Origin of the sequence: Brevundimonas sp., from assembly GCF_027484365.1 — a bacterium.
GTDB lineage: Bacteria > Pseudomonadota > Alphaproteobacteria > Caulobacterales > Caulobacteraceae > Brevundimonas.
Genome location: NZ_JAIXTC010000026.1, coordinates 1 through 55471 on the forward strand (window position 1 = coordinate 1; position 55471 = coordinate 55471).

Annotated in this window: 58 protein-coding genes, 1 tRNA gene and 1 pseudogene (1 of these 60 cut by a window edge); 33 read left to right on the forward strand and 27 right to left on the reverse strand. The window is 67.6% G+C overall.

Annotation, left to right across the window (positions count from 1 at the left end; all coding sequences use genetic code 11):
- Both Q0044_RS13935 and Q0044_RS13940 read left to right on the forward strand, forming a co-directional pair.
- A pseudogene (locus tag Q0044_RS13935) lies at nt 1-108 on the forward strand (IS30 family transposase); the annotation flags it as partial.
- An 86-nt stretch (nt 109-194) separates the two neighbouring features.
- Nucleotides 195-695 carry a hypothetical protein gene (locus Q0044_RS13940; RefSeq protein WP_298163053.1) on the forward strand — a complete coding sequence of 167 codons (501 nt, stop codon included), beginning with the start codon at nt 195-197 and terminating at the stop codon, nt 693-695.
- Nucleotides 696-743: 48 nt separating this feature from the next.
- On the opposite strand, the gene Q0044_RS13945 is transcribed toward Q0044_RS13940, so the two are convergent.
- The 3 genes from Q0044_RS13945 to Q0044_RS13955 form a co-directional block, all read right to left on the reverse strand.
- Nucleotides 744-1622 (reverse strand): ligand-gated ion channel, encoded by an 879-nt coding sequence (locus Q0044_RS13945; RefSeq protein WP_298163054.1) that lies wholly within the window; start codon nt 1620-1622, stop codon nt 744-746.
- 172 nt (nt 1623-1794) lie between these two features.
- Nucleotides 1795-2580: a nucleoside triphosphate pyrophosphohydrolase gene (gene mazG / locus Q0044_RS13950; protein ID WP_298163055.1), complete on the reverse strand. Its 786-nt coding sequence runs from the start codon at nt 2578-2580 to the stop codon at nt 1795-1797.
- The gene (locus Q0044_RS13955) at nt 2577-3950 is read right to left on the reverse strand and encodes an MFS transporter (protein ID WP_298163056.1); all 1374 of its coding nucleotides are present in this window, start codon (nt 3948-3950) and stop codon (nt 2577-2579) included. The genes mazG and Q0044_RS13955 overlap by 4 nt, the downstream gene beginning before the upstream one ends.
- A 123-nt stretch (nt 3951-4073) precedes the next feature.
- Between Q0044_RS13955 and Q0044_RS13960 the strand changes: the two genes are divergently transcribed.
- The 4 genes from Q0044_RS13960 (at nt 4074) to ygiD (ending at nt 6812) form a co-directional block, all read left to right on the forward strand.
- Complete coding sequence (locus Q0044_RS13960; protein WP_298163057.1) at nt 4074-4922, forward strand: D-alanyl-D-alanine carboxypeptidase family protein; 849 nt, start codon at nt 4074-4076, stop codon at nt 4920-4922.
- On the forward strand, nt 4919-5386 hold the full coding sequence (locus Q0044_RS13965) for a hypothetical protein (RefSeq protein ID WP_298163058.1): 468 nt from the start codon (nt 4919-4921) through the stop codon (nt 5384-5386). The genes Q0044_RS13960 and Q0044_RS13965 overlap by 4 nt, the downstream gene beginning before the upstream one ends.
- Before the next feature lie 64 nt (nt 5387-5450).
- Complete coding sequence (gene wrbA, locus Q0044_RS13970) at nt 5451-6053, forward strand: NAD(P)H:quinone oxidoreductase (protein WP_298163059.1); 603 nt, start codon at nt 5451-5453, stop codon at nt 6051-6053.
- A gap of 3 nt (nt 6054-6056) precedes the next feature.
- The gene (gene ygiD, locus Q0044_RS13975) at nt 6057-6812 is read left to right on the forward strand and encodes a 4,5-DOPA-extradiol-dioxygenase (RefSeq protein WP_298163060.1); all 756 of its coding nucleotides are present in this window, start codon (nt 6057-6059) and stop codon (nt 6810-6812) included.
- A 242-nt stretch (nt 6813-7054) separates the two neighbouring features.
- Here ygiD and Q0044_RS13980 read toward each other — a convergent pair whose 3' ends face one another.
- Complete coding sequence (locus Q0044_RS13980; RefSeq protein WP_298163062.1) at nt 7055-8611, reverse strand: AMP-binding protein; 1557 nt, start codon at nt 8609-8611, stop codon at nt 7055-7057.
- Nucleotides 8612-8926: 315 nt separating this feature from the next.
- Here Q0044_RS13980 and Q0044_RS13985 point away from each other — a divergent pair, with 315 nt between their 5' ends.
- From Q0044_RS13985 to Q0044_RS14065, 17 genes are all read left to right on the forward strand, one after another.
- A complete protein-coding gene (locus Q0044_RS13985) occupies nt 8927-9649 on the forward strand; it encodes a hypothetical protein (RefSeq protein WP_298163063.1) in 723 nt (240 codons plus the stop codon).
- Nucleotides 9650-9856: 207 nt separating this feature from the next.
- Nucleotides 9857-10819: a lipoyl synthase gene (gene lipA / locus Q0044_RS13990; RefSeq protein ID WP_298163064.1), complete on the forward strand. Its 963-nt coding sequence runs from the start codon at nt 9857-9859 to the stop codon at nt 10817-10819.
- A 170-nt stretch (nt 10820-10989) separates the two neighbouring features.
- On the forward strand, nt 10990-11445 hold the full coding sequence (locus Q0044_RS13995; RefSeq protein ID WP_298163065.1) for a type II toxin-antitoxin system RatA family toxin: 456 nt from the start codon (nt 10990-10992) through the stop codon (nt 11443-11445).
- Entirely contained in the window at nt 11442-12569 is a 1128-nt protein-coding gene (locus tag Q0044_RS14000) for an NAD(P)/FAD-dependent oxidoreductase (protein ID WP_298163066.1), read from the forward strand. The genes Q0044_RS13995 and Q0044_RS14000 overlap by 4 nt, the downstream gene beginning before the upstream one ends.
- A complete protein-coding gene (locus Q0044_RS14005; RefSeq protein ID WP_298163067.1) occupies nt 12562-13092 on the forward strand; it encodes a GNAT family N-acetyltransferase in 531 nt (176 codons plus the stop codon). Before Q0044_RS14000 ends, Q0044_RS14005 begins: the two co-directional genes overlap by 8 nt.
- Nucleotides 13089-13610, forward strand: a complete 522-nt coding sequence (locus Q0044_RS14010; protein ID WP_298163068.1) for a GNAT family N-acetyltransferase — start codon at nt 13089-13091, stop codon at nt 13608-13610. The genes Q0044_RS14005 and Q0044_RS14010 overlap by 4 nt, the downstream gene beginning before the upstream one ends.
- Before the next feature lie 122 nt (nt 13611-13732).
- Nucleotides 13733-13915, forward strand: coding sequence for a 50S ribosomal protein L32 (gene rpmF, locus Q0044_RS14015; RefSeq protein ID WP_029416334.1), 183 nt, complete (start codon nt 13733-13735; stop codon nt 13913-13915).
- A 229-nt stretch (nt 13916-14144) separates the two neighbouring features.
- Nucleotides 14145-15422 carry a phosphopyruvate hydratase gene (gene eno / locus Q0044_RS14020; RefSeq protein ID WP_298163071.1) on the forward strand — a complete coding sequence of 426 codons (1278 nt, stop codon included), beginning with the start codon at nt 14145-14147 and terminating at the stop codon, nt 15420-15422.
- Between the two features lie 136 nt (nt 15423-15558).
- Nucleotides 15559-15888: an FtsB family cell division protein gene (locus tag Q0044_RS14025; protein ID WP_298163073.1), complete on the forward strand. Its 330-nt coding sequence runs from the start codon at nt 15559-15561 to the stop codon at nt 15886-15888.
- A 124-nt stretch (nt 15889-16012) separates the two neighbouring features.
- The gene (gene pdhA / locus Q0044_RS14030) at nt 16013-17062 is read left to right on the forward strand and encodes a pyruvate dehydrogenase (acetyl-transferring) E1 component subunit alpha (RefSeq protein ID WP_298163075.1); all 1050 of its coding nucleotides are present in this window, start codon (nt 16013-16015) and stop codon (nt 17060-17062) included.
- Nucleotides 17059-18420 (forward strand): pyruvate dehydrogenase complex E1 component subunit beta, encoded by a 1362-nt coding sequence (locus Q0044_RS14035; RefSeq protein WP_298163076.1) that lies wholly within the window; start codon nt 17059-17061, stop codon nt 18418-18420. Before pdhA ends, Q0044_RS14035 begins: the two co-directional genes overlap by 4 nt.
- Nucleotides 18417-18725 (forward strand): DUF5076 domain-containing protein, encoded by a 309-nt coding sequence (locus Q0044_RS14040; RefSeq protein ID WP_298163077.1) that lies wholly within the window; start codon nt 18417-18419, stop codon nt 18723-18725. The genes Q0044_RS14035 and Q0044_RS14040 overlap by 4 nt, the downstream gene beginning before the upstream one ends.
- Entirely contained in the window at nt 18722-20008 is a 1287-nt protein-coding gene (locus Q0044_RS14045) for a pyruvate dehydrogenase complex dihydrolipoamide acetyltransferase (RefSeq protein WP_298163078.1), read from the forward strand. Before Q0044_RS14040 ends, Q0044_RS14045 begins: the two co-directional genes overlap by 4 nt.
- Nucleotides 20009-20012: 4 nt before the next feature.
- A complete protein-coding gene (locus tag Q0044_RS14050) occupies nt 20013-20495 on the forward strand; it encodes a glutathione peroxidase (RefSeq protein WP_298163080.1) in 483 nt (160 codons plus the stop codon).
- Nucleotides 20496-20554: 59 nt separating this feature from the next.
- The gene (locus Q0044_RS14055) at nt 20555-20968 is read left to right on the forward strand and encodes a hypothetical protein (RefSeq protein ID WP_298163081.1); all 414 of its coding nucleotides are present in this window, start codon (nt 20555-20557) and stop codon (nt 20966-20968) included.
- Nucleotides 20969-21136: 168 nt separating this feature from the next.
- Nucleotides 21137-22540 carry a dihydrolipoyl dehydrogenase gene (gene lpdA / locus Q0044_RS14060; RefSeq protein ID WP_298163082.1) on the forward strand — a complete coding sequence of 468 codons (1404 nt, stop codon included), beginning with the start codon at nt 21137-21139 and terminating at the stop codon, nt 22538-22540.
- Nucleotides 22541-22942, forward strand: a complete 402-nt coding sequence (locus Q0044_RS14065; RefSeq protein ID WP_298163083.1) for a DUF4279 domain-containing protein — start codon at nt 22541-22543, stop codon at nt 22940-22942.
- Between the two features lie 2 nt (nt 22943-22944).
- Here Q0044_RS14065 and Q0044_RS14070 read toward each other — a convergent pair whose 3' ends face one another.
- Genes Q0044_RS14070 through Q0044_RS14100 form a run of 7 tightly spaced genes read right to left on the reverse strand, consistent with a single transcriptional unit; the run spans nt 22945 to nt 28400 of the window.
- Nucleotides 22945-23127: a DUF3606 domain-containing protein gene (locus Q0044_RS14070; protein WP_013269402.1), complete on the reverse strand. Its 183-nt coding sequence runs from the start codon at nt 23125-23127 to the stop codon at nt 22945-22947.
- Between the two features lie 54 nt (nt 23128-23181).
- Nucleotides 23182-24282, reverse strand: coding sequence for a PLP-dependent cysteine synthase family protein (locus tag Q0044_RS14075; RefSeq protein ID WP_298163085.1), 1101 nt, complete (start codon nt 24280-24282; stop codon nt 23182-23184).
- Nucleotides 24283-24329: 47 nt separating this feature from the next.
- Nucleotides 24330-25133: an MBL fold metallo-hydrolase gene (locus Q0044_RS14080; protein ID WP_298163086.1), complete on the reverse strand. Its 804-nt coding sequence runs from the start codon at nt 25131-25133 to the stop codon at nt 24330-24332.
- Nucleotides 25130-25909: a TatD family hydrolase gene (locus Q0044_RS14085; RefSeq protein WP_298163087.1), complete on the reverse strand. Its 780-nt coding sequence runs from the start codon at nt 25907-25909 to the stop codon at nt 25130-25132. The genes Q0044_RS14080 and Q0044_RS14085 overlap by 4 nt, the downstream gene beginning before the upstream one ends.
- Entirely contained in the window at nt 25909-26889 is a 981-nt protein-coding gene (locus Q0044_RS14090; protein ID WP_298163088.1) for a DNA polymerase III subunit delta', read from the reverse strand. The genes Q0044_RS14085 and Q0044_RS14090 overlap by 1 nt, the downstream gene beginning before the upstream one ends.
- Nucleotides 26886-27512, reverse strand: coding sequence for a dTMP kinase (tmk, locus tag Q0044_RS14095; protein ID WP_298163089.1), 627 nt, complete (start codon nt 27510-27512; stop codon nt 26886-26888). Before tmk ends, Q0044_RS14090 begins: the two co-directional genes overlap by 4 nt.
- 48 nt (nt 27513-27560) lie before the next feature.
- Nucleotides 27561-28400, reverse strand: coding sequence for a septal ring lytic transglycosylase RlpA family protein (locus Q0044_RS14100; RefSeq protein ID WP_366941128.1), 840 nt, complete (start codon nt 28398-28400; stop codon nt 27561-27563).
- Nucleotides 28401-28471: 71 nt separating this feature from the next.
- Here Q0044_RS14100 and Q0044_RS14105 point away from each other — a divergent pair.
- Nucleotides 28472-28561, forward strand: a tRNA-Ser gene (locus Q0044_RS14105).
- A 39-nt stretch (nt 28562-28600) separates the two neighbouring features.
- Here Q0044_RS14105 and pyrG read toward each other — a convergent pair.
- The 3 genes from pyrG to tpiA all read right to left on the reverse strand — a co-directional run bounded on the left by pyrG (nt 28601) and on the right by tpiA (nt 31673).
- Nucleotides 28601-30250, reverse strand: a complete 1650-nt coding sequence (pyrG, locus tag Q0044_RS14110) for a CTP synthase (RefSeq protein ID WP_298163091.1) — start codon at nt 30248-30250, stop codon at nt 28601-28603.
- Nucleotides 30251-30424: 174 nt separating this feature from the next.
- On the reverse strand, nt 30425-30838 hold the full coding sequence (gene secG / locus Q0044_RS14115) for a preprotein translocase subunit SecG (RefSeq protein ID WP_298163092.1): 414 nt from the start codon (nt 30836-30838) through the stop codon (nt 30425-30427).
- A gap of 82 nt (nt 30839-30920) precedes the next feature.
- Complete coding sequence (tpiA, locus tag Q0044_RS14120; protein WP_298163093.1) at nt 30921-31673, reverse strand: triose-phosphate isomerase; 753 nt, start codon at nt 31671-31673, stop codon at nt 30921-30923.
- A gap of 251 nt (nt 31674-31924) precedes the next feature.
- Between tpiA and Q0044_RS14125 the strand changes: the two genes are divergently transcribed.
- Nucleotides 31925-33850 carry a peptidylprolyl isomerase gene (locus tag Q0044_RS14125; protein WP_298163095.1) on the forward strand — a complete coding sequence of 642 codons (1926 nt, stop codon included), beginning with the start codon at nt 31925-31927 and terminating at the stop codon, nt 33848-33850.
- On the forward strand, nt 33847-35379 hold the full coding sequence (trpE, locus tag Q0044_RS14130) for an anthranilate synthase component I (RefSeq protein ID WP_298163097.1): 1533 nt from the start codon (nt 33847-33849) through the stop codon (nt 35377-35379). The genes Q0044_RS14125 and trpE overlap by 4 nt, the downstream gene beginning before the upstream one ends.
- On the opposite strand, the gene Q0044_RS14135 is transcribed toward trpE, so the two are convergent.
- Nucleotides 35376-35570, reverse strand: coding sequence for a peptidoglycan-binding protein (locus tag Q0044_RS14135; protein ID WP_298163098.1), 195 nt, complete (start codon nt 35568-35570; stop codon nt 35376-35378). The genes trpE and Q0044_RS14135 overlap by 4 nt on opposite strands.
- A 108-nt stretch (nt 35571-35678) precedes the next feature.
- Here Q0044_RS14135 and Q0044_RS14140 point away from each other — a divergent pair, with 108 nt between their 5' ends.
- From Q0044_RS14140 to lexA, 4 genes are all read left to right on the forward strand, one after another.
- Nucleotides 35679-36269 carry an anthranilate synthase component II gene (locus Q0044_RS14140; protein WP_298163100.1) on the forward strand — a complete coding sequence of 197 codons (591 nt, stop codon included), beginning with the start codon at nt 35679-35681 and terminating at the stop codon, nt 36267-36269.
- A gap of 155 nt (nt 36270-36424) precedes the next feature.
- A complete protein-coding gene (gene trpD / locus Q0044_RS14145; protein WP_298163101.1) occupies nt 36425-37465 on the forward strand; it encodes an anthranilate phosphoribosyltransferase in 1041 nt (346 codons plus the stop codon).
- Nucleotides 37462-38250 carry an indole-3-glycerol phosphate synthase TrpC gene (trpC, locus tag Q0044_RS14150; protein ID WP_298163102.1) on the forward strand — a complete coding sequence of 263 codons (789 nt, stop codon included), beginning with the start codon at nt 37462-37464 and terminating at the stop codon, nt 38248-38250. The genes trpD and trpC overlap by 4 nt, the downstream gene beginning before the upstream one ends.
- Nucleotides 38251-38506: 256 nt before the next feature.
- Entirely contained in the window at nt 38507-39199 is a 693-nt protein-coding gene (gene lexA, locus Q0044_RS14155; protein ID WP_298163104.1) for a transcriptional repressor LexA, read from the forward strand.
- On the opposite strand, the gene Q0044_RS14160 is transcribed toward lexA, so the two are convergent.
- The gene (locus tag Q0044_RS14160) at nt 39180-41369 is read right to left on the reverse strand and encodes a ComEC/Rec2 family competence protein (protein ID WP_298163105.1); all 2190 of its coding nucleotides are present in this window, start codon (nt 41367-41369) and stop codon (nt 39180-39182) included. The genes lexA and Q0044_RS14160 overlap by 20 nt on opposite strands.
- Here Q0044_RS14160 and gltX point away from each other — a divergent pair.
- The 3 genes from gltX to lepB all read left to right on the forward strand — a co-directional run bounded on the left by gltX (nt 41368) and on the right by lepB (nt 45063).
- On the forward strand, nt 41368-42786 hold the full coding sequence (gene gltX, locus Q0044_RS14165; RefSeq protein ID WP_298163106.1) for a glutamate--tRNA ligase: 1419 nt from the start codon (nt 41368-41370) through the stop codon (nt 42784-42786). The two genes, Q0044_RS14160 and gltX, sit on opposite strands and share 2 nt — an antisense overlap.
- A 64-nt stretch (nt 42787-42850) precedes the next feature.
- Nucleotides 42851-44152 carry a citrate synthase gene (gene gltA / locus Q0044_RS14170; RefSeq protein WP_298163108.1) on the forward strand — a complete coding sequence of 434 codons (1302 nt, stop codon included), beginning with the start codon at nt 42851-42853 and terminating at the stop codon, nt 44150-44152.
- A gap of 125 nt (nt 44153-44277) precedes the next feature.
- Complete coding sequence (gene lepB / locus Q0044_RS14175) at nt 44278-45063, forward strand: signal peptidase I (RefSeq protein ID WP_524536183.1); 786 nt, start codon at nt 44278-44280, stop codon at nt 45061-45063.
- On the opposite strand, the gene Q0044_RS14180 is transcribed toward lepB, so the two are convergent.
- From Q0044_RS14180 to Q0044_RS14230, 11 genes are all read right to left on the reverse strand, one after another.
- Entirely contained in the window at nt 45060-45395 is a 336-nt protein-coding gene (locus Q0044_RS14180) for an EF-hand domain-containing protein (protein ID WP_298163109.1), read from the reverse strand. The genes lepB and Q0044_RS14180 overlap by 4 nt on opposite strands.
- Nucleotides 45396-45416: 21 nt before the next feature.
- On the reverse strand, nt 45417-46592 hold the full coding sequence (gene lpxB / locus Q0044_RS14185) for a lipid-A-disaccharide synthase (protein ID WP_298163214.1): 1176 nt from the start codon (nt 46590-46592) through the stop codon (nt 45417-45419).
- A 5-nt stretch (nt 46593-46597) separates the two neighbouring features.
- Nucleotides 46598-47437, reverse strand: a complete 840-nt coding sequence (lpxI, locus tag Q0044_RS14190) for a UDP-2,3-diacylglucosamine diphosphatase (RefSeq protein WP_298163110.1) — start codon at nt 47435-47437, stop codon at nt 46598-46600.
- A 106-nt stretch (nt 47438-47543) separates the two neighbouring features.
- Nucleotides 47544-48332, reverse strand: a complete 789-nt coding sequence (gene lpxA, locus Q0044_RS14195) for an acyl-ACP--UDP-N-acetylglucosamine O-acyltransferase (protein ID WP_298163111.1) — start codon at nt 48330-48332, stop codon at nt 47544-47546.
- Nucleotides 48329-48799 (reverse strand): 3-hydroxyacyl-ACP dehydratase FabZ, encoded by a 471-nt coding sequence (fabZ, locus tag Q0044_RS14200; protein WP_298163112.1) that lies wholly within the window; start codon nt 48797-48799, stop codon nt 48329-48331. Before fabZ ends, lpxA begins: the two co-directional genes overlap by 4 nt.
- Nucleotides 48792-49805 carry a UDP-3-O-(3-hydroxymyristoyl)glucosamine N-acyltransferase gene (gene lpxD / locus Q0044_RS14205; protein ID WP_298163113.1) on the reverse strand — a complete coding sequence of 338 codons (1014 nt, stop codon included), beginning with the start codon at nt 49803-49805 and terminating at the stop codon, nt 48792-48794. Before lpxD ends, fabZ begins: the two co-directional genes overlap by 8 nt.
- A gap of 11 nt (nt 49806-49816) precedes the next feature.
- Nucleotides 49817-50392 (reverse strand): OmpH/Skp family outer membrane protein, encoded by a 576-nt coding sequence (locus tag Q0044_RS14210; RefSeq protein ID WP_298163114.1) that lies wholly within the window; start codon nt 50390-50392, stop codon nt 49817-49819.
- 31 nt (nt 50393-50423) lie between these two features.
- On the reverse strand, nt 50424-52844 hold the full coding sequence (bamA, locus tag Q0044_RS14215) for an outer membrane protein assembly factor BamA (protein WP_298163115.1): 2421 nt from the start codon (nt 52842-52844) through the stop codon (nt 50424-50426).
- A 29-nt stretch (nt 52845-52873) separates the two neighbouring features.
- Nucleotides 52874-54091, reverse strand: coding sequence for a M50 family metallopeptidase (locus Q0044_RS14220; protein WP_298163116.1), 1218 nt, complete (start codon nt 54089-54091; stop codon nt 52874-52876).
- Nucleotides 54092-54121: 30 nt separating this feature from the next.
- The gene (gene dxr / locus Q0044_RS14225) at nt 54122-55318 is read right to left on the reverse strand and encodes a 1-deoxy-D-xylulose-5-phosphate reductoisomerase (protein ID WP_298163117.1); all 1197 of its coding nucleotides are present in this window, start codon (nt 55316-55318) and stop codon (nt 54122-54124) included.
- Nucleotides 55315-55471, reverse strand: partial view of a phosphatidate cytidylyltransferase gene (locus tag Q0044_RS14230; protein ID WP_366941129.1) — the 3' portion only. The gene runs 650 nt beyond the window's last position; the window shows 157 of its 807 coding nt (coding positions 651-807); its start codon lies beyond the right edge, outside the window; it ends in the stop codon at nt 55315-55317. The genes dxr and Q0044_RS14230 overlap by 4 nt, the downstream gene beginning before the upstream one ends.

Here is a 55471-nt window from a genome sequence, read left to right on the forward strand (position 1 = left end):
GCCCAGCTCAGCTCCATCGCCCGGCAGCTCAACGAACGACCCAGAAAGACCTTGCTCTATCGGACACCAGCGGAGACCTTCGCCGAGTGTGTTGCAGCGATCAGTTGAGCCCACCACCCATAGCGGACGTCCGGAGGGTCTGCTTAAGGTGCCAACGTCCGAATCTGACGCACCCCCATGGCAGGGTTCCCGCCATGACCTCGAACACGCAACTCGACCCGCTATCCCTCGACGGTCTCGGCGGCGACTATTGGGATCATGCCCGGCGGGAGTATCTCGCAGGCGTCAAGGCGACGACCGTCTGCCAGCGCTACGGCATGTCGCTGAGTTCCTTCCGCCAGCATGCGCGGGTCGGAGGCTGGCGGCGTATGGACCAGCCCGGATGCGAGGCGCCGCCGGAGCCTGGCGAATATCATCCCGACGACGACGTCAGCTTCGCCGACCTGGCCGACGAAGCCTTCATGAACATCCGCCGGGCCCTCGGCACGGGCCGCGCGTCAGAGGCCTCGACCTGGATGCGCGTCTACGACAGGCTCGCTGATCGAGCCCGCGCCCAGGTCATGGCCGACCTGCCCGACATCGCGGCGCAGCCCCGGCTGGAGCCCAGGCGGGAGCCGCTGAGGCTCGTCTCGACGGAGGAGGGAACTCTTAGTGATTTGAAGGCGGTGGCCGAAAGTCCAGAGATCGAGCCGTAGCCGTTGGACTCTCTGCACCCTGTTTTTCAGAGTCCAATCCGTTGCCGCCTAGGTCTGGGCCATGACGAGCAACACTAGGTTGGCGAGGAGGTAGGATCCGGCCAGTCCCGCCGAAACCAGTCGGTCCTGGCGCAACATGGCATCGGGACTCAGTGCGGTGGCGACCCACCTGTGGGCGGCGATGGTCCAGGCGGTCGATGCGACGATCAGGAGCAGCAATGTCAGATAGAGGTAGTCCAGAAGGTACATTCCTCCGCGGGCGCCGATCAGGTTGTCGGTCGTCGAGTATCCGACCACGACGGCGAACAGTGCGGAGCCGAGAACACCCATCCGCCCGAGGAACATCGACTCGCTGACGATGTTGAACAGCATGCCGGCGAAGACAAGGAGGGCGACGATGTACAGGCTGAACGTCGCCTGGGCAAAGGTGGCCCAGTGGGCTCGCTCGGCCGGAATGGAGACGGTCAGCCGCGCATATCGGCTGCTTCCATCCGGCAGGCTCGGATCGCCGAACGTTGTCGGATAGGTATAGACGGACGCGGCTGCGGTGAGCTTATCCAGCTCCCAGCCGGGAACGCTCACTGCGGGGCTCAGTCCGGATTCGTCGCTGTCGGCGGTGTAGAGCAATTCGCGATCGTCCAGCACAGCCTCTTCCACCTGGATGGTGAGCTGCTGCCGGTCGAAGGGAAAATCTTTGAGTTCGAAGGTGTTGCGAAAGGTACCTATGAACTTTCGGGTCGACCACCAGCCATCGTCACGCTCCAGCTTGTCCTCCAGGTCGGCGCTGATGTCCTCGCCGTTTGGAAACTCCAGGGTCATCAGGGGCTCGTCGGTCTGCTCCGGACACACGCTCCACATCCAGAACACGGCCTTGAAGGTGCCGTCACCGGAATCGATGCCGTAAAGCTTGGTGACATAGGCTCCCATCCGGCACGTCGTCGGCGCGTCCTCGGCCCGACTCTGTCCCGGCAGCCCCACTGCGATCATGACCAGTAAAACAAGAAGGAGCGGCCCCAGCCGCACTGACCCTGACATCTTCCCGCGTTCCCCCGCTGGCAGAGGAACTCATCATCACACATATGGTTAAGCTTGCAAGCTGTCAGGCCCGCTCCGCCACCTTGGCCGCGTCCCACAGGCCGTCCATCTCGGCCAGGTCCGACTGCTCCGGCGTCCGCCCGGCCTTGGCCAGTTCCGCCTCGATGAAGCCGAACCGGCGCACGAATTTGGCGTTGGCCCCGCGCAGGGCGTCCTCGGGCTCCACGCCCAGTTTCCGGGCCAGGTTGGCCACCACGAACAGCAGGTCGCCGACCTCCTCGCGGGCCTTGTCCAGGTCGCCCGCTGCGATCTCGACCTTCAGCTCGGCGACCTCCTCGGCCAGCTTGTCGAAGACCTCGTCGGTCGAGGGCCAGTCGAACCCGACCCGGGCCGCCCGCTTCGTCAGCTTGGCCGCGCGGTGCAGGGCGGGCAGGCCCACGGGCACGTCGTCCAGCACCCCGTGCTGGGCCTTTCCGGCCCGCTCCGCCGCCTTGATGTCCTCCCAGCGCAGCTTCTGGGCCGGGCCGGAGGTCTGGGCCGCCTCGTCGGCGAAGACATGGGGATGGCGGCGGACCAGCTTCTCCGACATGGCGTCGGCCACGTCGTCGAAGGCGAACAGCCCCTGTTCCTCGGCCATCCGGGCATGGAAGACGACCTGGAACAGCAGGTCCCCGAGCTCGGCCCTGAGCTCCCCCATGTCGCCCCGCTCGATGGCGTCGGCCACCTCATAGGCCTCCTCGATCGTATAGGGGGCGATGGTCGCGAAGGTCTGTTCGACGTCCCACGGGCAGCCGCCGTCGGGGTCCCTCAGACGGACCATGATGGCCTTGAGCCGGTCGACCGGGGTCATGCCCCGCCTCCCTGGGAGAGGCTCCCGTCGCGGGCGTCGAGCGCCTTGCGGATCTCGTCGTGCCGGGCCGGCGTCAGCGGGTAGTTCTTCAGCAGCAGGGCGGCGCTGGCCAGCAGCAGGCCGGGCAGGGCGATGAACAGGATCTGGAGGATCAGCAGCGAGCTGTCGGTATTCCCCTCCGGCGGCGGCACGGCCTGGAAGCCGACCCACTGAAGGATCAGATAGGGGATCAGGGCCACGACATGCCCGACCTTGGTCGTCGCCGACAGGATGGAGAACATCAGCCCCGTCCGGTCCACCCCGGTCTCGAGCCGGACCTCGTCGCCCACGTCGGCCATCATGGCCCGCAGCAGGAATAGTCCCGCCGCATAGGGCAGGCCGGCGATGAACATGGCCGCCGCCGTCACCGCGAAATTGCCTCCGGGGACCAGGGTCGCGCCGATATAGAAGGCGGCGAAGACCAGACTGGCCACCGCCAGCGCCCTGTCCTTGCCGATCCGCGTCGCCAGCCAGGCCCAGAAGGGCGCGCCGATCAGGCCGGCGACGAAATACAGCAGCATGAACAGCGACGCCTGGGTGTGGTCGTAGCCCTTGATCTGGCCGAAGAAGAAGAACAGCAGCGACCCCGTGATGCCCGGGGCGACGCCCAGAACCACGTCGGCCAGCAGCAGCTTGCGCACGGCCTTGCGCCTGAACAGCTCCAGATAGGCGCCGAGCCCCCCGTGGGGCGCGGCCCCGGCATTGACCGGCTCCGGCACGGCGAACAGGGCGAGACCGACGGTGACCGGCAGGGCGATCAATATGGCCCAGCCCATGATCCTCACGCCGTCGGCATAGTCCCCGATGCCTGTCTGGATGACGACCGTCGGCAGGATCAGGATCAGGATGACGCCGATGATGTTGAACACCTGCCACCAGCCATAGACACGGCTGCGCTGGTCGTACTCGGGCGCCAGGACCGAGGCCCAGCCGAGCTGGCCTAGGGTCCCGATCGAGAATCCCAGATAGAGGACCAGCAGCCAGCCGAACAGATAGACGGCCCCCGCTCCGGGTTGAACCGCCACGAACATCATGAAGGCCGCCAGCATCAGGATCGGCGTCGAGGCGACCATCCAGGGGCGATAGCGGCCGAACCGGGTCTTCGTTCGGTCCATGGCCCAGCCGATGAAGGGGTCGAAGGTGATGTCGATCAGGCGGACCGCCATGAACACCGCTGCCACGACACCCAGTTCCAGCCCCACATGGGTGGCGTAGAACTCGGGCAGGGTGACCGGCAGGGCGACTCCGAAGGCGGCCAGCGGCAGGCAGACCGCCGAAAAGGCGGCGAGGACGGCATTGCTGCGCCGGGGCGACCTGGGAGCGTCGGACATGTGGAAATCCAGCGGCGTCGCCTGAGTCGGCGGACGATCTCACCATGCCAGTTTTGATCGCGGCGGGAGAGGGGCCTTGCTTGCGCCGCAACCGTGAGGCTTCCTCTCGGGATGCGCGCGGGGATGGCGGGATTGATTGTGGCGGCGGCCCTGGCATGGGGCCTGCCCAACGCCGCCTCGGCCCAGGGGCGGTGCGAGACCCAGCGGCAGGCCTGGGCCGATCAGGCCGTGGATAACGCCATCTCCCTCTATTCACTGGAGTGGACGCCGTTCGGAGCGGCCGAGGTCGGCTGGACCACCTATCTGCCGCTGCTGCAGAAGGAACTGGGCACGGACTGCGAACCGGGCACATCCGACTTCGCTGCGGCCCTGGCGGCCTTCCAGGCCCGGTATGCGCTCCCTGCGACGGGTCGGTTCGATCCGGCGACCTTCAATGTGTTGAAGGGTATCCTGCAGGAGCGGCGGCCGTTCGTGATGGCTCGGGTGCGCGACGAATGCCCCGATCCGCCGCCCCTGCGCGAGCTCGGCTATCTCGAGGCGCCGGAAGAGCACGCCGACCGGCTGACCCGGCTGCTGAGGCGCGACGTGCTGGACGCCTATCGTCGGATGGTCACCGCCGCACGCGCGGAAGTACCGGAGGTCCGCAACGACCCCGAACTGCTGCAGATCTTCTCGGGCTTCCGGGACCCGGAGGCTGATGCGGCGCGCTGTGCGGCCGAGCGGAACTGCGACGGCCTGAGGCGGGCGGTGTGTTCGCCCCACCGGACGGGAACGGCCGTCGATCTCTATGTCGGCCAGTTGCTGGGGATGGGGGTCGATTCGACCCAGCCGGAGAGCCGGCAGCATATGAGCCAGGGCGCGACCTATCGCTGGCTGGTGAAGAACGCCGGCCGGTTCGGCTTCGTGCCCTATCTCTACGAGCCCTGGCACTGGGAGTGGGTCGGGCCCTCTGAGGGCCAGAACAGGCCGTGAGGGCGCTGACCGACGGCGAGCGGCGGCTGGCCCGGAGCGAGTTCGGGGATGCACTTGACCTCGGGTCCATCCGACTGGTGCCGACGCCCTGGCCGTTCGATCGGGCCTTCGTTCCGGGGCGCTGGTTCGGGCGCGACTGGATCCTGTGGCCGGGTCGGAGCCTGCCCGCGGACTTCGGCGTCGCCCCGGTCGGGCTCCAAGCCGTTCTGATCCATGAGCTGGTTCACGTCTGGCAGGCTCAGCGGGGCGTCAACCTGTTGGCCGGCAAGATCAGGGCAGGGGACGGCCCCTCCGCCTATGGCTACCCCAGGGCTCCATGCGGGTGGGACGCGCTGAACATCGAGCAGCAGGCCATGGCGGTGGAACATCGCTTCAGGGCGGCCCGGGGCCTGCGGGTCCCGGAGGAGGCGTCGCTCTATGCCGGGCTCTGTCCCATCGGATCGAAAACCGGCCGGGGGACTTGAACCTGCGCAGGGGATGGTTAAATCTGTCACTGCAATAGTTGCAGAACAAAGACAGGAACGACCGATGACCAAGGTGCTGGTTCTCTATCACTCGACCTACGGCCACATCGAGCAGATGGCGGAAGCCGTCGCTGAGGGCGCGCGCTCCGTTACGGGCGTCGAGGTCGACATCCGCCGCGTCCAGGAGACCGTGCCCGAAGAGCTGGCGATCAAGTCGCACTACAAACTGGACCAGAAGGCCCCGCTCGCCGACGTCAACGAGCTGGAACAGTACGACGCCATCATCGTGGGGGCGGGGACCCGCTTCGGCACCGCGGCGGCCCAGATGCGGAACTTCTGGGACCAGACCGGCGGCGTGTGGTTCCAGGGCAAGCTGGTCGGCAAGATCGGCGGCGCCTTCACCTCGTCCGCGACCCAGCACGGGGGCAATGAGACGACCCTGATCGGCCTGATCCAGACCCTGATGCACCACGGCATGGTGGTCGCGGGCCTGCCCTACGCCTTCCAGGGCCAGATGACCCTGGAGGAGATCTCCGGCGGATCGCCCTATGGCGCCACTACCATCACCGGCGGCGACGGTTCGCGTCAGCCCAGCGCCAATGAGCTGGCCGGCGCCCGTCACCAGGGCGAATACATCGCCGGACTGGCGAAGAAGCTGACGGCCTGAGCCATGCGCCAGCCCGCAGTCTTCTTTGGGCACGGTTCGCCGATGAACGCGCTGGGCGGGCCCTATGCCGACGCCTGGCGCGCGCTCGGCGAGGCCATCGGCAAGCCGAAGGGTGTCGTCATGGTCTCGGCCCACTGGGAGACTCGCGGGCTCGGCGTGACGGCACAGGCGAGGCCTGAAACTATCCATGATTTCGGAAACTTCGGCCCGAAACTGCATGCGATGCAGTATCCGGCGCCGGGGTCACCGGAGCTGGCCCGGCGCGTCGCCGAACTGGTCGGCGCCCAGCCTGTCGAACTGTGGGGGCTGGACCACGGGACCTGGTCGGTGCTGGTCCATGTCTGGCCCGAGGCGGACGTACCGGTGGTGCAGCTTTCGCTCGATCGCGACCTGACGGCGCGCCAGCACTACGAACTGGCGAAGCGGCTGAGACCTCTGCGAGAAGAGGGTTATGTCATCGCCGGCAGCGGCGACTTTGTCCACAATCTGAGGACCTGGAAACGGGACGGCGGCGAGGCCTATCCGTGGGCGACGAGTTTCAACGAAGCGGTCAAGTCAGCCTTCGAGCGCAGCGACCACGACGCCCTGATCGACTGGGTCGACCTGGCCGAGGATGCGCAGCTGAGCGTGCCGACCGACGAACACTATCTGCCGCTGCTGTACGTCGCGGCGCAGGCCGAACCGGGCGACGCTGTCAGCTTCTTCAACGACGTGATCGAAGGCGGCTCGATCTCGATGACGGGCGTTCGGATCGGCTGATTTCGTCCATTCGTCAGGACGAAAAACAAGATGACGAAACGGACGAAACGGACGAATGGGTCGTGATTTCCGCTGAATCAGAGACTTACGCAGAATGCTTCAGGCTGGCGTCCTGACCGCAGCGGACGGCGCGAACAGGTGTGAATACAGCTTTCAAAGACCCGGCCAGGCAGGTGGTGGCTGCCTCTGGCCTCCACAAGAGCGAGAGAAGAAAATATTCTCAGGCTTCTGGCAGGACCCGATCAGGCCGCCTCGGCCAGGTCCACCAGGCCCTGGATCGCGACATAGTCCGTCTTGCCGGTCCCCAGCACCGGCAGTTCCCGCACCCTGACGATCTTCTTGGGCACAGCCAGCTCAGGAGCCCCGTGGGCGCGGGCCCACTCGGCGATCTTGCCGACGTCGGCATCGCTTCGCTCGGTGACCAGGACCAGTTTCTCGCCCTTGCGGCTGTCGGCGATCGAGATGACGGCATGGCGGTTGTCGGGCCAGACGGCCTGGACCAGACCTTCAACGGCGCTCAAGGAGACCATCTCGCCGCCGATCTTGGCGAACCGCTTCACCCGGCCAAGGATGGCGATATAGCCCTCAGGGTCGATGTCGACGATGTCGCCGGTGTCGTGCCAGCCGCCGTCCAGCGGATCGATCCTCGTCGGATCCTCGGGCGACATATAACCGGCCATGACATTGGGGCCGCGCAGGAACAGGCGCTTGCCCTCGGTAATGCCCTCGACCGCCTCCAGACGCGCCTCCATGCCGGGCAGGAGCTGGCCGACGCTGCCCGGCCGGTTGCGGTCGGGATGGTTCACGGCGACCACGGGCGCCGCTTCGGTCGCGCCATAGCCTTCCAGCAGCTTCACGCCGCCGAACTTGGTGTTGAACAGGTGGTGGGTCTCGTCGCGGACCCGCTCGGCGCCCGCGACCACGAACTGCAGGGTGCGGAAATCGTCCGGCGAGGCCACGCGCGCCCACTGGTTCAGGAAGGTGTCGGTCGCGAACAGGATGGAGGCCTTCACCTCGGCCAGCAGGGCGACGATCTGTTTGCCGTGCAGGGGGGAGGGGTACTGGAAGGTCTTCAGCCCGTTCAGGATCGGCAGGATGACCCCGCCGGTCAGGCCGAAACAATGGAAGGTCGGCAGGGGATTGAACATCACCCAGTCCGGATCGAGCGGGATGTGGGCGTTCACCTGACGCGCATTGGCGACGAGGTTCTTCTGGCTCAGCAGCACGCCCTTGGGCGCGCCGAAGCTGCCGGAGGTGAACAGGACCACGCCCGGATCGTCGGGTTGGGTCTTCACGCGGAACTGCTTGGGCGCGATGCCCGCCATGAGGCCGAACAGCTTGTCCTGCAGGCCGATCGTGGCGCGGACGTCGTCGAGCCAGACGATCTCGGCGACCGTCTCCAGCTGGGCGATCAGCTCCTCGAGCTTGGCCTGTTCGACGAAGCGACGGGCGCACAGGATCTTCCGGACCCCGGCCGCCTGGATCGCCGCCTTCAGATTCCGCTCGCCCGAGGTGAAGTTCAGCATCACCGGTACGCGGCCGAAGGCGTGCAGGCCGAAGAAGGTCACCACGACGCCCATGGAAGAGGGCAGCAGGATGCCGACGCGCTCGGCGGGTTGCGTCATGCCCGCGATCTTGCGGCCCAGCACGAAGGCCGCGCGGATCAGGCCGGTGTAGGTGAGGGGCTTGCGGTCCTGGTCCTCCAGAATCTCCTTGTCGCCATAGCGGGCGCGCGCCGCGATCAGGGCGTCGAACAGGGATTCTTCGCCTGCCGATGGGTCGAGGCCGGGCCTAAGCAATACGCGTCTCCTCCGGGGGGCCTTGTCGCCGCCCCCTCGCTGTCAGGCGCGCAAACTAGTTAAGCCCGGCGCTGATGAAAAGATGCGTTACACGGCGTGAGGGTTTGGAGAGGCGGGCGAGGTGTAGGCCCCAATGTTTCACGGGTGCCGATCCTGGGCTCGGGCGAACTTCCGTCTTCGTGCCGTTGCGGACCTAGGACCCGATGGTAGAAGTGGCGAGCGTCGCCAAGGGGAAACCTGCGGCTGCCGAGGCACCGAAATAGGGACCCAGCGCCGCTTCTTCGTTACTCCACCCGCCCAAACAAGGCGCTGATTTTGACCTCGAACGACCTCGATTTCGCGAGCCTCTTAGCACAACGAGACGCCGCTTATTGGGCCTGCGTCGCCGCGCTCGCGGCTTGGCTGAGCGTCGTCACTGCGGGCGTAGGCCTCTATCTGCTCTGGAGACAGCTCGCCGCGAACACGGCAGCCTTGATCGCGGCGAGTAGAAGCGCCGACGCTGCGGCATCAGCGTCCGAGATTGCGTTTCAACACAGCCGTCCTTGGATGAAACTGACGCTCAACAGTCGGGAATCGCAGATTTTCTTCACGCCGCCGTCCGGCGGACAAGATCAACCGCCGCAGCTAAGTATCCCAATCCGATACGAGAATGTGGGACAAACCCCAGCCTTGGGGCATCTGATCATCCCAAAAGGCGTGCGAGATCCACACTTGGATAACGGTGCCAGCGTGCGGGCTGCGTGGGACGAAATCCTAGCGACCAACTGGAATCCCCAAGAAGCGGTTTTTCCAAAAGAAGCTCACGAAATGGGGATGGGGGCTTGGCTGCCGTGGCCTAGCGATCTGCAGAGCGGCCATTTCGTCGTTCTGCTCGTCTCCCTGTATAAGAGCGCGATCGACGGGCCTTGGCACGCCACGCCTTTGCTCGTGTGGCTTCACGGACCGCAGCCGACTGGCAATCCAGTGCGGGCCCCAAATGGCGCCTGGTCGAGCGTGATCCTGACTTCCGGCGGGGGGATGGGCACCCACCCCATCTGACTCCCCGTTCGCCGCCCCGGCCGAAAAGCGGGCGGCGTGGAGCGAATGTCCACCTTCCACCTGGAACTGACGTCGAGCGAGCCTGTTTTGGGGCGGAGCCATCTCGGTACAACGGCCTCCACGCACACCGACACAGGCCGTGACTTGCCTTCCGCAGGCGGAACGACGACATACCCTGTTCAAGTCCCAGGAGCCCGGCCCGCCTCGATGGTCACCCTCATCGACACCCTGACGCGCAAACCGTCAGACCTGCGTCACCCGGAAAAGCAGAACCGGCCCGAGACGGCCGTGCTGCGCAAGCCCGACTGGCTGAGGGTCAAGGCGCCCGGGTCGGGCCAGTACAACGCCACGAAGGACATCGTCCGGTCCAAGGGGCTGGTGACCGTCTGCGAGGAGGCGGCCTGTCCGAACATCGGCGAATGCTGGAGCCAGAAGCACGCCACCCTGATGATCATGGGCGACACCTGCACGAGGGCCTGCGCCTTCTGCAACGTCAAGACGGGCCTGCCCCAGCCGCTGGATCCGGAAGAGCCGGGCAAGGTCGGGCTGGCGGTGTCGCAGCTGGGGCTGAACCATGTGGTGATCACCTCGGTCGATCGGGATGACGTCTCGGACGGGGGCGCGGCCCATTTCGCCGAGGTCGTGCGCCAGATCCGGTTGCAGGCCCCGAACACCACGATCGAGATCCTGACGCCTGACTTCCTGCGCAAGGACGGCGCGGCCGAGGTGATGATCGACGCCCGGCCGGACGTGTTCAACCACAACCTCGAAACCGTGCCGCGGCTGTATCTGAAGATCCGGCCGGGCGCCCGCTACTTCCACTCCCTGCGCCTGTTGCAGATGGTCAAGGAGCGTGACCCCAACCAGTTCACCAAGTCCGGCATCATGGTCGGTCTGGGCGAGACCAAGGAGGAGGTCATGCAGGTGATGGACGACATGCGCTCCGCCGGCGTCGACTTCATCACCATCGGCCAGTACCTGCAGCCGACACGCAAACACGCCGCCATCGACCGGTTCGTCACGCCCGAAGAGTTCAAGGCCTATGAGGCGATCGCCCGGGCCAAGGGTTTCCTGATGGTGTCGTCATCGCCGCTGACGCGGTCGTCGCATCACGCCGGAGACGACTTCGCCCGGCTGAAGGCGGCGCGCGAGGGGCAGAACAGGCGTTGATCATGCAGTCCGTCACCCTTCTCCCCCCGGGGGAGAAGGTGGGCCCGCAGGGCTCGGATGAGGGGGCGGGTTCAGCGAACCGGCTCCTGCCGATCGAGCGTGCGGACGCAACCCCCTCATCCGTCTCGCTTCGCGAGCCACCTTCTCCCCCGAGGGGAGAAGGAGTCTAGATGGCCGTCCACCGCGTCACCCGCACTCTGCCCTATACGCCCGCCCAGCTCGCCGACCTGGTGGCGGACGTGGAGGCCTATCCGCGCTTCGTGAAATGGGTCAGTTCCATGCGGGTCTGGAACCGGCGCGAGGAAAGCGAAGGCGTGTCCCTGCTGGACGCCGAGGCGGCGGTAGGGTTCTCGTTCCTGAAGGAGCGGTTCTCGACCTGGGTCCGGCATGACCGCAACCTGCCGCGCGTCGAGGTCGGACTGTTGCGCGGTCCGTTCAGGCACCTCAAGAACCGCTGGGATTTCCATGAGACTCCAGAGGGTACGCGGCTGGAGTTCACGATCGACTTCGCCTTCAAAAGCCCGATCCTGAACGCCATGCTGACTGCCAATTTCGACCTCGCCGTCGGCAAGCTGATCCAGAGTTTCGAGGATGAGGCCGCGCGGCGGTACGGCAGGCCGGAATGACGGCGTTCGACTTCGACGCGGTCGTGGTCGGGGCAGGGGCGGTAGGCCTCGCCTGCGGGCGGGCGCTGTCGAAACGGGGGCTGACCGTGCTCGTGCTCGAGAAGGAGCCGCACATCGGCCAGGGCGTCTCCTCGCGCAACTCCGAGGTCATCCACGGCGGGCTCTACTATCCGACCGGATCGCTGAAGGCGCGGTTCTGCGTCGAGGGGCGGCGGGCGCTGTACGCCTATCTGGAAACCCGCAAGATCGACTACCGCAAATGCGGGAAACTGGTCGTGGCGACGCGCGAGGACGAGGTCGCCCATATCGAGGCGATCTTCGAACAGGCGAGGACGAACGGCGTCGAGGGCCTGGAGCATCTGACAGGCGAACAGGCGCGGGCGCTCGAGCCGGGGCTGAACGCCCATGCCGCCATCCTGTCGCCCGAAAGCGGGCTGTTCGCCAGCCACGACTATATGCTGGCCTTGGAGGGCGAGATCGGAGACGCCGGCGGCTCGGTCGTGGTCTCGACACCGTTCGAACGGGCCGAGCCCCTGCCGGGCGGCGGGTTCACGGTCACGGCCGGAGGGCCCGATTCCGGAGGCGGCGGGGCGACCCTGACCTGTCGCCTGCTGGTCCCCGCACCCGGCCTGTCTTCGCAGGAGGTCGCGGGGCGGATCGCGGGCTTCCCGGCAGATCGCATCCCCGAGGGCCATTTCGGCAAGGGCGTCTATTTCCGCCTGACCGGCAAGGCTCCGTTCGAGCGGCTGATCTATCCGCCGCCCATCGCGGGGGCGCTGGGCACCCACTATCGCAGGGATCTGGGCGGACAGGCAGTATTCGGGCCGGACCTCGAATACGTCGAGACCGAGGACTATTCCGTCGATCCGGGCCGGGCCGAGGATTTCGCGACCTATATCCGCCGCTTCTGGCCGGGCCTTCCCGACGGGGCCCTCACGCCCGACTACGCCGGGATCCGGCCCAAGCTGCATGGTCCGGGAGAGCCCCAGCCCGACTTCCAGCTGCGCGGCGCCGACGACCACGGCATCGACGGCCTGGTCGCCCTGTTCGGCATCGAAAGCCCGGGCCTGACCAGTTCCCTTGCGATCGGCGAGGCGGTTGCGGATATGCTGGAGCATGACTGAGCTTCTTATCCGCGACGCCGAGGCGTCGGACATCCCGGCCCTGCATGGCCTGATCGAAAGCGCATATCGCGGCGAGGCCTCCCGCGCCGGCTGGACCACCGAGGCCGATCTGCTCGGCGGGCAGCGAACCGATGCGGACGAACTGGGCGTCATCATCGCCGATCCGGACCAGTTCGTGCTGACGGCCTGGGACCGCTCCGAACTCGTCGCCTGCGTGCGGGTCCTGAAACTTTCGGCGGACGCGGGATATTTCGGAATGCTGTCGGTGCGCCCGACGCTTCAGGCCTCGGGACTCGGCAGACGCATGGTCGCGGCGGCCGAATCGGCCATGGCCGGGCGGTTCGGTGCCAGCCGATCCCGCATCCAGGTTTTTCCCCAGCGACAGAGCCTGATCGCCTGGTACGAGCGGCTGGGCTACGTCGCGACCGGCGAAACCGCGCCCTTTCCCTATGACGACCCGCGCATGGGACTGCCGCTGCGGGACGATCTCAGCTTCATCATCCTCGAGAAGCCCCTGGGATGACGACGATCCGGACCGGGCGTCTCATTCTACGCCCCGCGCGATCTGACGATCTGGACGCCATCCACGCCGTCCTGTCGCACCCGGAGGCCATGCGCTGGTGGTCGACTCCGCCACATGAGGACATCGAACAGTCGCGAACCTGGCTGGAGGCGATGATCGCCAATACGGCGGCGGGCGCGGCGGATTTCGTCGTCGAATACGAGGGCCGCGTGATCGGCAAGGCCGGGTGCTGGAAGGCACCCGACGTGGGCTACATCCTGCACCCGGACGTCTGGGGGCGGGGGCTGGCGACCGAGGCTCTCAGCGCCGTGATCGACCACGTCTTCGCGACGGAGGACCTAAAGGCGCTCAATGCCGACGTCGATCCGTACAATGCGGCGTCGATCCGATTGCTGGAGCGGCTGGGCTTCGTCAGGACCGGCGAGGCAAAGGCCACCTGGCATGTCGGCGGCCAGTGGATGGACAGTCTCTACTACGGCCTCGAACGGTCTCGCTGGCCGGCGAGTCAGGAGGGTTGAACTTCCATCCGGCTTGAGGCATAAGCCCGCGCTCGCTGGCGGCTCTTTCGAAGGGCCGCCGCTTCTGTTTTTTGCGTCAGGCCCTCGCGGGAACCGGCGCCGTATACGAGATCGAGACGGACATGGCCGTTCCTAAGCGCAAAGTATCGCCCTCGCGTCGCAACATGCGCCGCGCCCACGACGCCCTGGGTACGAACCCGTACACCGAGGACAAGGACACGGGCGAGCTGCGTCGCTCGCACCACATCGACCTGAAGACCGGCACCTATCGCGGCCGTCAGGTTCTGACGCCCAAGGAAGACTAGTTTCGACGCGAGGCCGGGCGCCGGTCTCCCGCCGAAACCGTGAAGTTTACGGCGCGCGGGTCAACCGCGCGCCGTTTTCGTGTGATTTCGGATCTTCGCCCGTCGCGGAAGCCCGGCCATCCAGCTGGTCGAAAGCTGCGGCTGATCCGGTCCGGCTGCATGGTTGGCGATTCGCGGGTGTCGGGCTAAACCCCGACGCCTGCACTCCCTCGCACTCGAAAGCCTCTCCATGACCGACATCGCCGACATCGTCGCCCGCCAGATTCTCGACAGCCGGGGCAACCCCACGGTCGAGGTCGATGTGGTTCTGGATGACGGCAGTTTCGGTCGCGCCGCCGTGCCGTCCGGCGCCTCGACCGGCGCCCACGAGGCGGTCGAACTGCGTGACGGCGACAAGGACCGCTGGGGCGGCAAGGGCGTCCAGAACGCCGTCGACGCCGTCAACGGCGAGATCTTCGACGCCCTGTCGGGCATGGACGCCGAGGACCAGCGCCGTATCGACGAGGCCCTGATCACCCTCGACGGCACCGAGAACAAGGGCCGTCTGGGCGCCAACGCCATCCTCGGCGTCTCCCTCGCGGTCGCCAAGGCCAGCGCCATTTCCGTCGGCCTGCCGCTGTTCCGCTATGTCGGCGGCATCTCGGCCCGCGTCCTGCCGACCCCGATGATGAACATCATCAACGGCGGCGCCCATGCCGACAATCCGATCGACATCCAGGAGTTCATGATCCTGCCGACGGGCGCCGAGAGCTTCTCCGAAGGCCTGCGCATGGGCTCGGAAATCTTCCATGCCCTGAAGAAGCAGCTGAAGGACGCCGGCCACAACACCAACGTCGGCGACGAGGGCGGTTTCGCCCCGAACCTGGCCTCGGCCGAGGAAGCCCTGAGCTTCATCACCAAGGCGGGCCAGGCGGCCGGCTATCTGGCGGGTGAGGACTTCCACCTCGCGCTGGACGTCGCCGCGACCGAATTCTTCAAGGACGGCGCCTACAACATGGCCGGGGAGGGCAAGATCCTCGGCGGCGAAGGCATGGTGGCCTATCTGGCCGACCTGTGCGAACGCTTCCCGATCGTCTCTATCGAGGACGGCTGCGCCGAAGACGATTTCGAGGGCTGGAAGCTGCTGACCGACGCGCTTGGCGAGCGGGTCCAGATTGTCGGCGACGACCTGTTCGTCACCAACCCGGCCCGACTGGCGGCCGGCATCGGTGAAGGCCTGGCCAATTCGATCCTGATCAAGGTCAACCAGATCGGCACCCTGTCCGAGACCCTGGACGCCGTCGATATGGCTCACCGCGCCGGCTACACGGCCGTCATGAGCCACCGCTCGGGCGAAACCGAGGATTCGACCATCGCCGACCTGGCCGTCGCCACCAACTGTGGACAGATCAAGACCGGCTCCCTCGCCCGCTCGGACCGTACGGCCAAATACAACCAGCTCCTCCGCATCGAGGAACTGCTGGGGGATCAGGCCAGCTACTACGGCGACGGAATGCTGCTGAAGTAGGCGATCGACAGGGGCGGGCGTCAACGGCGTCCGCCTTCGCCGTAAAACTACGTAGTTCTACGGCAAAGCTAGGGTTTGTTAGGCATTTTCGGTCACACAGGATCAACTGTGTTCACGCTCAGAAGGAGCGTTCGTGATGCCCGAACGGATGAAGCCCTATTCGCTGTCTGCCTTCCTGTTTCTGCTTGTCGTCTATCTGGGCGTTCAGGCGCTGACAGGAGAACGGGGCCTGCTCAGCGGCGCTGCCCGCGATGCGCGGCTGGCCCAGCGCGAGGCGCAACTCACCTCCCTGACCGAACAGCGGGCGGACCTCGAGGTGCGTGTCCACTACCTGCGCACCGGCAGCCTGTCGCGCGACCTGCTGGAAGAGCGGGCCCGCGCCGTGCTCGGTTTCAGCGATCCGCGCGACTATGTGATCCGCACGGTCGCCGTCGCGCCCGTCGCCGCGAGCGCAACCCTCTCCTGAACTCTTGTTACAGCCCGGGTTGCGTGCTTTGCCTTTGGGGAACGAAGGCTGCTACAGCCGCTTTCCGTAACGACAAGAGGCCCGCACGGCGCGTTTCGCCATGGGCTCCACCGGGAGATGCCGGATGGCGAGAGCCGCCCAGAAGACCACGGATTCCAAAGGGTCCGCCAAGATTCCAAACGCGCCGACGGCGTCCAAGGAGGACCTGCTTCGGTACTATCGCGAGATGGTCCTGATCCGCCGCTTCGAGGAGCGGGCAGGCCAGCTGTACGGCATGGGTCTGATCGGCGGATTCTGCCATCTGTACATCGGCCAGGAGGCCGTGGCCGTCGGCGTTCAGGAGAGCGTCAAACAGGGCCATGACAAGATCATCACCGGCTACCGTGACCACGGCCATATGCTGGCCGCCGGCATGGACCCGAAAGAGGTCATGGCCGAACTGACCGGTCGCTCGGGCGGGTCGTCCAAGGGCAAGGGCGGGTCGATGCACATGTTCGACGTGCCGACCGGCTTCTACGGCGGTCACGGCATCGTCGGCGCCCAGGTGGCCCTCGGCACGGGTCTGGCCTTCGCCGGCAAGTACCGCGGCGATGACTCGGTCGCCTTCATCTATTTCGGCGACGGCGCCTCGAACCAGGGCCAGGTCTACGAGAGCTTCAACATGGCCCAGCTGTGGAAGCTGCCGGCCATCTACATCATCGAGAACAACCAGTACGCCATGGGCACGAGCATCGAGCGCTCGTCCTCGACGACCGAGCTCTATATGCGCGGCTCCAGCTTCGGCATCCCGGGCGAACAGGTCGACGGCATGGACGTGCTGGCGGTCAAGGACGCGGTCGAGCGCGCCGTGAAGCGGGCCCGCGAAGGCGGCGGCCCCTTCATCCTCGAGGTGAAGACCTATCGCTATCGCGGTCACTCGATGTCGGACCCGGCCAAATACCGGTCCAAGGACGAGGTCGACGAGGTCAAGAAGACCCGCGACCCGATCGACCACGTGAAGATGCTGCTCGAACAGGCCAAGGCCACCGAGGACGAGCTGAAGGCCATCGACGCCGAGATCAAGCAGATCGTCGCCGAGGCGGTCCAGTTCGCCCAGGAAAGCCCTGAGCCCGATCCATCCGAACTCTATACCGACGTCTATGTGGAGACCCCCGTCTTGGAGAACGCCCAGTGACCGACATTCTGATGCCGGCGCTGTCGCCCACGATGGAAGAGGGCAATCTGACCAAGTGGCACGTGAAGGCGGGCGACACGGTCAAGGCGGGCGATGTGATCGCCGAGATCGAGACCGACAAGGCCACGATGGAGGTCGAGGCCGTCGACGAGGGCGAGATCGCCGAGATCCTGGTGGCCGAGGGCGCCGAGGGCGTTAAGGTCAACACGCCGATCGCCCGGATGGCCGGTGAGGCCGGGGCGGCTGCGCCCGCGCCGAAAGCCGAGCCTGCGGCTGCGGCGCCCGTCGCCGATGCCCCCGGCGAACCCGAGAAGGCAGCCGCTCCCGCAGCCGCCCCGAAGGCCGAGCTGCGTGATCCGGAAATCCCGGCCGACGCCAGACTGGTCAAGACGACCGTCCGCGACGCCCTGCGCGACGCCATGGCTGAGGAAATGCGCCGGGATGACAACGTCTTCCTGATCGGCGAGGAAGTCGCCCAGTACCAGGGCGCCTACAAGGTCAGCCGCGAACTGCTGCAGGAGTTCGGCGACCGCCGCGTGGTCGACACCCCGATCACCGAGCACGGTTTCGCCGGTCTGGGCGTCGGCGCCGCGATGTCGGGCCTGCGCCCCATTGTCGAGTTCATGACGTTCAACTTCGCCATGCAGGCGATCGACCACATCATCAACTCGGCGGCCAAGACCCTCTATATGTCGGGCGGCCAGATCCGGGCCCCCATCGTGTTCCGCGGCCCGAACGGCGCCGCCAGCCGCGTCGGCGCCCAGCACAGCCAGGACTATTCCGCCTGGTACGCCCAGGTGCCCGGCCTGAAAGTCGTCGCGCCCTATGACTCCGCCGACGCCAAGGGCCTGCTGAAAGCCGCCATCCGCGATCCGAACCCGGTCGTCTTCCTCGAACACGAGATGATGTACGGCATCGAGTTCGATGTGCCGGACGTCGAGGACTGGATCGTCCCGATCGGCAAGGCCAAGGTCCGCCGCGAGGGCACGGACGTGACCATCACGGCCCACGCCCGCATGGTCGGCTTCGCCCTGCAGGCCGCCGAACAGCTGGAGGCCGAGGGCATCTCCTGCGAGGTGGTCGATCTCCGCACCCTGCGTCCGCTGGACCACGAGACCATCGTCGCCAGCGTCAAGAAGACCAGCCGTCTGGTCTCGGCCGAGGAAGGCTGGGGTCCGATGGGCGTCGGCGCCGAGGTCGTGGCCCGCGTCATCGAACATGCCTTCGACTATCTGGATGCCCCGCCGATGCGGGTTCACCAGGAAGACGTGCCTCTGCCCTATGCCGCCAATCTGGAGGTCCTGTCGCTTCCGGGCGTGGACAAGATCGTCGCAGCCGTGAAGGCGGTGATGGCGTGAGCAACGAGCCGTCCGAGTTCCAGCTGACCGTCCCGGACAGCGTCGCCTCCGATCTCGATGCGGTCGAGATGCTGCGCTGCTGGTGGTCGCGCGGCGAACCCGTGATGGCGATCAAGCCGGCCTTCCAGGACCCCCGGGCCTATGGAGGCCTTCTGGCCATCGCGGCCCGGAACATCGCCTATGTCTATCATGCGGCCAAGGGGCTGGATGAGGACGAGACCTATCGTCAGGTGCTGTCCGGGCTGGAAGCGGCCCTGGCCGGCCCCGGCTATCAAACCGTCGCCGAGACCAAGAGCGAAGCATGACCGACATCCTGATGCCCGCCCTGTCGCCCACGATGGAGGAGGGCGTTCTGGCCAAATGGCACGTAAAGGCCGGTGACATCGTCAAGGCCGGCGATGTGATCGCCGAGATCGAGACAGACAAGGCCACGATGGAGGTCGAGGCCGTCGACGAAGGCACGATCACGGACATCCTCGTGGCCGAAGGGACCGAGGGCGTGAAGGTCAATACGCCGATCGCGCGTCTGGCGGACGAGGGCGGCGCGGCCGCGCCCGCGCCCAAGACCGCTTCACCGGCCCCGGCCGAGGCTCCGAAGGCTGCGGCAGCAGCCGCTCCTGCCGAGGCTCCCGGGGCCGCCGCACCGGCGCCCGCCGCTGCCCCTGTCGCGAAATCCGGCGAACGCGTCTTCGCCTCGCCCCTGGCGCGTCGTCTGGCGAAGGACGCCGGCCTCGACCTGTCGACCCTGAAGGGCTCCGGCCCGCATGGCCGTATCGTGAAGTCCGACGTGGAGGCCGCCGGCAAGGGCGGCGCCCGCCCGGCCGCTGCGCCCGCGACCGCGGCTTCGGGCATTGAGGCCCGCAAGGTCCAGTCGCTCGCCGAGATGGGCATCCCGGACGGCAGCTACGACCTCGTTCCCCTGGACGGCATGCGCAAGGCGATCGCCCGCCGCATGGTCGGCTCGATCCAGAACGTGCCGCACTTCCCCCTGACCATTGACGTCGAGATCGACGCCTTGCTGGCCGCGCGCGCCAAGGTCAACGCCATGCTCGAGAAATCGGGAGTGAAGGTCTCGGTCAACGACTTCGTCATCAAGGCCGCCGCTATGGCCCTGAAGGCCGTGCCGGAAGCCAACGCCAGCTATTCCCCGGAAGGCATCGCCCTGCACCACAACGCCGACGTGGCCATGGCGGTGGCGATCGACGGCGGCCTGATCACCCCGATCATCTTCAAGGCCGAAACCAAGACCCTGTCGCAGATCGCTGTAGAGTCGAAGGATCTGGCCAAACGGGCGCGCGAGCGCAAGCTGAAGCCGGAAGAGTTCCAGGGCGGCACCTTCTCGGTCTCCAACCTGGGCATGTTCGGCATCAAGCAGTTCTCCTCGATCATCAACGAGCCCCAGGGCGCCATCATGAGCGTGGGCGCCGGCGAGCAGCGTCCGGTGGTGAAGAACGGCCAACTGACCGTGGCGACCGTGATGACGGTCACCGTCACCTGCGATCACCGCGTGGTTGACGGCGCGACCGGCGCCCGCTTCCTGCAGGCGTTCAAGCCCCTGATCGAAGACCCTGTGACCATGCTGGCCTAAGGCGATGACCGGCTCGGTCTATGACTTCACCGCAATCGGGATCGACGGGACCGAGGTCCCGCTGGGCCGGTTCCGGGGCCAGGCCCTGCTGATCGTCAACACCGCGTCGAAATGCGGGTTCACCGGCCAGTACGCCGGGCTGGAGGCCCTGCATCGCCAGTACTCTGACCGACCCTTCGAGGTGCTGGGCTTTCCGTGCAACCAGTTCGGCGCCCAGGAGCCGGGCCGGGCGGCGGAGATCGCCTCCTTCTGCAGCTCGACCTTCGACGTCAACTTTCCGATGTTCGACAAGATCGAGGTGAATGGCCCGAACCGGCATCCGCTCTACGACTGGCTGACCCGGCAGAGGCGCGGATTCCTCGGCATACGCGACGTGAAGTGGAACTTCACGAAGTTCCTGACCGACCGCGAGGGAAGGGTGGTCGCCCGTTTCGCGCCCCGGATCGAGCCGGCCGAGATCGCCCCCGAAATCGACAAGGTCCTCTGACCCGACCGATTGCGCCGGTCGGCGAGGTGGCGCACCTTCGCGCCGGGGAGGGGCCGCCGATGGACGCCGACAGGCTTGAGAGATCCGCCCAGTTTCTGCACAGCACGACGCTGAGCGTGGGCTCGATCGTCATCGGGGCGGTGGGCCTCGACAAGGTCAGCACCACCATCGACGTCGGCGACCCGGCCCGCACGGCCCTGCTGGCCGCCCTCGGCTTCCTCGTGGTCGCCGGCGTCGCGGGCGCCCGCCTGATCCTGCACCTGCCGAGGGAGACGGAGGGCGCGGACATCCTCAGCCACCGTTTGCCGCTCATCGATCTGGGTCGGTACAGCGTGGCGCCCTTGAGCGTCGGCTTCTGGCGGGGTCTTCAGCACTGGGCCTTCCTGCTCGCCATCCTGTGCACGGTGGCCAGCGGGGTCCTGACCGCCCGGGCAGAGGACCTGCCCGCGCCAACGACGGCCGCCGCCTCGTGATGGTCAGGGTGTCGCGCGGCTGACCGAAACCGGCGCCGTCAGACCGGCATGCAAGGACCGGCCCCGACGGGATCAGCCGGTCACGGCTGGTTACGAGCGGGACCGCCAAGCTTTCAGCCGGGGGCGCAGGCCGCTACAACCCCATGATCTTGCAGCGGAGGCTTCGACTTGGCCGACTTCGATCTCATCGTCATTGGTTCGGGCCCCGGGGGCTATGTGGCCGCGATCCGCGCCAGTCAGCTGGGCCAGAAGGTCGCCATCGTCGAGCGCGAGAGCCTGGGCGGCATCTGCCTGAACTGGGGCTGTATCCCGACCAAGGCCCTGCTCAAGTCGGGTGAGAAGTTCGAGAGCCTGTCCCATCTGAAGGAGTACGGCCTGTCCGCCTCGGGCGCGACCTTCGACTTCGACGCCATCATCCAGCGCTCGCGCGGCGTGGCGGCGACGATGAACAAGGGCGTCGCCTTCCTGATGAAGAAGAACAAGATCGAGGTCATCGAGGGCTCGGCCAAGCTCGAGAAGGGCGCCGCCGCCCCGAAAGTGGTCATCGCCCTGAAGGCCGGCGGTTCGCGCACGGTCGAGGCCAAGGCGGTTATTCTGGCCGTCGGTGCCCGCGCCAGGGCCATCCCCCAGATCGGCCTGGAGGCCGACGGCGACCGGATCTGGGCCTACCGCGAGGCCCTGGCCCCCAGGACGATGCCGGCCTCCATCATCGTCATCGGCTCCGGTGCCATCGGCATCGAATTCGGCAGTTTCTACAGGGCTCTGGGCGCTGAAGTGACCGTGGTGGAAGCGGTCGATCGCATCATGCCCGTCGAGGACGAGGAGGTCTCCAAGGCCGCCCAGAAGTCGTTCGAGAAGCGCGGCATCAAGTTCCGTCTCGGCTGCAAGGTCACGAAGGTGTCCCGGGCCGGGAAGGGGGTCCAGGTCGCCATCGAGAAGGACGGCAAGGCCGAAACGCTCGAGGCCGAGGTCTGTATCTCGGCGGTCGGCATCACCGCCAACACCGACGGCATCGGTCTGGAGGCGCTGGGCGTCAACATGGACCGCGGCCACATCACCATCGACGGCCACTGCGCGACGAATGTGAAGGGGCTCTACGCCATCGGCGATTGCGCCGGCGCGCCCTGGCTGGCGCACAAAGCCAGCCACGAAGGCATCCACGCGGCCGAGTATATCGCCGGCTACAAGACCCCGAACGTCCATTCGCCGATCGCCGGCTGCACCTATGCCCAGCCCCAGGTGGCCTCGGTCGGGATCACGGAGCAGGGCGCGCGCGAGGCGAAGCGCGAGGTCAGGATCGGCCGCTTCCCGTTCCGGGTGAATGGCAAGGCCGTGGCGGCGGGCGAGGTCGACGGCTTCGTCAAGGTCATCTTCGATGCGAAGACCGGGGCCCTGATCGGCGCCCATATGATCGGCCACGAGGTCACCGAGATGATCCAGGGCTATGTCACCGCCATCACCATGGAAGCGACCGAGGAAGACATCCACGGCATCGTCTATCCACACCCGACCATGTCGGAAGCCATGCACGAGGCGGCGCTGGACGCCTACGGGCGGACGATCCATCTGTAGATGGCGGGCATCGGACGTACAGTTCTGACGCTTCGCTTCTATGGCGACGATCTCGATCCCGCGAAAGTGACGGCGCTGATCGGTGCCGAGCCTACGAAGACCGAACTTAAAGGACATGTCTGGCCCAGCGGTCGCGTGTCGAAGGCGGGCTCTTGGCGGCTGTCCGTCGGCGACCGAGAGCCCGGCGATCTGGACGGCCAGATTCGCGAGCTGTTTTACGGCCTGACCGAAAATCTCGAAGTCTGGGCTGATCTCAGTGCGCGCTATGACGGGGATCTTTTCTGCGGCCTGTTCATGGAATCCTCGAACGAAGGCTTGGATTTAGAACCCGACACGCTGGCTATGATCGGAAGCCGGGGCCTTCGGTTGGGATTCGATATCTACGGTCCGGTCGAGGATTAAGCTCAGCGCTTCTTCCCCAGCTCCGCCGCGATGTCCTTGACCATGCGGCCGGCCTTCCTGTGGGCGGCGGTGATCTGGTCGCGGGTCACGCCCCAGCGCTTCATCCAGTATTCGACGGCCTGACGCTCGGACAGGTCCAGACGGTCCTTGTCGATGAAGCCGCGTTTGTCCTTGAGACCGGCCATGGTGGCTCCGTAAGAAATATGAACAGGATCAGAGGGCAGGGGGCCCGACTTCAATCAGCCGGGTAGCCGCCCATCCGCGAAGAAGGCGTCCATTCTGCGCTCCCAGGGGTCGACGTCAAAGCCCTGGGCCGCCAGCCAGTCGTCGTTGAAACAGGTCGAGCCATAGCGGTCACCGTGGTCACACAGGATGGAGACGATCGAGCCGCGCTCACCGGCATCGGCCATCTCGGAGGCGAGCAGGGCGCAGGCCCACAGGTTGGTGCCGGTCGATCCGCCGACCCGTCGGCCCAGACGGCGGCTCAGCACCCGGGCCGCTGCGATCGAGGCGACGTCGGGCACGGCGATCATCCGGTCGACCACGCCGGGGATGAAGGAGGGCTCGACCCGGGCGCGGCCGATGCCCTCGATCCGTGACGGGACTTCAGACGTCGTCTGAACCGCCGGATCGGCCCAGTGGCGGTGGAAGACCGAGGCCTCGGGATCCGCGACGCAGACCCGGGTCTCATGCAGATTGTAGCGGGCGAACCGGCCGATGGTGGCGGAGGTGCCGCCGGTGCCCGCGCCGCAGACCACCCAGCGCGGGATGGGACAGGGTTCGCGCGACATCTGGGCGAAGATGCTCTCGGCGATATTGTTGTTGCCGCGCCAGTCCGTGGCCCGCTCGGCATAGGTGAACTGGTCCATGTAGTGGCCGCCGAGGTCCCGGGCGAGCTGTTCGGAGGCCGCATAGGCGTCGCCGGGACGGTCCACGAAATGGCAACGGCCGCCGTAGAACTCGATCGCCTGGATCTTTTCCGGCGCGGTCGAACGCGGGACGACGGCGATGAAGGGCAGTTTCAGCATCCGGGCGAAATAGGCCTCAGACACCGCCGTCGAGCCGCTGGAGGCCTCGATGATCGTCATGCCTTCGCCGATCCAGCCGTTGCAGAGCGCATAGAGGAACAGGGACCGGGCCAGCCGGTGCTTGAGGCTGCCGGTCGGGTGGCTGGACTCGTCCTTGAGGTAGAGGGCGATGTCGGCCAGGGCGGGCAGATCGACGGGGATCAGGTGGGTGTCGGCTGACCGGTTGTAGTCGGCCTCGATGCGCCGCACGGCATGGGCCGTCCAGTCCCTGGAAACCGGCGACAGGGTGGCGAGAGGCAGGACGTCGGACATGGATACAGTTTGCGCCTAAGATATATTATGCGAAATTGGAGATGGGCTCAGAACGCCGTTGTGGCGCTCCAGCCGTCAAATCCCACCTCGACATTGGCCGGAAGAAGCGCCGACAAGGCGTTGTAATCCAGATCGATATGGAGGTTCGTCAGCACGGCGCGCTCGACGCCGCTGCGGGCGATCCAGTCCAGGGTCCGGTCGACGTGGCTGTGGGTCGGATGTGTCGTCCAGCGCAAGGCGTCGACGATCCAGAGGCTGCAACCGGCCATCGCCTCGAACGCCGCGTCGTCCAGGGCGTCGATGTCGCTGGAGTACGCCACAGGCCCGATGCGGTACCCGACCGACCGGATCGGCCCGTGGCCCTGATCAAAGGTCACGACCGGAACCGCGCCGCCGGGACCGTCCACGGACCAGGGCGCGCCATGGGACGGAATCTCATTGAGCGCGAGGATGGCCGGATAACCGAGATGGCTCTCGAAGATATAGGGAAAGCGCGGCACGAGCGCGTCGCGCGTGGCGACGTCCATCCAGGCCGGAATCCGCCGGCGGCCGCGAATGGCGAAGACGCGCAGATCGTCGATACCGTGGGTCTGGTCGGCGTGGTCGTGGGTGTACAGGACCGCATCCACGGACTTCACATCCGCTCTCAACATCTGCTCGCGAAGGTCTGGAGAGGTGTCGATCAGGACGGTCGTGTCGCCGTCCGGGCCGCGCCGCCGGACCAGGGCCGAACAGCGGCTGCGGCGGTTCTTCGGCTCGGCCGGATCGCAGGCCCCCCAGTCGCCGTCGCCGCGCGGCACCCCGCCGGACGACCCGCTGCCCAGGAGGGTGATCTCCAGCTGATCGGTCACGGGCGCGGGATCCTGTCGAACAGGGCGAAGAAGGCGTCCGTCGTCTTCGCCTCCGCCTCCTCCCGGCTCCAGCCGCGGATGTCGGCCAGGGCCTGGAGCACATGACCGACATAGGCCGGCTCGTTGCGACGCCCCCTGTGCGGTACGGGCGCCAGATAGGGGCAGTCGGTCTCGACGATGATCCGGTCGGCGGGCATGGCCCGGATCACCTCGCGCACGTCCTCGGCCGCCTTGAAGGTGGCGATGCCGGAGACCGAGAACCAGGCTCCCATTTCTGCCGCCTGTTCCGCCAGTTCTGCGCCGCTGGTGTAGCAATGCATGAGGAACCGGGACGGCGCCTTCGCCTGTCCTTCGCGCAGGATGGCGGCCATTTCGGCGTCCGCCTCCCGGGTGTGCACCACCAGCGGCAGGCCTGTGGCCTGGGCCGCCTTGATGTGGGTTCTGAAGACCTCGGCCTGAACCTCGCGCGGGCTCAGGTCGTAGTGGAAGTCGAGACCGCATTCGCCGATGCCGACCACGCGCGGCCGCTGTGCCAGGACGATCAGGTCGTCGGCGGTCATCGCCGTATGGTCCTTGGCCTCATGCGGATGGGCACCGACCGTGCACCAGATGTCCGGATGCGCCATGGCCAGGGCGTGGGTCGCCTCGAAGGTCGACAGCTTGTCGGAGATCTCGACCATCATCTGAACCCCGGCCTCGCGGGCGCGGGCGATTACGGCGTCGCGATCCTCGTCGAACTGGACGGCGTGCAGGTTCACATGGCTGTCGATCAGCATCAGCCGGCCATCCGTTTCACGCGCGCAAGGTCCGCCAGCGCCCCGGCCAGCAGGTCGCCCTTGTCCAGATTGATCGCCGCCGCCCGCTCGGGGGCCTCGGTCAACCGGGTCCACAGATCGGCCCAGGCGGCCCCCTGCCCGCCCTGCGCCAGGGACCGCGCCTTGACGGCGGCGGCGAGCCGATCGAGCAGAGCCTCGAACCGCGCCTGACCCTCCGCGCCCCGGAACCCGTCGGCGAGGGACAGAGCCTCGGCACGATCCACCGGACCCTCGTCGACCCAGCGCCGCGCCAGCCGGTCGAGTTCGAGATTGGCCGTCGTGGCCAGGGACAGGGCCGCGCCGGGCGACCCGCGCGCCATGCCGGCGATCCGTTCGGCCTCGTCACCGTCGAGTTCCGTCTGCCGCTCCAGCAGGGCCGTCACAGCCGCCTGGGTCCAGGGCTGGAAGGTCAGGCGACGACAGCGCGAGCGGATCGTGGCCAGCAACCGGCCCGGCGCATGGGTCACGAGGAACAGGACCCCACGCTCAGGTGGCTCCTCCAGAACCTTCAGCAAGGCATTGGCGGCATTAAGATTCAGATCGTCGGCCGCGTCGATGATGGCGACGCGGTAGTCGGCCCGGGATGGGCTCTTGGAGAAGAAGTCCGGCAGGTCGCGCGCCTGATCGACGGAGATCGACTTCTTCATCTTTCCGCCCTCGACGAGCCGTTCCAGCACCAGCAGGTCGGGGTGGGACTGGGCCGTGACCAGCTGGCTGACCGGATCGGAGGGTCGCGCGCCCAGAGGTCCGCGCGAGGGATCCGGCGCCGCGCCCAGCAGACGCCGCGCGGCGCGATAGGCGAAGGTCGCCTTGCCCAGTCCCTCGGGACCGCAGATCAGCCAGGCGTGGTGCAGCCGGCCGCGATCCAGGGCGTCGAGGAAGGCGAGCTCGGCATCCGGCGACGGGAGCAGGTCGAAACGGTCGCGCGGATGCTCGCTCACGGCAGGATCGGCTCGATGGCGCGCCAGACGCGTTCGGACACCGCATCCGGTTCGCCGGTGGCGTCGATGATCCGGCAGCGCTCGGTGTGCTGGGCCGCCACGGACAGGAAGCCGTCGCGCAGGCGGCGATGGAAGGCCAGCCCCTTGGACTCGAACCGCGTCTCCGCCGCGCCCCGGGCCAGGGCCCGCTCCAGACCCACCTCGACCGGAAGGTCGAAGATCAGGGTCAGGTCGGGCTGGTCGTCACCGACGATGGCGCCGTCCAGGGTCTCGATGAGGTCGGCCGGAGCCCCCCCGCCGGCCCCCTGATAGGCGCGGCTGGAATCGGCGAACCGGTCGCAGACGACCCAGCGACCGGCCTCCAGCGCCGGGCGGATGGTCTTTTCCAGATGGTCGCTGCGCGATGCGAACATCAAAAGGGTCTCGGTCAGGGGCGACCAGCGGCCGGCGTCGCCGTTCAGGGCGATGTGACGGATCTCCTCGGCGCCGGGCGAGCCGCCGGGTTCGCGCGTGTGCACGACGTCGAGGCCGCGCGCGGCCAGCCGGGCGACCAGTCTGGCGGCCTGGGTGGACTTGCCGGTCCCCTCCCCGCCCTCAAGCGTTATGAATTGTCCTCGGGTCACCGGCGCACAATGGCGATCCGGAGCGACGGGGCCAAGGGCGCAGTCGGTTCAGGGCGCCGATATCAACAGGGCGTCGGCGAATCCGTCGGCCATGACCGTCCGGCGGGCCCGTTCGGCGGCGTCGGCGTCGTTCCACGGCCCCATGAGGACGCGGAACATGCTCTGGTCGGTCGCGGCCTGGACGCGGGCAGAGCGACCGATTCGCTCCGCGACGGTCTGGGCCCGGGGCTGGTCGCGATAGGCGGCGACCTCGATCCAGTACCTCTGGCCGGCGTCCACGGGCGGCGCGACCGGAGGCGGGGGCGCCGCCTCGGCGACCTGCAACACGGTCCCGCCGCCCAGACGCGGGGCGCGGCCCAGATAGCGGACCCTCACCTCCCCGACGCCCCGGTTCAACAGGTCCAGAGCCTCGGCCGCGCCGCGCGACAGGTCGATGATCCGGTCGTCGACGAAGGGGCCGCGATCATTGACCCTCAGGACCACGCGCCGCCCGTTGGCCAGGTTTGTCACCTCCACCAGTCCCGGCAGGGGCAATGTCTTGTGGGCGGCGGTCAGGGCCTGCATGTCGAACCGTTCGCCGGTCGCCGTGGGCCGCCCGTTGAACTGGTCGCCGTACCAGGAGGCCAGGCCGACGACGTCATAGTCCGGCTGTTCCTCCGGCTGATACCAGCGACCGCGGATCTGATAGCGCCGCATGGTCCCCGACACGATCGGCGCCGGATCGGTCACCACAGGCGCGGCCTCGGCCAGACGGGGTCCGCTGCGCACGGGACCGGACAGACCGCCCGACGACGCCCCCGCACTGGCGCAGGCCGCCAGCAGGGCCGTCACGGCGGCGACGACCGCGACCCGGGCGGCGCGGCGGAGAAGGACGGGCGGCATCGACATGACGAAATCATCGCCGAACCGATTTCCGTTTTGGTTAACGGGAAATGCCCTGCTATGCCCCCTCTCCAGCCGGACAGGTGGCCGAGTGGTTTAAGGCAGCGGTCTTGAAAACCGCCGTAGGTGGAAGCCTACCGTGGGTTCGAATCCCACCCTGTCCGCCAGCGCTCCAACTCAAGACCTCGGGAGCGCCGGACCGACCCTCAGACCAGCCGGCTCTGCACCACCGCCGCCTCGATGAAGCTCGCGAACAGCGGGTGGGGCTTGAACGGGCGGCTCTTCAGTTCGGGGTGGTACTGGACGCCTATGAACCAGGGGTGGTCGTTGCGCTCAACCGTCTCGGGCAGGACGCCGTCGGGCGACAGGCCGGCGAAGATCAGGCCCTTGTCCTCGATCGCGTCGCGATAGTTGATGTTGACCTCGTAGCGGTGACGGTGCCGCTCGCTGATGGCGGTCGTGCCGTAGATCTCGGCGATCCTCGAACCCGGGGCCAATGTGGAATCATAGGCGCCCAGACGCATGGTCCCGCCCAGATCGCCGCCCTGCTGACGCAGGACCCTCTGGTTGCCCTGGGTCCATTCGGTCATCAGGCCGACGACCGGCTCCTCGGTCGGGCCGAACTCGGTGGAGGAGGCCCTGGGATAGCCGGCCTGGTTCCGGGCCGCCTCGATGACGGCCATCTGCATGCCGAAACAGATGCCGAAATAGGGGATGTTGCGCTCGCGGGCGAAGCGGGCCGCCTCGATCTTGCCCTCGGCCCCGCGCTCGCCGAAGCCGCCGGGCACCAGAACGGCATGCGCCCCCTGAAGCCGGTCCTCGCAGGCCTGACGGTCGCCCTCGAAGGTGTCGGCCTCGACCCAGTCGATATTGACCTTGACCTGGTTGGCCACCCCGCCGTGATGCAGAGCCTCGATCAGGGATTTATAGGCGTCCTTGAGCACCGTGTATTTGCCGACCACGGCGACCGTGACCTCGCCGTCCGGCTGCAGGCGGCGACGCACGATCTCGTTCCAGCCGCTCATGTCGGGGGCGGGTGCATCGGTGATGCCGAAATGGGCCAGGACCTCGGCGTCCAGCCCCTCGCGGTGATAGTCGAGCGGCACTGCATAGATGTCTTCGGAATCCATCGCCTGGATGACGCCGGAGGGCCGGACGTTGCAGAACAGGCCGATCTTGCGCTTCTCGTCCTCGGGGATCGGGAATTCGCAGCGGCACAACAGGATGTCCGGCTGGATGCCGATGGAGCGCAGCTCCTTGACCGAGTGCTGGGTCGGCTTGGTCTTCATCTCGCCGGCGGTCTTGATGAAGGGCAGCAGGGTCAGGTGGACGAAGCAGGACTGCCCGCGCGGCAGGTCCTGACCCAGCTGACGGATGGCTTCGAAGAAGGGCAGGCCCTCGATGTCGCCGACCGTGCCGCCGATCTCGACCAGGACGAAATCGACGTCCTCGCCCTCGTCCGTCACGGCGGGCGTCAGGCAGAAGGATTTGATCTGGTCGGTGACGTGCGGGATCACCTGGACCGTGGCGCCCAGATAGTCGCCGCGGCGCTCCTTCTCGAGGATGGTCGAATAGATCCGGCCGGTGGTTATGTTGTCGGACCGGGCCGCCGAGACGCCGGTGAACCGCTCGTAGTGGCCGAGGTCGAGGTCGGTCTCGGCCCCGTCGTCGGTCACGAAGACCTCGCCGTGCTGGTAGGGGCTCATCGTGCCCGGATCGACGTTCAGATAGGGGTCGAGCTTGCGCAGGCGGACCTTGTAGCCGCGCGCCTGAAGCAATGCGCCGAGGGCCGCCGACGCCAGCCCCTTGCCCAGCGAGGAAACCACGCCGCCCGTGATGAATACATATCTAGCCACGGGGCATCACCTTAGCCCTGATTCGGGCGCCGAAGGACCGCACCGCGATCCGTCTTGCTGAAAAGTCGCGGACCGCGATGCGATCCGCTGTTGAAAACAAAACTCCGCCCCGGAGCCGGTCCGGAGCGGAGGTGTTGGTGGCGGCAGGTGCGGCGGAGGGGCTCCGCCCTCACCCTACTGCGCCGGCGCGGGGGCCGGGGCGGGGCCGGCCGTCGGCAGGCTGGCTTCCAGGTCGTCGAGCGACGGCGCGGCAGGCGCGGCCGGAGCCGTTTCCGCCGGAGCGGTCTGCTGGGCGGCGGCCGGAGCCGTATCGAGCGCGATGGAGCCGACGGCGTCGGCGTCCACGACCGAACGGCTGGCGCGTTCCATATTGCCGACGATGGTCAGGCTGATGGCGCAGACGACGAACAGGCCGCCCAGCCACCAGGTGGTGGTGGTCAGAAGATTGCCCGCGCCGCGCGCGGTCATGAAGCCCGAAGGCCCGCCGCCCATGCCCAGGGCGCCGCCCTCGGAGCGCTGCAGCAGGATCACCCCGGACAGGGCGATCGAGATGATGATCATGGCGACGAGAAGAATGGTCTGGAGCATGGGGACTTACATGTGTGGCGGACGACCGCCGATCAAGCGGCGGCGTCTATCATTCTTGTGACGCACGGGCAACGCCGGCCGGTCAGGCGGCGCGAATGATCGCCAGGAAGTCGACAGCCTTCAATGACGCCCCGCCGACCAGGGCCCCGCCCACCTCGTCCACGGCCAGAATGTCGCGAGCGTTCCCTGGATTCACCGAACCGCCGTACAGAATCGGCGCCGCGCGGCCGCCGTCCCCCAGTCTTTCGATCATCGCGCCGCGCGCGGCGGCGTGGATTTCGGCGATCTGGTCCAGCGTCGGCGTCAGCCCCGTGCCGATGGCCCAGACCGGCTCATAGGCCAGGGCCCAGTCCTGACCCGCCAGTTGGTCGTTCAAGGAGCCGAGGATCTGACCGCGCACAATCGTTGCGGCCTCTCCGGCCTCCCGCTGCGCGAGGGTCTCGCCGACGCAGATGATGGGCATCAGTCCTGCCCGCAGGGCGGCCCCGACCTTGTCCGAGACGAGCGCGTCCGACTCGCCGAACTCCTGACGCCGTTCCGAATGGCCGAGGATGACCATCGTCGCCCCCGCATCGACCAGCATTTCCGCCGAGACCCCGCCGGTGAAGGCCCCCTTGATCTCGACCCGGCAGTCCTGGCCTCCGATCGCGATCGGGCCGCCATCGACGGCGCGAGCCATCCGTTCGATCAGGGTCGCCGGCGGGCACAGACCCACGCGCGCAGCGGCCGGGCGCGCCTTCAGGTCAGCCAGCATCCCGGCGACGGCGTCCGCCAGATCGGCGGCCAGGCCGTTCATCTTCCAATTGCCGACGATCAACTTCACGGATTGTTTCATCCGCCCTGTCTAGAGCCTGATCCGGAAAAGTGTGAAGCGGTTTTCCGGTCGGATCAGGCTCAAGAGTTTAAAGCCGGGCCTTGATTCACGACATCAGAGAGATCGCGAAGCGATCTCCCCTCAGCCGATCAAGGCCCAGGCGCCGTCTCTCGGGATGCCAAGCCTGAGGCGACTCGCGCTTGCGGGGTGACGGCCCCCTCCCCTATACGGCGCGGTGGCGCTCTTCGCCGTCCGACCGTCAGGCCCTTTCGATGATTTCCGTCTTCCGCGACTTCGCCAAGTCCAAGTGGGCTGCCGCCCTGTTCGTCCTGCTGATCATCAGCTTCGCCGTCGTCGGCGGCTCCCAGACCGATGTCTTCAAGAGCCTCGGCGCCCAGCATGTGATCTCGGCCGGCGAACGCTCGGTGGACGCGGCCCAGTTCCGCACCGATTTCGAGCGGATCCGCACCAATGCCTCCGAACAGGAAGGCCGCCCCCTGACGACCGAGGACCTGGTCACCGCCAATGTCCACGTCCGCTATCTGGAAGCCCAGACCCAGCGTCTCGGCTTCCTGGAATGGGCGCGCAACGTCGGCATCCGCCCCGACGAATCCCTGATCATCAAGCGCATTCGCGAAATCCCCGCCTTCTTCAACCAGGTCACGGGCGCCTTCGACCAGGCCCAGTACGAACAGACCCTGGCGCAACAGAACTTCACCCCGGTCCAGCTGGAAGACGAGTTCCGCGACACCGCCGTCACCGAACATTTCGGCAGCGCGGTCGAGGCCGGTATCCGTTCGCCCCGCATCTACGGCGCCCTGGTCGCCGGTCGTGCCCTGGAGCTGCGTGACGGCCGCTGGTTCAACGTGACCCAGGCTATGGCCGGCGCCGCCGGCGCCCCTACGGACGCCCAGCTGACCGCCTTCATGAACGAGAACGCCGCCCAGCTGCGTCGCCCCGAGTTCCGCATCGCCTCGGTGGTCCTGTTCAACGACGCCGCCGGCGCCGCCGCTCCGGCCATCCCGGAGGCCCGCATCGTCGAGCGGTTCAACTTCCGCAAGGACGGCCTGTCGACGCCTGAGCGCCGCACCTTCACCACCCTGACCGTGGGCGACCGCGCCGCCGCCGACCGGATCGCCGCCGCCCTGCGCGGGGGCCAGACTCCGGCCGCCGTGGCCGAGGCCAACCGGATCCAGCCGGCCGAATACGCGGCCCAACCGCAAAGCGCCGTGCCGGACCCCGCTGTCGGAACCGCCGTCTTCGGCCTGACCGCCGGTCAGGTCTCGGCCCCGATCCAGGGCCGTGTCGGCTTCACGGTCGCCAAGCTGGTCTCTGTCACGCCCGGCGCGCCCGCAACGCTGGAAGGCGTCCGCGAAGCCATCGTCGCCGAACTGCAGGAAGAGGACGCCAAGAGCCGCGTCTTCAGCCGCGTCGAGGCCTATGAAAAGGCGCGCACCGACGGCAAGCCCCTCGCCGACGCCGTGCGTGAAGTCGGTGCCCGCATCGTGCAGCTGCCTCCCTTCACCCAGGACGGTCGCCTGCCGGACGGCCAGCCGATGAACGCCCCGCCGCAGATCACCCAGAACGCCTATGCCCTCACGGAAGGCGCCGAGTCCGACGTGATCGACGCCGGCCAGGGCCAGTATTTCGTCCTGCGTCTCGACGACATCCAGCCTGCGGCCCTGCCGACCCTCGCCGATGTGCGCGAGCCCCTGGCCCGACAGTGGATCGCCCGTGAAAACGCCCGTCGCCTGACCAACAAGGCCGAGGAACTGGCCGCGCGTGTTCGCGGCGGCGAGGATATCGCGGCGGTCGCGGCCTCGGCCGGAGCGACCCTGACCACCCGCGCCGGGGTGCAGCAGAACGCCGAGGCGCAGGGTGCGCTCGGCGACGGCATCCTCGGCGGCCTGTTCGGACAGGGCCGCGGCCAGGTCTTCACCGGCCCGGCGTCGGAGACGGCCTTCGTCGTGGGTCGCGTCGATGCGGTTCGCGCGCCGGCAGCCGTCCTGGCTGCCCCGATCGCCGACCAGATCCGCGCTCGCATGGCCCAGGAACTGGTCAACGGGGCCGGCGAAGGCCTCGTGGCCGCAGCCGCCCGCGCCTCCAAGGCCGAGAACGATCCCGCCCGCGCCATCGAGGCGCTCGGTGTGACCGCCCCGGCCCCTGGCGCGACCGCGCCGACCGCCCCCGCTCAATGAGCCCAGGCGGCACGGAGCCGGATCGCGCGGAGATCGTCGCCGGGCTGACGCAGGGCCGGCCGCAGGTCGTCGTGCGCCGGATCGTCGATGATCTGGAGACCCCGGTCTCGGCCTATCTTAAGGTGGGCTGGGGCCGACCCCACGCCTTCCTGCTGGAATCGGTCGAGGGCGGGGCCCTCAACGGCCGCTATTCGATCATCACCCTCGAGCCGGACGTGGTCTGGCGTTGCCGCGATGGTGTCGCCTCCATCGCGCGTGGCGCGGACATCGCCGCCAAACGCTATGCACCCCAGGCCGGGGGGGCGCTCGACAGCCTGCGCGCCCTGATCGCCGAGACCCGCTTCGACCTGCCCGAGGGCCTGCCGCCGATGGCCGCCGGCCTGTTCGGGGTCTTCGGCTATGACATGGTCCGCCTGCTCGAGCCGCTGGGCGCGCCGAACCCCGATCCGCTCGACCTGCCCGACGCGGTCCTGACCCGGCCTTCACTGGTGGCCGTGTTCGATTCGGTGAAGCACGAGATCGTCGTCATGGCTCCGGTCTGGCCCGGCGACGTCTCTCCAGCCCAGGCCGTCACTGCGGCAGAGGTCCGGCTGGACGATTTCGAGGCCCGCCTGCGTCGGCCGTTGGTCGCCCGCGGCGCGGCGGAGCCGACCGCCCCTCTCGACTTCCGCTCGCCCGTGAACGCCGACGGCTACGGCGACCTCGTCGCGGCGGCCAAATCCTATATCGCCGCCGGAGACATCTTCCAGGTGGTCCTCAGCCACCGCTTCCGCGCACCCTGGTCCGGGGATCCGTTCGCCTTCTACCGCTCCCTGCGTCGCCAGAATCCCTCGCCCTATCTGTACTTCCTCAACTTCGACGATTTCCAGCTGGCCGGCTCCAGCCCGGAAATCCTCGTCCGGCTCAAGGACGGCGGCGTCACCATCCGGCCTCTGGCCGGCACCCGCCCGCGCGGGGCGACACCCGAGGCCGACAAGGCACTGGAAGTTGAACTGCTGGCCGATCCCAAGGAGCTGGCCGAGCACCTGATGCTGCTGGACCTGGGCCGCAATGACGTGGGCCGGGTCGCCGCGCCCGGCACGGTCAGGGTGACCGAGAGCTTCGTTGTCGAACGCTACAGCCAGGTCATGCACATCGTCTCCAATGTCGAGGGCCGGGCCCACCCGGATCTCGATGCGGTCGACACACTGCTGGCCGCCCTGCCCGCCGGCACCCTGTCCGGCGCTCCCAAGGTCCGGGCCATGGAGATCATCGACGAACTGGAGACCGAGAAGCGCGGCGTCGGCTATGGCGGCGGGGTCGGCTATATCTCGGCAGGCGGAGAGGCGGACATCTGCATCGTCCTGCGCACCGCCATGTTCGCCGACGGCCAGGTCTTCGTCCAGGCGGGCGCCGGCGTCGTCGCCGACAGCGATCCGGCCGCCGAGTTCGCCGAGACCGAGGCCAAGGCCCGCGCCCCGATGCGCGCCGCCGAGGACGCCTGGCGGTTCGAACTGGGCGCGCCGCTCAATACGGCCGGCGAAATCTAGAAGGTCTGGTCCTGAGCCGGCGCCGGGTCCTCGATCGCGACGCCCGGCCCCAGGATCATCACCCCGGCCAGAAGCACCGCCGCACAGGCGGCCAGACAGGCTGCGGCCAGTGTCCCGGACACGCCGTTGCGCGCCACCGGCTCGGCCAGCGCCACACGGGCGGCGTCGATCTGGACCTGGGTATCGCGCATGGAATCATGGGCTCCGATGGAAGCCCCGATTTCAGTCCGCCGGGGTTAACGATCCGTGTTCGTGCGCGTCCGCTTGGCGGGGCGATCCACAGCCTCTAGAAGCGCCGGATGATCCTCGTCGTCGATAACTACGACAGCTTTACCTACAACCTCGTCCACTACCTCGCGGAGCTGGGCGCGCAGACTCACGTCGTGCGCAACGACGACCTGACGACCGAGGAGGCCTGGGCCCTGAAGCCCGAGGCGATCCTGCTGTCGCCCGGCCCCTGCGCCCCCGATCAGGCGGGCATCTGCCTGCCCCTGATCGACACCGCGCCGCTGGACATGCCGATCCTGGGCGTCTGCCTCGGCCATCAGGCGATCGGCCAGGCCATGGGCGGCCACGTCATCCGCGCCAAGGCCCTGATGCACGGCAAGACCTCGCCGATCATTCACGAGGGCAAGGGCATGTTCGCCGGCCTGCCCTCGCCTTTCACCGCGACCCGGTATCACTCGCTGGCGGTGCAGCGCGAAACCCTGCCCAACACCCTGAACGTCACGGCCTGGACCGAGGACGGCGAGATCATGGGCTTCCAGCACCACGAGCGGCCGATCCACGGGGTCCAGTTCCACCCCGAATCCATCGCCACCGAACACGGCCACGAAATGCTGGCCAACTTCCTCGACCAGGCGGGCGTCAAGCGTCTGGCTATGGTGTGATTCAGTGACCCACCCCTTCCGCTCATCCCCGCGAAAGCGGGGACCCAGTGCTTTGGGCGACGGTTTTCACAGGTCCATCGCCGGCGCCCATCCCGCACGCCCTGCCTCACTCAAGAACTGGGTCCCCGCTTTCGCGGGGATGAGCGGGGGTTAGGGTGTCTAACGGATTCAAACCGCTGCTAGCGAAGCTGGTTGACGGGCAGTCGCTCACATCAAGCGAGGCCGGCGACTTCTTCGCCGCCTGCCTGCGCGGCGAGCCGACCCCGGCCCAGGTCGCCGCCGCCGTCACCGCCCTGCGAATCAGAGGCGAGACGGTCGAGGAGATCGCCGCCTTCGCCCAGGCCATGCGCGACGCCGCCACAACGCTCGACCATCCCTACGACGTCATCGACACCTGCGGCACGGGCGGCGACGGGGCCCACACCTTCAACATCTCGACGGCCGCCGCCCTCGTGCTCGCCGGCGCGGGCCTGAAGGTCGCCAAGCACGGCAACCGGGCCATGAGTTCGAAGTCCGGATCGTCGGACGTGCTCGGCGTTCTCGGCGTCGACCTGACCGCCGGTCTCGCACAGCAGCGTCAGGCCCTCGACGAGGCCGGCATCGCCTTCCTGTTCGCCCCCGCCTACCACGGGGCCATGCGCCACGTGGGGCCGGTCCGGGCGGAGATCGGGTTCCGCACCGTCTTTAACTTGCTGGGCCCGCTGTCGAACCCGGCCGGAGCGAAGCGACAGGTCATGGGCGTCTATGATCCGCGTCTTCTGGAGCCGCTCGCCGAGGTGCTGGGACGGCTCGGCGCCATCCGCGCCTGGACCGTCCACGGCCAAGGCCTCGACGAACTGACCACCACGGGCCCGACCGAGGTGGCAGAGTGGAAGGACGGCGCCGTCCGCCGTTTCGAGGTCACGCCCGAGGACGCAGGCCTGCCGCGCGCCGACATCGAATCCCTGCGCGGCGGCGACGCCGAGACCAACGCCGCCGCCCTGACCGCCCTCCTCGCGGGTCAGACCGGCCCCTACCGCGACGTGGTGTTGCTCAATGCCGCCGCCGCCCTCGTGGTCGCAGACAGGGCCTCCGACCTGAAATCCGGTGTCGCCCTCGCTGCCGCGGCCATCGACGACGGCAGGGCAGCCGAGGCTCTCGCCGGTCTGGCCCGCATCACCTCGACGCCGCCGCCCGTTACCGAAGACCCCGCATGACCGACATCCTCGACCGTATCGCCGCCTACAAGCGCGAGGACGTCGCTGTCCGGAAAGCCGCCCGGTCTCAGACCGAGGTCGAATCCCTGGCCCTGATCGCCGGGATGCCGCGCGGCTTCCGGAGCGCCCTCGAACGGCGCGCCGGGTCCGGCCGCCCCGCCCTGATCGCCGAAATCAAGAAGGCCAGTCCGTCCAAGGGCCTGATCCGTCCCGACTTCGATCCGCCCGCGCTCGCTCAAGCCTATGAGGCCGGCGGCGCGGCCTGTCTGTCGATCCTGACCGACGGCCCAAGCTTCCAGGGCGCCGACGACTACCTGATCAAGGCCCGCGCCGCGGTCACCCTGCCCTGTCTGCGCAAGGACTTCCTCGTCGATCCCTGGCAGGTGGCCGAGAGCCGGGCCCTGGGCGCCGACTGTATCCTGATCATCCTGGCCATGATCGACGATGTCCTGGCGGCCGAACTTCTGGCCGAGGCGCGCCGGTTCAGCATGGACGCCCTGATCGAGACCCATGACGAGGCCGAGATGGCCCGCGCCGCCGACCTCGGCGGGGACCTGGTCGGGATCAACAATCGGTCGTTGCGGACCTTCGAGGTTGATCTGGGCGCCACGGCCCGGCTTGCGCCGCTGTCGCCGGCGGGGTCGTTGCTGGTGGCCGAGAGCGGGATCTTCAGTCCGGCCGACGTCGCGGAAGTCTCCGGCGCCGGTGCTACAGCCATCCTCGTCGGCGAAAGCCTGATGCGTCAGCCCGATGTCGAGGCGGCGACCCAAACGCTGCTCGCGTAACGTCACCTCCCCATTCGCGCAGGCGAATGGGGAGGACAGGCGGCCGAAGGACGCCAGGAGGGGGCGACACCGAATTGGAAGGTCTGCCCTCTGCATTAGACACGGTGTCGCCCCCTCCTGATCGCTGCGCGATCTGTCCTCCCCGCGCGCCTTCGCGCGCAGGGAGGTGACCGCCCTGCCGTTAAGTTGACATTAGGCAAGAACACTTACAGAACATCGCCAACGGTTCACGACTTGTTCTGAAGGCGATTCCCCCATGCTGACCCGCAAGCAGCACGAACTCCTGATGTTCATCCACGAACGGATCAAGGAGACCGGCGTCTCCCCCTCCTTCGACGAGATGAAGGAAGCGCTGGATCTGGCGTCCAAATCGGGCATCCACCGGCTGATCACGGCGCTGGAGGAACGCGGCTTCATCCGCCGCCTCGCCCACCGCGCCCGGGCGCTTGAGGTCACCAAACTGCCGGAACAGGCGACGACCGGCCCCGTTCGCGGCCGCGCCGGATTCACCCCTGCGGTGATCGAGGGCGGCGGACGCAGCGCTTCGGCACAGCCCGCCAACGACACCCGCGAACTGACCCTCGTCGGCAAGATCGCCGCCGGCGTGCCCATCGCCGCCCTGCAGGGCGACAACGGCCGCTTCCATGTGCCCGAAACCATGCTGGGCGCCGGGGAGCACTACATGCTGGAGATCGAAGGCGACTCGATGATCGAGGCCGGAATCCTCAACGGAGACCTGGTGGTCATCAAACGCGTCGACACCGCCTCCTCGGGCGAGATCGTCGTGGCTCTGGTGGAAGGTGAAGAGGCGACCCTCAAACGTCTGCGCAAGAAGGGCAATTCCATCGCTCTGGAGCCAGCCAATCGCAACTATGAGACCCGCATTTTCGGCCCCGACCAGGTCGAGGTCCAGGGCAAGCTGGTCGGCCTCATCCGCCAGTATCACTGACGCCAGCATCCGCCGCATCGGGATCGCCGATGCGGCTCCACGGCCGGTCGCCACGCACCTCGGCAGCCCAGACCGCGCGCCAGCCTTGGGCAGTGCGCCACAGCTCGACCGATCCGCCTTTCTGGTAATCGAGCCCGTCCAGGACCAGCTTGCCGTCGCAGGACGGAGGCAGCGCTTGAACAACGGCCCGGACGCTGACCAACGGCGCCGATGCACAGAGCGCGGCGAGTTGCTGGTCGCCGGGCGCGTCCTTGCCCCACCACAGCGCGACCGGGCCAGACGCGGCCCCGTCCGGCGCGCAACTTGACCTCAAGCAGGTCCATCCTTCGTCCGGCCGAGGCTCCAGCGTCAGGCCCCGCCGCCGCGACCACAGGTCCGCCGCGAACGGACGCACGCCGGGCCTGACCACGACCGCCACGCCGGCCTCGCTGAACGCCGCATTGGTCCCGCCGTCCCCGATCCACACCGTCGGTGTCGGCGCACGCGGCCAGACCAGGACCGCGCAGGCGAACGGCAGGCCCATCCAGCGCAGACGCCCCTGCCACAGGCACAGGAACAGGACGCCGAGGAACGAGATCGGCAACACAGCATCCGGCGCGCTGGCGATCGTCTTCACCGCCCCCGGAAGCCCGGCCGTCCAGTGACCGATCGCCAGCATCAGATCGACGCCCTTCCCCGCCACCCACAGGAAGGGTCCGCCCAGTCCGACCGGCTCCAGCAGTGCGCCCAGTGCCAGCGCCGGCATCATCACGAAGTCCGCGATCGGCGAGGTCGTCAGATTCGCAACCAGCCCGTACAGGGCGGCGCGATTGAAATGCTGGACCGCGAACGGCCCCGTCGCGGCGCCCGCGACCAGACTCGCCGTCACCGCGATCACCAGCCAGTGCCTGACCGACTGGAACGCTGCGATCGGCCAGGGCACGGACAGCTCCCGTGTCCTCGGCGGCCAGGCCTCAGACAGGGCCACGAGCGCCGCCGTCGCCGCGAACGACATCTGGAACCCCGGCGTCACGATGGCCTCGGGCTGCAGGATCAGCACCACCATGGCCGCAACCGCCAGCGCGTGCATGGTGATCGCGGGCCTGTCGAGGAGTATCGAGGCAAACGCCACAGACGCCGTAATCGCCGCCCGCTGCGCCGGCGCCGGCGCTCCCGACAGGACCAGATAGCTCCACACGGCGGCCAGTCCGACGACGGCCGCCACCTTCTTCCCCGACACGCGAAGCGCCAGCCAGGGCCAGGCCGCGACGCCCAGCCGGACCACGAAGAAGGCGAAGCCGCCGACAATGGCCATATGCAGGCCCGAAATCGACAGGATGTGCGCCAGCCCGGAATCGCGCATGGCGTCGAGATCTTCCCGCTGGATCCAGGTCTCGTGCCCGGTGGTCATGGCCGCAGCGATCCCGCCGGTCCGTTCGCCCAGCCGGTCGACGATCCGCTGCGCCAGGGCGAACCGCGCCTTGTTGACCGCCATCGCCAGACGCAGTCGCCACGGCGGCGGTGCCAGATAGGCCTGCCGCGTCTCTCCGAGGGCGAAGGCCGTGCCGCCCAGCCCCTGAAAGTATGCGTTGCGCCCGAAGTCATACGCACCCGGACTGGCCGGAGGCGGGGGCGGATTGAGGATGGCGAACAGCCGGATCGCCTCCCCCGGACCCGGCGGCTCGCCCTTCACCGTGGCCCGGAGCCGGATCGGGGTCGCGTCAGGCTCAAGTCCCTGAATTCGTACCGGTGCGAGGACGATCCGGTGGCCCCGGTCGCCGGGACTGTCGACATCGACGACCCAGCCCTCGACCACGGTCGGCTCGGCCAGCGGCGGAGCGATCGGGGCCGCGACCCGTTCCGCCCGCAATTTCGCCCCCGCCAGCCCGAGGAACAGGCAGGCGACCAGCATCAGCGGAAGAGTGACCGCCCGCCCGCGCCCCAGCCGCCTGGCGCCCAGCCATACCCCCGTCGCGAGCGCCGCAGAGACCACCAGCGGCCAGAGCGGCGGCTCGGACCTCAGGGCGAAATAGATCGCCGCCCCGCCGCCGAAGGCCACAGGGGCCCAGAGCCGCCACCGCAGGGACTGGGCCACCACCTCGTCCAGGGCCCAGGCACGAACCCGTGCCGACAGGCTGGGCTTTGCCGCATCGGGGGGTATAAGGGCGACCCGTTCGGATCCCTCTCCCATGCCCGCAGATTCCTCCCCCCAGGTCGTCACCCGTTTCGCCCCCTCGCCCACAGGCTACCTCCACATAGGAGGCGCGAGAACGGCGTTGTTCAACTACCTTTACGCGAAAGGTCGGGGCGGCAAATTCCTGGTCCGCATCGAGGACACCGACCGCGAGCGCTCCACCGACGACGCCGTCAAGGCCATCTTCGACGGCCTGAGCTGGCTTGAGCTGTTCGCCGACGAGGAGCCCGTCTTCCAGCACGCCCAGGCCGACCGCCACCGCGAGGTCGTCGACCGGTTGCTCGAACTCGGCGCCGCCTACCGCGACTTCACCTCGGCTGAAGAGACGGGCCGGCTGCGCGACGAGGCCAAGGCCGAACGCCGCACCTTCGAATCGCCCTGGCGCGACCGCACCCCGACCGTCGACGATCTGGACCAGCCGCACGTGGTCCGCTTCCGTCGGCCCCTGCCGGGCCGGGTGGTCGTGGCCGACGCCGTCCAGGGCGAGGTCAGCTGGGACGCAAACGATCTGGACGATCTTGTCCTGCTGCGCTCCGACGGGGCGCCGACCTACAATCTCGCCGTGGTCGTGGATGACCACGACATGGGCGTCACCCACGTCATCCGCGGCGACGACCATCTCAACAACGCCGCGCGCCAGTCGCTGATCTATGACGCGCTCGGCTGGACCCGGCCGGTCTTCGCCCACATCCCCCTGATCCACGGTCCCGACGGGGCCAAGCTGTCGAAGCGCCACGGGGCCCAGGCGGTCCATGAGTATGCCGAAATGGGCTATCTGCCCGAGGCCATGCGCAACTACCTGGCCCGGCTCGGCTGGGCCCATGGCGACGATGAACTGTTCGGCGACGCCCAGGCGCGCGAATGGTTCGATCTCGACGGGGTGGGCAAGGCTCCGGCCCGGCTCGATTTCGACAAGCTGGCCCACGTCAATTCGCACTGGCTGCGGCTCGCCGCCGACGACCGCCTGGCCGGCATGACGCTCGACGCCCATCTCTCAAGGGGCACGCCCCTGAACGAAGGCGACGAGGCCCGGCTCCAGCGCGCCATGCCCTTCGTCAAGGATCGCGCGAAGACCTTGCTCGAACTGGCCGATCAGACGGCTTTCGTCCTCAAGACACGCCCGCTCGACCTCGACGAAAAGGCTCGGACCCTGCTGTCCGGAGAGACCGCGGAACGTATCGCCCGGGTCCGCGCGCGCCTGAACCTGTTCGAGAGCTGGGACGTCTTCGCCCTTGAAGCGGAGTTGAAGGCGTTCGCAGAGGAAGAGGGCGTCGGTTTCGGCAAGATCGGGCCGCCGATGCGCGCGGCTCTGACCGGCGGCTCTGCATCTCCGGACATCGCAAAAACCCTCTCGGCCCTCGGACGCGAAGACGCGCTTGGGCGCTTGGATGATGCGCTGCAACACAGTAAGTGAACGGGCATAACAATCGGGGTCCGGGGCTTCCCGTCCGGGCCAAACACCAAAGCAAGGGCGCCTGATGACTGAAGCCTCGAAATCCGCCGCCACGGCGACCCTGACCCTCGGCGACAAGTCCGTCGAATTGCCGGTCCTGTCCGGTTCGACCGGCCCGGATGTGATCGACATCCGCAAACTGTACAGCGCGACCGACGCCTTCACCTTCGACCCGGGCTTCACCTCGACTGCGGCTTGCGAAAGCGCCATCACCTATATCGACGGGGACGCCGGCGTGCTTCTGCACCGCGGCTATCCGATCGGTCAGCTGGCCGAGAAGTCGAACTTCATCGAGGTCTGCCACCTGCTGCTCCACGGCGAACTGCCGACAGCCGCTCAGTACGCCGCATTTGAGGAGACGGTGACGCGGCACACCATGCTGCACGCCCAGTTCGACCGCTTCTTCGAGGGCTTCCGTCGCGACGCCCATCCGATGGCGATCATGGTAGGCGCTGTCGGCGCTCTGTCGGCCTTCTACCACGACAGCCTGGACATCCATGATCCGGTCCAGCGCAACATCTCGGCCATCCGCCTGATCGCCAAGATGCCGACGATCGCGGCCCGCGCCTACAAATACCACATCGGCCAGCCGTTCGTTTCGCCGCGCAACGACCTCTCCTACGCCGAGAACTTCCTGCGCATGTGTTTCGCCGTCCCGGCCGAGGACTATGTGGTCGATCCGAAGATGGCCCGGGCCATGGACCGGATCTTCACCCTGCACGCCGACCATGAGCAGAACGCCTCGACCTCGACCGTCCGTCTGGCCGGGTCGTCGGGGGCGAACCCGTTCGCCTGTATCGCCGCCGGCATCGCCTGCCTCTGGGGCCCGTCGCACGGCGGCGCCAACGAAGAGGCGCTGATGATGCTCAAGGAGATCGGCACCCCGGACAAGATCCCGGAGTTCATCGAGGGCGTGAAGGCCAAGAAATACAAGCTGATGGGCTTCGGCCACCGCGTGTACAAGAACTACGATCCCCGGGCGACCGTGATGAAGCAGTCGGCGGACGAGATCCTCGACCTCGTCGGCGCCGAGAACGATCCCCTGTTCCAGGTCGCCAAGGAACTGGAACGCATCGCCCTGTCGGACGAGTATTTCATTGAACGCAAGCTGTTCCCGAACGTCGACTTCTATTCGGGCATCACCCTGTCGGCGATGGGCTTCCCGACCTCGATGTTCACCGTGCTGTTCGCCCTGGCCCGCACCGTCGGCTGGATCGCCCAGTGGGAAGAAATGCTGGCCGATCCGGCGCAGAAGATCGGCCGCCCACGCCAGCTCTACACCGGCCCGACGCAACGCGATTACGTGCCGATCCAGAACCGGGGCTGATCCGGAACGACAGACAGGACGCCGGGGCCCGCGCCCCGGCGTTTTTCTTTGTCCGGACACGTTCAAGGGCGTGTCCGGACACGACATCTCTGGCGTGACGACCGGATCGCGGTTCGACTGTCGCCATGACCCAGACCCCCGACACTCCTAAAGCCCAAGTCCCCTCCGCAACCGACGCCGCGCCGTCCGCCATGGACGAGATCGTCGAGACGGTCCGCACCATGGCCGCCGCCCTGGCCGCTGCGGTCCTGATTCAAACCGTCGCCTTCCAGCCCTTCACCATCCCCTCGGCCTCGATGGAGCCGGGACTGATCGTCGGCGACTATCTGGTGGTGTCCAAATTCGCCTATGGCTGGAGCCGCGCCTCCCTGCCGTTCAATCCGCCCCTCCCCTCTGGACGGCTGTTCGAGCATCTGCCGAAGCGAGGCGACGTCGTCGTCTTCCGTCGCCCCAGCAATCCGCAGGAGACCTGGATCAAGCGGGTGATCGGACTGCCCGGCGACACGGTGTCGGTCTCCGACGGCGTCGTGACGGTCAACGGCCAGGCCCTCCCGCAGCGGGCGCTCGGTCCGGGTCTCGACCTCGATCAGCCGGGACGGCCCGTGGAGCAGGTCGAGGAGCGTCAGGCGGACGGTCGCGCCTATGTCACCTTCGACGGCGGTCCCGAAGCCGGCGACGATCGGCCGGTCCAGGTCGTGCCCCCGGGTCAGCTGTTCGTCATGGGCGACAATCGCGACAACTCGCTGGACAGCCGCTGGTCGGGGGACATCGGGGTCGGTCTGCTGCCGGTCAGCAATCTGATCGGGCGTGCAGAGGTCGTTGTCGCCTCATGGAAGCCGGGCGCGGCCCTGTGGAAGCCGTGGACCTGGATCAACCTGCGACCGGGCCGGCTGGTCCGGCGGATCCGCTAGCGAGCCCGGAATTCGGAAAACGAGACGACACCGTCGTGGTTGGCGTCCATCTGATCGAAGGCGACGCGAGAGCCCGGCAAGGCCTGGGCGATCGACGGCGCCGCCGCCGCGCCGATGACGATGCCCGCCACGGCAGCGACCAGCGCCTGCCAGGTCTTCATCGTCCGTCTGACTCTGGGAGCCGCCTCGGTCTCGGTCTCGATCAGGCCGCGCACGACCTCGCTGGCAGTCAGACCGGCGGCACGGCAGCGTTCCATGAAGGCGAGCTTCGACGCGTGCGGCAGCCGGATTTCCAGCGTCTCGCTCTTCTTGGGCGGGCGGGCAGAAGTCATTCGACAGTCATCCAGAATGGATCAGCCAGCCGAACCTATGGCGGATAGGCTATTTGATCCAGAGGTCCCCGCAATGACGTTCAGGACGGCCTCGGCGGCCAGGGTCGAAGGGTCCGCACCGCTCCGCCCCATATAGTCCAGCGCCTCGGTCTGCCGACGGCTCTGGGCTGTCCGGGCATCCGGATTGCTCAGCAGCCGCCCCACCTCGGCCGCGACCTTCTCGGGCGTCGCGTCGGTCTGGATCAGCTCCCGCGCGATCTCTTCGTCCGCCGCATGGTTGAACAGGGTCGCGTACCGGCCCGTGAAGAAGGGCTTCATGATCGCATAGCTGAGCGGCGCGAACCGGTAGCCGATGACCATGGGGGCCCCGGCCAGGGCCAGTTCGGTCGATACCGTGCCGCTGGTCGCAAGGGCCACGGTCGCGGCCTTCATCGCTGCGTATTTGTCCGCCTCGGTCACGACATGGGCGCGGAAGGGCCAGGCGGCGATCCGGGCCGTGACGTCCTCGGCGACGGTGCCCGCGACGACCACGGCGACCTCGAGTTTTGCATCGGCGGCCTTCAGCCGTTTGATCGCCGCCTCATAGACGGGCGTCATCAGCCGGACCTCGCTCGGCCGGCTTCCCGGCAGGACCAGCAGCAGCCGGGCGTCCGGCGCGATGTCCCGCGCGGCGCGGAAGCCGGTCGGATCGCCCCCCCCCATGTCGACATGCAGGGCCTGCGACCCGACCACGGTCGTCGGCAACCCCTCGCGTTCGAACCACGGCGCGTCAAAGGCATAGAGCGCCAGCAGGTGATCCACCGCTCCGGCCAGGGTCTTCGCCCGCCCCGGCCGCGACGCCCAGACCTGGGGCCCGACGTATTTGATCAGGGGTACGCCGGGCAGCGCCCCGCGCAGGGCCCTGGCCACCCGGATGGTGAAGCCCCAGCTGTCGATCAGGACGACTGCATCCGGCCGCTCCCGCACCGCCAGGGCTACGGTGTCGGCGACCCGCGCCTTGACCCGGCCATAGGCGCGCAGACCCTCCAGCCAGCCGAGAATCGACAGTTCGGCGATGTCGAACGGGCTCTCGATGCCCTCGGACGCCATCTTCGGACCGCCGACGCCGACGAAGTCGATGTCCGGTCGCCGCACTCGCAAGGCCTGCGCCAGACCGGCGCCCAGCGCATCGCCCGAAGCCTCTGCGGCGACCAGCATGATCTTCACGAGCGGTCCTCGCCCCAGACGAACAGACCCAGACGATCCGCCGCCTCGATGATCGCAGCCCGGTCGATCAGGATCAGTCGGCCCGCGACCCCGCCCACGCCCGCCAGTCCGGCGGCGGCGGCCATCTCGAGGGTCCGGGCGCCGATCACCGGCATGTCGACCCTCAGATCCTGGATCGGCTTGGGGGCCTTGCCCAGAGCGCCCTTCGGCTTGCCGGGCGCCCCGCGCAGGTCCGCAGGCAGGCCGGCCACGCGTCCGAGCATGGCGTCCGTGCCTTCCTGGGCCTCCACAGCGAGCACCAGGCCGTCGCAGACGACCGCGCCCTGGCCGATGTCGAGCTCGCCGGCCTTCTCTGCGACATGCAGGGCCTTTCTGAGATCGGAGAGATGGCCCTCATCCGGTTGCACTCGCCCGAGCGCGCCGATCGGCAGGGTTTCGCCGCCCAGAATGTCGTCCGCGCCCTCGATGGCGTAGCCCTCGGCCTCGAACACCGACAGGATCTTGCGCAGCAGGGCGTCATCGCCCTTCGTCGCCGCCGCGATGATCCCCGGCATCACCATCGCCCCCTTCAGATCGGGCTTGAGCGCCTTGAAATCCGGGCGACTGACCGTGCCGGCGAAACAGACCGCCGTGCAGCCCGCCGCCTTCAGCGCCGACAACACCTTGCCGATCTCGGCCATACCGGCCTCGATCCCCGGATAGCGGATCAGATGCGGGTCGGCGAAACTCGTCAGACGGACCACGAAAACAGGTCGTCCCTCGGCCTCGCACCGTGCCGCGACGGCCAGCGGCAGGGCGCCGCCGCCCGCGATCAGGCCCAGTTTGCCGGGGGTCAAGGCCCGCCTCCCGGGCCGAACCGGGCATTTGGTGAAGTTGGCGAGGTTGACCAGCCGACTGGTCGGGTTGGCGACGAAATTTGGCGGGTTTGGCGCCCGGGATTGGTCATTCGCCGGGCAGGCAGAGCGGCCGCTTGCCCCCTTCGCGGATGAAGGCCGTGATCTCCATGATCTCGGGCAGGTCGGCGTAGCCGGCCTCGACCGTCTCCAGCCGGTCGGCGAACACATCCGCGCCCTCGAACAGGTCGCGGAAGGCCGCCAGCAACCGCCGGACCGCGTCCTTGCCATAGCCCTTCCGCTTCAGCCCGATCAGGTTCAGGCCGTGCAGTCGGGCATGGTTGCCCCAGGCCGAGCCATAGGGGATCACGTCGCGCGTCACGGCCGCCAGACCGCCGACGATGGCGCCCTGCCCCACACGGCCGTTCTGGTGCACGGCGCACAGGCCGCCGAGGAAGACCTTGTCACCGATGCACGCGTGACCGCCCAGGGTCGCGCTGTTGGCCATCACCACATTGTCGCCGACGATCGCGTCGTGACCGACGTGGGCGCCGGTCATGAACAGGCCGTTGGAGCCGACACGGGTGACGCCCGACCCCTGAGGCGTGCCCCGGTTGAAGGTGGCGTGCTCGCGGATCGAATTGTCCGTACCGATCTCCAGCCGGACGGTCTCGCCCTTGTAGCCGTTGTGCTGGGGGTCGCCCCCGATCACGGCGAACGGATGGATGACGGTGCGGGCGCCGACGGTCGTGTCCTGCTGCACCACCACATGGCTGACCAGATGGACGCCGTCGTCGAGCGTCACGCCCGGCCCAACCGTGCACCACGGCCCGATCGCCACATCCGCGCCCAGTTCGACCGAGCCGTCGACGATGGCGGTGGGGTGAATCTGGCTCATGCCGTGACCGGCTGGTCGACAGTGACCACCATGGCCGCGAAGTCGGCTTCTGCCGCCAGCTTGCCGTCGATGAAGGTCTCGCCCCGGAATTTGAAGATGTCGCCGCGCTGCTTCGTCACGATCACATTCATCTTCAGCTGATCGCCGGGCCGCGCCGGCTTGCGGAAGCGGACGCCGTCGATGGACATGAACATGATGACCTTGCCCTCGACCTCCACGTCCAGGCTCTTGGACATCAGCAGGGCGCCCGTCTGGGCCATGGCCTCGACGATCAGGACGCCCGGCATGACCGGATCGATCGGGAAATGTCCCGGGAAGAACGGCTCGTTGTGAGTGACGTTCTTGATGCCGGTGATGGATGTGCTGGCCACGAAGGCCTCGGCCTTGTCCACCAGCAGGAAGGGATAGCGGTGGGGCAGCCGACGCATGACCTCGGCGTAGTCGATCGTCACCCCAGGCTCAGTCATCCGTCCGCTCTCTCTTTCGCCCCGCCTGCTTGGAGACCCAGACGGTCTCGCGCAAGAACTGACGGATCGGTTTGGCCGGATAGCCGGACCAGGTCTCTCCCGCCGGAATATCCGCGAGCACGCCCGCGCCCGCCGCGACCCGCGCGCCGACGCCGATGCTGAAGTGGTCGCCGACGCCCGCCTGGCCGCCGAACATGACGCCGTCGGCAATCGTCACGGAGCCCGAAATCCCCGTCTGACCGGCGATCAGGCAGTTGCGGCCGATCACGCAGTTATGGGCGATCATGACCAGATTATCGATCTTCGTGTTCTCGCCGATCACAGTGTCGTCGTAGGCCCCGCGGTCGATGCAGGTGTTGGCGCCGATCGTCACCCCGTCCTGGATGATCACCCGGCCCAGCTGGGGCACGTCGACTGGTCCCGTCGCCGCCCCGGCCGCCCCGAACCCGGCCTCGCCCAGCCTTGCGCCAGCATAGATCTTCACCCGGTCGCCGATCAGGGCGAAGCGGACGGTGACGTTCGGGCCGATGTCGCAATCGCGGCCGATCTGGACGCCTGGCCCGATCACCGTATTGGCACCGATCCGGCTGCCGCGCCCTATGCGCGCGCCCTGTCCCAGGACCACGCCGGGCTCGATCACGACGCTTTCGTCCTCGCTGACCTCGGCCAGTGGGACTGCGGTCAGGCCAACAGGCCGATGCAGGGCCACGGCGACGGCGGCCCAGGCGGCCTGCGGCGTCCGGGAGACGATGACGGCCGCGCCGGCTGGAGCCGCGTCCACGGCCTCTCTCGGCACGATCACGCAGCCTGCGGCGGTCGCTCCCAGGGCCTGAAGGAATTTCCGGTCACCGAGAAAGGCCACAGCCTGACCGTCCGCCGACGCCAGGGGCGCGACACGCAGAATGCGGGCCGCCGAAGGACGAACGACCTCGCCGCCCGTCAGGGCCGCGAGGTCGTCGACGCCGAGCGGGCTCAGCGTATCGAAGAAACGGGCGTCGGGCGTCATGCCCTGCGCCTTTACTGAGCCTGGACCGGGATCGGCATCCGGTTGAACGTCAGGGTCGGCAGGGCCGTGTTCAGGCGCTGGATGACAACCTCGGTCACATCCATGGCCGGGTTCAGGATGAACACGCTCTCACGGTCTATCAGGATGCCGCAGCCGCGCTCCTGATAGACGGCGACCAGGATCGGCTCGACCTGGGCCGAGATCAGGCGGCGCTGTTCCGAAAGGGTGTAGCGTAGCTCGTCCTGCCGCGTCTGTTCCAGGGTCTGGGCTTCCGTGATGCGAGCCTGCAAGGCCGTGCGGCGAGCGCCGTCCGGATCCGCAGCCTGACCGCCCTGTTGCAGCGACGTGATCTCGGTCTGGATCGCGGTGGCGTAGGGGGCCAGTTCGCCCTGAACTTCCGTGGCCAGCTGCTCCATGCGGGCCTGAACGGACTGACCGGCGGTCGAGGTCGCCAGCAGCTGCTGGTTGAAATAGACGCAGACGCCCGGAATGACGGGGCCGGGGTTCTGCGGGCCCTGGGTCTGGGCGGCGGCGGCGGAGGCGACGAGCGAAGCCAGGGCGAAAGCGCCGATAGCGAGGATTTTCATGGATAACCTTATAGGGCCGACAGGCCCGGGCTTAGAATTGGGTTGAGGTCGAGAAGCGGAAGGTCTCGGTCCGGTCGTACTCTTCGTTGCTCAGAATCTGGCTGAAGTCGAACCGGATCGGGCCCATCGGCGACTTCCAGTGAACGCTGAGACCGGCGGAGGCCCGCAGCGACAGGTCGTCCGCGATCGAGGTGTCCGGCAGGCCGTTGGATCCGAGGGTGTAGCGGTTGTCCAGAACACCCAGGGTGCCGACGTCGGCGAACAATGATGTCTTGATGCCGTACTGTTCCGGCAGGACGTTGGGCAGGGTCAGTTCGACCGTGCCGACCGCGTAGAAATTGCCGCCCAGCGCGTCCTGGGTCGTCAGGTCGCGCGGACCCATCCCGGCGTTCTCGAAGCCCCGGAAGCTGTTGCCGCCCTTGAAGAAGCGGTCGTTAATGCGCACCGCGTCGCCGGCCCAGCCCGAGACGTAGCCGGCGGAGCCCGCAACCGTAACAATCCAGCTGGGCGTGATGCCGTAGTACAGGGTCGCGTCGACCTCGGTCTTCACATAGTTCACGTCGCCGCCGAGACCCGCGAAATCCTGACGGAGCGAGCCGCTCCAGCCGCGGGTCGCCCGCACCGGGTCGTTCCGGCGGTCCACGACCAGCGTATAGCCGACGGACGAGTTCAGCGAGGCGCCGACCTGTTCGCACAGGGCGGACGAACCGGAACCGCCGGTGTCGCAGTATCCGACCGGCACCAGGATCTCGTCGTCCTTGATGAAGTATCGGGTCGACAGGCGGCTGTAGCCGTTGAGCGGATAGGTCAGGCGCAGGCCAGCGCCGGTCGACCGGTAGTCGAACGAGGACTCTTCCTGGAAGTCGTAGCGCGAGTGGAACAGGTCGAAACCGGCTCCGATGTCCCGGCCGAGGAAGCGGGGTTCGGTGAAGCGGAAGTCGATCTGCTGGCGCAGCGAGCCCCATTCGACGCGGGCGACCACATTCTGGCCCCGGCCGCGGAAGTTCCGCTCGGAAATGCCCAGGTTGACCACGAAGCTGTCGACCGAGCTGAACCCGGCGCCGACGGAGAGCTCGCCGGTCGGCTGTTCCTCAACGGTGACGTTGACAATCGAGCGGTCCGGCGCCGCGCCGCGGGCCTCGTCGACGGTCACTTCCTTGAAGAAGCCCAGGGCCCGCAGATTGTTGCGCGACCGCTCCAGCAGGGTGCGGTTGAAGGCGTCGCCCTCGGTCAACATCAACTCGCGCCGGATGACCGGATCGATGGTGCGGGTGTTGCCGATGACGTTGATGCGGTCAACGTAGACGCGCTGACCTTCCGACACGTTGAACGTGACGTCGATGGTGTCGGTCTCGGGATTAGGCCGATAGGTCGGGTTGATGTCGACGAAGGCGTAGCCCGCCGAGCCCGCCGCGAAGGTCAGGGCGTCGACCGAACTCTCGATCTTGTCGCTCTCGTACAGGTCACCCGTGCGGATCGGCAGCAGCAGCTCGAGGAAGTCCGCGTTGAGGCGATCGTTTTCGGTGACGACCTGGATGTCGCCGAAATTGTACTTGTCACCCTCGTCGACCGTCAGGGTCATGGCGAAGGCGCTGTCGTCCGGCGCCAGCTCGGCCACGGCCGAGGTGATCCGGAAGTCATAATAGCCGCGATTGGTGTAGAATTTCCGCAGCTGCTCGCGATCGTAATCGAGGCGGCCCGGGTCGTAGTTGTCGTTCTTGGTGAACAGCCGCCACCACTGCGTCTGCTTGGTCACCATGACCTCGCGCAGTTCGCTGTCGGAGAAGGCGCTGTTGCCCAGGAAGGTGATCGACTGCACGCCCGTCTCCGGGCCCTCATCGATCTCGAAGATCAGGTCTACGCGGTTCTGCTCCAGCTGGACCAGCTTGGGCGTCACGTTGGCCGAGATGCGGCCGGACAGCCGGTAGAGCTCGATGATCTTGCCCACGTCCTCCTGCACCCGGGCGCGGGTGTAGATTCCGCGCGGCGCGATGGTCACTTCCTCGCGCAGCTTGTCCTCGCTGATCGCGCCGTTCCCCTCGAACACCACCTGGTTGATGATGGGGTTCTCGACGATGCGGACGACGAGATCGCCGTTCGGCTGCAGGCCGATCTGGATGTCGGCGAACAGCTGGGTGCGCGTCAGGGTGCGGATCGCGACGTCGAGGATCACCGGATCGATCGTGTCGCCCGGCTGGATCGGCAGGTAGGACAGGACCGTGGTCTGGTCGATGCGCTGGTTGCCCTGGACCAGGATGCGGTTGACCACGCCCGTCTCGGAGGGCGCAGCCTGCTGGGCGGACGCAGCGGGCGCCGCCGGGGCCGCAGGCGCCGTCTGGGCGAGGGCCGGGGCGCCCGCGACAAGCGCCAGGAGGCTTGCGGTCGCTGCGCAGGTCCTGCGCAGGTTGCGGTCACCCGGATTGGAAGCGGCGCGGAGGTCGTTCAGGATCATGCGGGGAACCATCGGGGGCTGGCGTCGGCTCAACTGACGAGCCCGCCGAGGAATTGGAACACGTTCGACTTCTGCAGGTCGTTCCAGGTGGCGAACAACATCAAACCCGCCAGCAAAGCAAGACCGACCCTGTATCCGGCCTCCTGAACGTTGGCGGCAACGGGTTTCTTCGCCACAGCTTCGTAGGCGTAGAAGACCAGATGTCCGCCATCCAGAACGGGGATGGGCAACAGGTTTAGAAAGCCGATTCCGATCGAAAGTATGGCGGCGAAGCTCGTTAGCGTCAGGAGCAGGTTCAGCGCCATGGCACCCGGATCGGGATTCGCGGCGACTGCGGCATTGGTCAGGGCCCCGGACGCCTTGGCGATCCCCAGGGGTCCACTCAACTGGTCGCCCGACTCACGGCCGGTGAAGATACGTCCGAGGTAGGTCAGGGTGGTCCCGAGGATATCGCCCGTCTCCCGGACGCCACGACCGACGGCCTCGACCGGATTGTAGCGGATGTACCGCGTCGTTCCCGGCGGACTGGTCAGCGAAAGACCGATCCGGCCCACGCTGACACGACCGGCGATGGGATCGGCCTCGGTGCGACGAACGGGTGTCGCGACCAGTTCGATCGGGGCCCCGTTCCGTTCCACGGTGAAGCGCAGGGCGTCGCCGCTGGACAGGGTGACCTTGCGCGTCACTTCGCCGGCGTCACCGATGACGCGACCGTTGATCGCCGTGATCAGGTCGCCGGTCTGGAATCCGGCAGCAGCAGCGGGCGATCCCGCCGCGACCTCGGCCACCTGGGCCGGCCGCAACCGGTCCCCGATCGCCGAAAACAGCACGGTGAAGATGAAGATGGCGAGGATGAAGTTCGATACCGGCCCGGCGGCGACGATCAGCATCCGCTGCCATACCGGCTTGAAATGGAAATAGTCGCGCTCGGCCCCGTCCCCGTCTCTAGCAATGATCTCTGACTTCAGGGCGTCCAGCCCCCGGCTGTCCGGCACGCTGGACGCATCCAGGTCGCCGGAGAATTTCACATAGCCGCCCAGCGGCATCCAGCCGACGCGCCATTCGATGCCGTTCCGGTCGGTGCGGCTGAAGAGGGCCTTGCCGAAACCGATGGCGAACCGGTCGACCTTCACGCCGAAGGCGCGCGCCACAAGGAAGTGTCCAAGCTCGTGGATGGTGACGATGACCGTCAGCACCAGCAGAAACGGCACGACGTAGATCAGGGCCTGTCCCAGCGCGTTCAGCATGCCGTCTCCATTGCCGTCGAGCCGAATGGCTCAGGCGGCGAGCGCCAGATTCCCGACGATTTCGATCGCGACCCGACGGGCGCGGGCATCGAGCGCGAGTGCGCCGGCGCAGGCATCGTCGAAATCGGCATACGCCTCCGTCTTCGTCATCCGAGCAAGGGTTTCGGCGACGACTGCGGCAATATTGAGAAAGGCCAGACGACGGTCAAGGAAGGCCAGGGCCGCGACCTCGTTGGCGGCGTTGAAGATGGTGGGCGCCCCCCTCCCCGCCACCAGCGCCTCGCGCGCCAGTCTCAGCGACGGGAACCGCTCCGGATCCGGCGCCTCAAAGGTCAGACGGCCCAATGCCGCGAGGTCCAGCTTCGGTGCCGGCCAGGCCATCCGGTCGGGCCAGGCGAGGGCGCAGGCGATCGGCGTCTTCATGTCCGGCGGCCCCATCTGTGCCAGGGTCGAGCCGTCGATGAACTCGACCAGGCTGTGGATGATCGATTCGGGGTGGACCACGACGTCGATCCGCTCGGCCGGCATGTCGAAAAGGTAGGCCGCCTCGATCATCTCGAGGCCCTTGTTGGCCATGGTGGCGCTGTCGACCGAGATCTTGGCGCCCATGCTCCAGTTGGGATGGGCCACCGCCTGTTCGGGCGTCATGGCGGCCATGTCAGTGCGAGACGTCTGGCGGAAGGGACCGCCCGAGGCCGTGAGGATCAGCCGCGCCACACGGTCTGGCGCCTCGGCCGGAAAGACCTGAAAGATGGCGGAGTGCTCGGAATCCACGGGGATCAGCCGCCCGCCGGACGCCGTCACCCGCTCGATCAGCGCCCGACCGCAACAGACCAGACTTTCCTTGTTGGCCAGCGCCAGCGTCGCGCCCGTCGCGGCTGCGGCCCAGGCCGACTTCAGACCCGCCGCCCCGACGATGGCCGCCATGACGAGGTCCGTCGGTCGCGTCGCCGCCTCAACCACAGCCGCTTCTCCCGCCGCCACGGCAATTCCGGTCCCGCCGAGGGCGGTCCGCAGGGCCTCCAGCCGGTTCGGGTCGGCGGTGACCGCCACGGCGGGCCGCCAGCGACGCGCCTGTTCGGCCAGTCGCTCGATGTTCTTTCCGCCGGTGAGGGCCACAACCTCGAACGCCCCGGTGCCGGCCTTCTCGGCCTGGTCCATAAGGTCAAGCGTCGAGGCGCCCACAGATCCGGTGGACCCCAGCACGGTCACACGACGCCGGATCACGCGCCTGCACCGACATAGGTGGCCAGGGTCCGTCCGACGGCGACGACGACAATCGCGAACATCAGCCCGTCGACCCGATCCATAAGCCCGCCGTGACCGGGGATCAGATTGCCCGCATCCTTGACCCCGAACCGTCTTTTCAGCGCCGACTCC

What these genes read in the sequence shown, in the direction of transcription:
- Q0044_RS13940 (WP_298163053.1), top strand. Translation starts at nt 195, where the DNA reads ATGACCTCGAACACGCAACTCGACCCGCTATCCCTCGACGGTCTCGGC.
- Q0044_RS13945 (WP_298163054.1), bottom strand. Translation starts at nt 1,622, where the DNA reads ATGGGAGCCTATGTCACCAAGCTTTACGGCATCGATTCCGGTGACGGC.
- mazG (WP_298163055.1), bottom strand. Translation starts at nt 2,580, where the DNA reads ATGACCCCGGTCGACCGGCTCAAGGCCATCATGGTCCGTCTGAGGGAC.
- Q0044_RS13955 (WP_298163056.1), bottom strand. Translation starts at nt 3,950, where the DNA reads ATGTCCGACGCTCCCAGGTCGCCCCGGCGCAGCAATGCCGTCCTCGCC.
- Q0044_RS13960 (WP_298163057.1), top strand. Translation starts at nt 4,074, where the DNA reads ATGGCGGGATTGATTGTGGCGGCGGCCCTGGCATGGGGCCTGCCCAAC.
- wrbA (WP_298163059.1), top strand. Translation starts at nt 5,451, where the DNA reads ATGACCAAGGTGCTGGTTCTCTATCACTCGACCTACGGCCACATCGAG.
- ygiD (WP_298163060.1), top strand. Translation starts at nt 6,057, where the DNA reads ATGCGCCAGCCCGCAGTCTTCTTTGGGCACGGTTCGCCGATGAACGCG.
- lipA (WP_298163064.1), top strand. Translation starts at nt 9,857, where the DNA reads ATGGTCACCCTCATCGACACCCTGACGCGCAAACCGTCAGACCTGCGT.
- Q0044_RS13995 (WP_298163065.1), top strand. Translation starts at nt 10,990, where the DNA reads ATGGCCGTCCACCGCGTCACCCGCACTCTGCCCTATACGCCCGCCCAG.
- Q0044_RS14000 (WP_298163066.1), top strand. Translation starts at nt 11,442, where the DNA reads ATGACGGCGTTCGACTTCGACGCGGTCGTGGTCGGGGCAGGGGCGGTA.
- Q0044_RS14005 (WP_298163067.1), top strand. Translation starts at nt 12,562, where the DNA reads ATGACTGAGCTTCTTATCCGCGACGCCGAGGCGTCGGACATCCCGGCC.
- Q0044_RS14010 (WP_298163068.1), top strand. Translation starts at nt 13,089, where the DNA reads ATGACGACGATCCGGACCGGGCGTCTCATTCTACGCCCCGCGCGATCT.
- rpmF (WP_029416334.1), top strand. Translation starts at nt 13,733, where the DNA reads ATGGCCGTTCCTAAGCGCAAAGTATCGCCCTCGCGTCGCAACATGCGC.
- eno (WP_298163071.1), top strand. Translation starts at nt 14,145, where the DNA reads ATGACCGACATCGCCGACATCGTCGCCCGCCAGATTCTCGACAGCCGG.
- Q0044_RS14025 (WP_298163073.1), top strand. Translation starts at nt 15,559, where the DNA reads ATGCCCGAACGGATGAAGCCCTATTCGCTGTCTGCCTTCCTGTTTCTG.
- pdhA (WP_298163075.1), top strand. Translation starts at nt 16,013, where the DNA reads ATGGCGAGAGCCGCCCAGAAGACCACGGATTCCAAAGGGTCCGCCAAG.
- Q0044_RS14045 (WP_298163078.1), top strand. Translation starts at nt 18,722, where the DNA reads ATGACCGACATCCTGATGCCCGCCCTGTCGCCCACGATGGAGGAGGGC.
- Q0044_RS14050 (WP_298163080.1), top strand. Translation starts at nt 20,013, where the DNA reads ATGACCGGCTCGGTCTATGACTTCACCGCAATCGGGATCGACGGGACC.
- Q0044_RS14055 (WP_298163081.1), top strand. Translation starts at nt 20,555, where the DNA reads ATGGACGCCGACAGGCTTGAGAGATCCGCCCAGTTTCTGCACAGCACG.
- Q0044_RS14065 (WP_298163083.1), top strand. Translation starts at nt 22,541, where the DNA reads ATGGCGGGCATCGGACGTACAGTTCTGACGCTTCGCTTCTATGGCGAC.
- Q0044_RS14070 (WP_013269402.1), bottom strand. Translation starts at nt 23,127, where the DNA reads ATGGCCGGTCTCAAGGACAAACGCGGCTTCATCGACAAGGACCGTCTG.
- Q0044_RS14075 (WP_298163085.1), bottom strand. Translation starts at nt 24,282, where the DNA reads ATGTCCGACGTCCTGCCTCTCGCCACCCTGTCGCCGGTTTCCAGGGAC.
- Q0044_RS14085 (WP_298163087.1), bottom strand. Translation starts at nt 25,909, where the DNA reads ATGCTGATCGACAGCCATGTGAACCTGCACGCCGTCCAGTTCGACGAG.
- Q0044_RS14100 (WP_366941128.1), bottom strand. Translation starts at nt 28,400, where the DNA reads ATGTCGATGCCGCCCGTCCTTCTCCGCCGCGCCGCCCGGGTCGCGGTC.
- secG (WP_298163092.1), bottom strand. Translation starts at nt 30,838, where the DNA reads ATGCTCCAGACCATTCTTCTCGTCGCCATGATCATCATCTCGATCGCC.
- tpiA (WP_298163093.1), bottom strand. Translation starts at nt 31,673, where the DNA reads ATGAAACAATCCGTGAAGTTGATCGTCGGCAATTGGAAGATGAACGGC.
- Q0044_RS14125 (WP_298163095.1), top strand. Translation starts at nt 31,925, where the DNA reads ATGATTTCCGTCTTCCGCGACTTCGCCAAGTCCAAGTGGGCTGCCGCC.
- trpE (WP_298163097.1), top strand. Translation starts at nt 33,847, where the DNA reads ATGAGCCCAGGCGGCACGGAGCCGGATCGCGCGGAGATCGTCGCCGGG.
- Q0044_RS14135 (WP_298163098.1), bottom strand. Translation starts at nt 35,570, where the DNA reads ATGCGCGATACCCAGGTCCAGATCGACGCCGCCCGTGTGGCGCTGGCC.
- Q0044_RS14140 (WP_298163100.1), top strand. Translation starts at nt 35,679, where the DNA reads ATGATCCTCGTCGTCGATAACTACGACAGCTTTACCTACAACCTCGTC.
- trpC (WP_298163102.1), top strand. Translation starts at nt 37,462, where the DNA reads ATGACCGACATCCTCGACCGTATCGCCGCCTACAAGCGCGAGGACGTC.
- lexA (WP_298163104.1), top strand. Translation starts at nt 38,507, where the DNA reads ATGCTGACCCGCAAGCAGCACGAACTCCTGATGTTCATCCACGAACGG.
- gltX (WP_298163106.1), top strand. Translation starts at nt 41,368, where the DNA reads ATGCCCGCAGATTCCTCCCCCCAGGTCGTCACCCGTTTCGCCCCCTCG.
- Q0044_RS14160 (WP_298163105.1), bottom strand. Translation starts at nt 41,369, where the DNA reads ATGGGAGAGGGATCCGAACGGGTCGCCCTTATACCCCCCGATGCGGCA.
- gltA (WP_298163108.1), top strand. Translation starts at nt 42,851, where the DNA reads ATGACTGAAGCCTCGAAATCCGCCGCCACGGCGACCCTGACCCTCGGC.
- lepB (WP_524536183.1), top strand. Translation starts at nt 44,278, where the DNA reads ATGACCCAGACCCCCGACACTCCTAAAGCCCAAGTCCCCTCCGCAACC.
- Q0044_RS14180 (WP_298163109.1), bottom strand. Translation starts at nt 45,395, where the DNA reads ATGACTTCTGCCCGCCCGCCCAAGAAGAGCGAGACGCTGGAAATCCGG.
- lpxB (WP_298163214.1), bottom strand. Translation starts at nt 46,592, where the DNA reads ATGCTGGTCGCCGCAGAGGCTTCGGGCGATGCGCTGGGCGCCGGTCTG.
- lpxA (WP_298163111.1), bottom strand. Translation starts at nt 48,332, where the DNA reads ATGAGCCAGATTCACCCCACCGCCATCGTCGACGGCTCGGTCGAACTG.
- fabZ (WP_298163112.1), bottom strand. Translation starts at nt 48,799, where the DNA reads ATGACTGAGCCTGGGGTGACGATCGACTACGCCGAGGTCATGCGTCGG.
- lpxD (WP_298163113.1), bottom strand. Translation starts at nt 49,805, where the DNA reads ATGACGCCCGACGCCCGTTTCTTCGATACGCTGAGCCCGCTCGGCGTC.
- Q0044_RS14210 (WP_298163114.1), bottom strand. Translation starts at nt 50,392, where the DNA reads ATGAAAATCCTCGCTATCGGCGCTTTCGCCCTGGCTTCGCTCGTCGCC.
- bamA (WP_298163115.1), bottom strand. Translation starts at nt 52,844, where the DNA reads ATGATCCTGAACGACCTCCGCGCCGCTTCCAATCCGGGTGACCGCAAC.
- Q0044_RS14220 (WP_298163116.1), bottom strand. Translation starts at nt 54,091, where the DNA reads ATGCTGAACGCGCTGGGACAGGCCCTGATCTACGTCGTGCCGTTTCTG.